Source organism: Parabacteroides sp. AF27-14 (assembly GCF_003635425.1).
Classification (GTDB): domain Bacteria; phylum Bacteroidota; class Bacteroidia; order Bacteroidales; family Tannerellaceae; genus Parabacteroides; species Parabacteroides distasonis.
On sequence record NZ_QTLZ01000006.1, the window covers coordinates 56,008 to 113,678 of the forward strand.

The window sequence follows — 57,671 nt, forward strand, 5'->3', positions numbered from 1 at the left end:
TCTGTTGATTAATAGTTTATAAGACAGCGATTTATATGGCAATAGTTATCTCATGATCTCATCTGTTGGCCGACTTATCTTAGGCTGCCGGCTGAAATATAGATGAGCCTGAAGATATCCCCAATGATTATCGGGTGAGCCTATAAAATACCTATAACTCGAAGCTAGCGGTACTATCAATACTTTTGTGTCAAAGAGGAAGCTTGATTCAGATCTTATGCTTTGATAGGTTTACATTATTTTAATGTACACCTGTACATTATATATAGTTAAAAACCTTGATGTTTGACAATCTTTTATGGGATAGAAACGACTAGTTTAAACGATCGATTCTTTTAGTCATTTGCAAAGGTACGCGTTTCTTCGATACTTGCAACCCTTCTGAGCTATTTTTTTCACCCCTTATCCTCTTTCTTATCAATCAAATAGGCTATCCGTTACGAAACAGCCGATTCCTTTCACGAACCATTCTTTTTACCCCCTTAAAAAACGCAAGATCTAGACGATCGTTTAGACTAGTCGTTTTCGGGTAAAACAAGGGTGCTAAACGACGGGATGGACTTTAATTAACACTATTATTAATATTAAATTTTGAATTTATGAACAAAAGGATTTTTACCTTGTTAACAGCTGGTTTACTGCTAGGTGGACCTGCTTTTAATGCTGCGTATGCCGCTACTGATCTTACGACTAAGACCGTAATTTCCTATAGCGAGAATAAGACGGCTCTTGCTAATGGAATGAGCTTTTATCTAGGTGAGTCTGAGAGTGCATTGTTGAAGGTTACAGATGTTCTTACGACAAAGGACAAAAAGAAGGTTATTTCTTTTGGTGATGCTGATGGTAATGCAACTACAGGAGTCGTATTTACTATCCGTAATTATTCATCTAACTCTTTTGAGTTGTGGGCTAATGTTGGTGGTGTGGCTTATCAAGTAGTTACCGGTAAAGACGGTAATGCGTTGACTGCCGCTACCGACAAGAATCTTTCTGAGTTGAATGCTAAGTTCGCTGTATCAGAGGGCAAGTTGAAATTCTCAGGTTTGTATACAGTAACTGTACCTACAAAAGAAGTAAAGACTGGCTTGAAAGCATTCTCTTGCTCAGAGGGTATTGATGCCGCTTATTTGAATGACTATAATTCAAATGGCACAACATTGTCATTCGATTATACAACGAATGAACTGGTTGGAAATTTGTTTGATAAGGTTGTTCCCGTATCATTTACGGATGAGGTTGCGGCAACTCAACCTTCTGATGAGAATAAGTTGGCTGCCGGTACTTATTTCGTGAAAGGTGATTCGAAGAAAGTTAAGGCATTTGTTAGTGCGGTAAATGCAGAGACTCCAGATAATGACGCAATCTTGACAGCGGCTCAAGAAATTACATTCTTAGCTTTAGATCCCTCTAATCGTTATGACATCAATGGTAAGCAAGACAATGAGGGATATGCTTTGTATTGGATGAAGGGATCGGTTGCTACGGCCAACGCTGACTCTTGCTCTAACGCAAACTTTACGATTACGGCGAAAGACGTATTGAATGAGGATGGTAAATTGACGTTGACTGTTGATTATAAGAAAAAAGATCAAACAACAGCCGCGACGAAGGTTTACGTAGCTGCTGTTAAGCCATCTGTTTCTGATACGAAAACTTATGTTACTTCTGTTCTAATGTCAGGAACGAAATATTCCGCTATCCATCCTCAACTAGGTGAAAACTCTTACCTTGACGCTTCAGTATTGTTGAAGAAGAACATTGAGAATGTGGTTAATATCTACTTCACTAGCTCAACCAAGAGTGAGAATGATGAGGCTGATTCACAAACTGAGTACCATAAGTATTTGACAATAGATCCTGCTGATGGTTCAAGCTTAAGTGTCGCCGCTTATAATAGCGTAGATTTCACTATGCCGGTATCACAATGGATCGTTTCTGGCTTCAACGGCAAATATGAATTTACATTGACAAACCGTGAGACTGGTGATGATTTAGTATTACGTTTACAACCTAATGGCGCTGAAGGTGGCTATAAGGTAGTTAACGCTAAGTACAACGGCACTGATGTAACAATCGCCGCAAATAAGGGTGTAACAACAGCGTTAGCTTTAGCAAACAATACTTCCGTTAAGTTCAACACGATCGCTACGACTCGTACGGACGGATATAAGGTATTTACGGATACTCAGATCGCTGAAGGCTTTAAGATGACATTCAATGGTAAGGACGCGTTATTCGGAGAGAAAGCTCTTTATGCTATTGATGACAATGCTACTAAAACAATGAAGGCTTCAACCAAAGAGGAGAATTTAATCGTTCTTTATCCGGAAAGAATAAAGGGAGCAAAAGATCATTCTACTAAATCTCTGCAAGGTGTTGAGGATTATGTGATAAGCACAAATACTTTCGCTTATTTGAATGATAAGGGTGAGGTTATCATGAAGGCTGATGGCGATACATTGGTTGTTCCGACTTATGTCTTGCGTTATACGGAGGCTAAAGGTGATGATGCTAAATATCTTGGCGCTGGCGCAGCTAGAGATAAGGCTGCTGATGCCGCTATAGAGTTCGCTGTTGTTAAGAATGCCGCTGGTGGTTATTCTTTAGTTGCAGTGAAGGATGTAACAGACGGTAAGCTTAGTTATGAGGGTTCCACTGGTCCAAATGCGAAAACAGCAAAAATCGGAACAACAGATTTGAAGGTTTCTTTCGATGGTGGTCGCTATATGGCAGCTAAAGCCTTGAATGAGGCTTACGCTAACGTTGAGGTTTTGGACGCTAATCCGTTCAACCCGTCATTGGCCGCTAAACCTCGTCACGCTTCTTTCGACAATATGTTAGGCTCTATCAACTATCAGTTGAATAAGAATGGCTTCAACGAGGGCATCTTGTCCGCTGAAAGCATGATCTTCTGGTTAGATACAGCGGATAGCAAGGCTAAGACTCCGTCATTCTATATCTCTAAGGGTATTGAGGTGGCTGAAGGTGAGGAAAAACCGGCTGAGAGAATGTTCATGTTCAATCCGACAGATTCTTTGCATTATTTCGTTGAAGGTTCTGCGCAACAATATACGGACGAGAAATATTATTTGGAAGGTTCAGGCAAGTCTGAGACGAAGGTTATCTTCCGCCCGGCTATCCTTACGGGGGTTGATACAATCACTACTACCGTGAAAGGTGAGACCGTTAAGGTTGTTAAGGAGCTTAACGATGACAAGAGCGTGAAATCAACAGATCGATTGGATGCGTTCAAATTTAATATCACACTTGCGGAGGGAGATGATGAATATTTCGTTTCTTCTCAAAGAAAGGTCAAAGAGGGTGATGTTTATAAGACAGCTTATGTATATGCTTTGAATGGTATGTTAGGTTTAACAACAAATCCAGAAAAGGCAATGGTCTTCACGCTTGGCACAGAGGTTCCGACAGCCAACGAATCTATCGACGCAAAAGAATCTTCTATCGTAGTTGTAGCCGGTAACGGTGTCGTAACTATCCAAGGTGCCGCAGGCGAGACTGCTTACGTTCGTACTGTATTAGGCCAGACAGTTGCTGAGACAGTTCTTACTTCCGACAACGCTACTATCGCCGCTCCTGCTGGTGTAGTATTCGTAACGGTAGGTAACAAGACCGTGAAAGTAGCTGTAAAATAAGGATATTCAATAAAGGAATAATGAAATAAGATAATCAACAATTCCCGTGAGGGTTTCGATCCCAAGTAATCCGTGACGGATGAACAGGCGGGAGTTGGATTAATATTAATACTAAAGTAATAAATTAAGAGGTCCGTAAGTACCTCCGTGAGGATGGAGTACGGATAAAGAAACAAGTCTCCGGCAGGCGTAAGCTTTGCTGGGGACTTCGTATTTTGCGACCCTATTTATGTGTAACTAATGAAAAAAGAGCTGTCTAATAACGTGAAAGATGGGGCCTTTTTGTATTTTTGCGGAAATTAGGAGTAATAGTAGTATCAAAAATAAGCTCAAACAATTAATGTCAAACTCAAAAATCTCAGCGGCCGCATTCGCGGACACAAAACCTCATTATGACCTTCTTGATGGATTGAGAGGTGTCGCAGCGTTAATGGTTATATTTTATCATGTATTCGAAGCCTTTGCTACGAGTCCCATTGATCAACAATTTAATCACGGTTATTTAGCCGTTGATTTCTTCTTTATCCTGTCTGGGTTCGTGATTGGTTATGCTTATGACGACCGGTGGAAAACCATGACAACAAAGGATTTTATCAAACGTCGATTGATCCGTTTGCATCCGATGGTTGTCCTAGGGGCCGTTTTGGGAGTTATTGCGTTTTGTATACAAGGGTGTGAGAAGTGGGATGGTACGCAGGTCTCCATATCCATGGTGATGCTAGCTTTGCTTATCAACCTTTTTTTGATACCGGCTGTACCCGGTTCCGGGCCTGAGATCCGTGGAAATGGTGAGATGTTTCCTTTAAATGGCCCTAGTTGGTCTTTGTTCTTCGAGTATATCGGAAATATTATGTATGCTTTGTTTATTCGTCGGATGTCAACGAAGGCGCTTACGGCACTTATTGTCTTGGCGGGAATCGGATTGGCTTCGTTCGCTATATTCAATTTTTCCGGTGCGGGGCACCTAGGTGTGGGGTGGACGATGGAAGAGTACAATTTGATCGGTGGCTTTTTACGAGTGTTATTTTCTTTCTCGATGGGATTGTTGATGTCGCGCGTTTTTAAGCCCATTCATGTCAAAGGTGCTTTTTGGATCTGTAGCCTGGCGATCGTCGTTTTACTCTCCATGCCCTATGTCGGTAATGGTGAGACCTTATGGATGAACGGTATCTATGATTCCGTATGTGCGATCCTGATATTCCCTATGCTTGTTTATCTGGGGGCTTCCGGGAAGACAACCGATAAGCATTCCGCCCGTATTTGTAAATTCTTGGGAGATATCTCTTATCCTTTGTATATGGTACATTACCCTCTTATATACTTGTATTTTGGGTGGGTGAAGAAGGAGAACCTTACATTTGCCGAGGCGTGGCCGGAAGCATTGGCCTTGGTTCTCGGAAGTATTGCGCTGGCTTATATCAGTTTGAGGATATACGACGAGCCTGTCCGCAGGTACCTGACCAAACGTTTCTTGCGGGTACGTAAATAAGCCCGATTGGATAGCCTATAGACTTGCCCCAGTACTTCGTAAGGAGTACTGGAATACTTTGATGAAAGTACCGAAGTACTTCCTACGTGGTACTGGGGTACTCCCGCCGGGAGTACTGGGCTGACTGTCGGGGGGGGCTCGCTGTTTTATCAATCTTTATCCGCTATACGATCTAAGAGGATAGACACATGTCTGCCGTCCATCAAGCCATGATGAGCCGTTACGGAGATAGGGAGCATCCGATGCCCGTTCTGCTCGATCAGCTTTCCGGTGGAGATACGGGTAGCGGAATCGCCTGTACGGAAAGAGGAAGCATGTTTCATCTCCGTGAAGGCGATCCATGGGACCGGGGAGAAACGGACTAGGTCTTGCCGGTCAGATTCCCTATCTTTGCAAAGGCCTGTGAGAGCTTGCACACGTTCGATCTCTTTCTGTGCGTTTTGAAGGAACAGTTGCCTGTCCGGTGTATATTCGAAGAAGCCGAAGCCGAATGTACCGTCTTCCCGCCCGATCGTTGTTCCCACGTGGATTCGGTCGAAGCAGACAGGGATGTTGTCGATGATCCGGTACCGGAACTCTTCCACCTCATTAACGGCTGTCATAATCTTATGTAAGGAGTAGAGGAAAAAAGAGGCATGATCCGCTTTCGCCTCTTTATAGATGGAGGTCACGTCTATCTGGGTGGTCAGTCCGAAGAAAGGGTCGTCCATAGAACCGAAAAACAGGAAATGTTCTTTCCGGTTCCAATGCTCTAGGTCAATAGGATGCTTCATGATTCTTTATTTGTTGGGTTTACTATTTTGTGGAAAGCGATGCGTTCCGTACCATTCGCGATGTAAATGATACCGCATTGCTTGAAGCCATGCTTTTTCAATAAGTTTTGCATGACAATATTATCCCGGTGTGTATCGATACGGATATTATCGCAATGAGCGAATGCCCATTTTAGACATTCGGTCGAGATCCCCTTTTGCTTACCGTTGGAGGCCATGCGATGGATCACGGCATAAGGTTCATCGTTCAGCCATTCGCCTTCATAGATCTTTAGGTAAGTAGGGTCGATTCCCTCGATGTAACAAAAGGTCCCCACTAACTCGCCCTGCTCATTTTCGCATACGAAACTATGGCTGGCCTTGATCTCGTTGGAGATCAATTCCTCGGAAGGATATCCATTGATCCATTGATTGCCATTGCCATGCTCTTGCATGAACCTGCGTGCGTAATCGTAGATTGCCATTACCTCGGCCAGATCTTCTTGTCGTGTTTGTCTGATATTCATGATCGGTAGAAAAAGTTATCCCGCAAAAGTAGTATATTATTGTTATCTTTGCGAATCTAGTCGAAAAATATATAAACCAATTAAATCAAAATATCATGGAACCATTAAAAATCGCCACCGTGCAGTTCGAGACACGGGATAACGATAAAGTGTATAATCTTTCTATCATCCGGGAGATGTGCCGGAAAGCGTCGGTAGAGGGAGCGGATGTAGTGGCTTTTCACGAATGCTCGGTTTGTGGATATACGTTTGCCAAGGACTTGTCTCGCGAGGAATTGTTGGCTATTGCCGAACCGATCCCCACGGGGGAGAGTACGCAAGCCTTGATCGCCATCGCCAAAGAGTTTGGTGTCACGTTGCTGGCCGGATTCTTTGAGCGGGATGGGGATCGTATCTATAAAGCGCAAGTTTGCGTGGATGGCAATGGCTTGAAGGCAAAGTACCGCAAGCTACATCCGTTTATTAATCCGAATATCTTGCCGGGCGATCAATATGTGGTTTTTGAGATCAAGGGATGGAAATGTGGCATATTGATTTGCTACGATAATAATATCATAGAGAATGTCCGTGCCACGGCCTTATTAGGGGCGGATATCATTTTCATGCCTCACGTGACGATGTGTACCCCTTCCCCTCGCCCCGGGGCTGGTTTGATAAATCCTATGTTATGGGAGAACCGGGCAAACGACCCGACTTCCTTGCGACAGGAGTTCGATGGCCTGAAGGGACGTGCTTGGCTTATGAAATGGCTTCCCGCTAGGGCGTACGACAATGCGGTATATGTGGTATTCTCCAATCCGATCGGGCGTGATTATAATGAGATCAAGAACGGTTGCTCGATGATTCTGGATCCTTTCGGCGATATATTGGCGGAATGCCGTAAGCTGGGGGATGATTTCGTGATCGCTACGGCTATCCCTGAGAAATTGAGACAGGCTGGAGGATATCGTTACCGAAATGCCCGTCGTCCGGAACTTTATGCGGATATTATCGGCCAACCGCATGAGTCCAATCAAAAGGTAGCATGGTTAACAGAAACAACAAATAAATAGTATGCAACAAACAACAATCTCTAAGTCACCTCGTGTAGAGGTGGTGGATGCGCTACGTGGATTCGCTGTCTTGGCAATCTTATTAGTGCATAATGTGGAACATTTTATCTATCCGGTCTATCCGGACCCGGCTACGCTGCCGGGATGGTTGAACGTATTGAATGAAGGCGTGTTTACGGTGGTATTCGCTTTGTTTGCCGGGAAATCGTATTCTATCTTTGCCTTGTTATTTGGTTTTACCTTTTATATACAGTATTCGAACCAGCAGGCGAAGGGAAAAGACTTCGGTTACCGCTTCCTTTGGAGATTACTGCTGTTGACGATCTTCGCTACGTTGAACGCCGCTTTTTATCCGGCAGGCGATGTTTTGCTGCTGTATGCGATCGTGGGCGTTGTTTTGTTTATCGTGCGTAAATGGAGCGATAAGGCTGTCTTGATAACGGCTATTATCTTTTTATTGCAGCCGGTGGAGTGGTATCATTATATCGCTAGCCTGTTTAATCCGGATTACCAATTACCCAATTTAGGAGTAGGGGAGATGTACTCAGAGATGGCGGAGCATACCAAGCGGGGGGATTTATGGAATTTCATCTGGCAGAACGTGACGTTAGGACAAAAGGCTAGTTTGCTCTGGGCTGTTGGTGCCGGCCGGTATGTACAGACCTGCGGGTTATTTATGCTGGGAATGTTGATCGGGCGCAAAAAGTTATTTATCCCCTCGGAGGAGAATTCCCGTTTTTGGATAAAGACCTTGATCATTACTGCGATCGCTTTCGGTCCTTTATACCAACTGAAAGTATTGTTGATGGATACGGCGGACAGCGCTATCGTGCGCCAGACGGCAGGTGTTGTGTTTGATATGTGGCAGAAATTCGCTTTTACGTTCGTATTGGTGGCTTCCTTTGTGTTACTGTATCAGCGCGAGGCCTTTAAGCGTTTTACCTCTATCTTGCGCTCTTATGGAAAGATGAGCTTGACGAATTATGTGACACAATCTTTTGCTGGTGCGTTGATCTATTTCCCGATCGGCTTGAATCTGGCTCCTTACTGCGGTTATACGGTCAGCATGTTCATCGGTATCGCCTTTTTCTTTTTGCAAGTACGCTTCTGTAAATGGTGGGCTGAAAGACATAAACACGGACCGTTGGAAGGTCTTTGGCATAAGTGGACATGGGTAGGTTCTAAATAAGGATCTGATTATCTGGTGAAATGAGATGGGGTATGTCCCGTCTCATTTCATTACAGACAGTTCTCACTCCATAAAAGGTTTGGCATATTTAATCATTCCATGCACGTTCTTGAGTCCTTCCGGTGCCAACTCGACAACCATGCAATATTCGCTGGGGACATCGAATGGGAACTCAATGCCGAAATCAATCGCCCTTTTATATCCGAATCTCGGATAATAATCCTTATGTCCTAATAAGACGGCCGATTTATAGCCTAGCTCTCCCGCTCGCTTATGCGCTTCACGGATCAAAGCGCTACCAACGCCAATCCTTTGGTACTTCGGTACCACCGAAACCGGTGCTAGCCCAAGAGAGATCACGCTTTGGTCTTCTGATACGATTTCCACCTTACTCATCATGAGATGCCCTATGATTTCGCCGTTTAATTCAGCGACTAAGGAGAGCTCCGGAATATAAGCGTCCGTTTTTCGTAAACGTTCTACAAGGTACGGTTCGCTTTGATCACTGTCCTCCACGTCACGGAAAGCAAGTTCCACGACTTCCCTTACTGCTTGAAAGTCGTTCTCTTGCTCTGGTCTAATCTTGATTTCTTTATTCATATGTTGCGTATCACCGGTTATCGCTCAGACCCGTATCGTGAGTCCGTTTTTATCTTCTGCGTCGAACACTGCGTACCGGAGCGGATTTTTCTGCTTTCGGAGCCTTGACAGTGGGAGCTTTCTTTTCGGAGGCAGGTTCTTTGGTTGTAGTACCTTTTCCTCTTGCGGCGCTCTTTCTGGCTTTCTTCGCGGCTTTGCTGTCTACCGCTACTTGAGTCGTATCCGGTTGATACCAGAGTGATTTCTCAAAGCTGGTTAATTGACCTTCGATACGAGCTTGCTCGTTCTTTAAGGAATCCGGTGTCGGGCAATACGCCTGCAATGGCAGATTCATCAAGTTTTGGGTCTTGATGATATCCCCCTCGAACATCCGGCGACGGAAATAGTCATCCATCGTAAAAGTCATGGCGTTATTCATATTAGACGTCATGATGTATGAATTGCTGATATACGGACGTATATTCTCGTAAGGAAGCCAGAACATAGGCATGGTTGTCTCTCCCATATCACCTGTAGAGGTAAGGATCGGGCAAATCGCCAATATCTTGACATCAAAAGCGGAATTATTCTGGTCGAAATACCATGCTTCTTTTACATAGTAAGACCGTACGTCGGCTGCAGGTATATCGCTTTCATTGATTACGAAAGTCGGTTCCTCACCCGCTCTCCCCGGTATCTCCTCATAAAGGATGTAGAAGCGATCCAGCAAATCCTTGAAGTTGATCAAATGGGCTTCGTCAAACTCCTCGTATCCGTCCAGATACTCATAGGCCTTGATCTTGTTCTCACCTAAAAGCTGGAAGATTACGGAGAAAAGATTCATCTGTCCGTTCATCGGGCGGGTCGGGTAATAAAGCGGAGCGTTCTGTTCTTTCATCAAGTCCACCTGCCGGTAGATAATACGCATCCAGCGAGCGTTCCCGATCTCTTGCGTCAAACGCTCGTTCATATCTTGGGCCCGTACGGTCAGTTCGGGTAAACCGGTATCTTTCTTATCGTTTCTTTCCCCACGGCTGGCTTGAGGCGAACGGCGACGCGTTTGTTGTTGCTGCGTAGCATCGTTCTCTGCTTCTTCTTGCGCGTGAAGAGGCATCGCTGTTAAAAAAGTGGCGGCCAAAGCGGCTATGTAATACAGATGTTTCATACTGCGAATCTTAATTTACGATTACTTCGATAGTCGGTATGGTACGTTCGATACCGTCCGGACCTTTCGCGACTACACGGGTGATATAAAAACGTTTACCCTTACTTAAATTGCGGATATAGTTTTTCTGACGTTGCGAGAAGTTGGTTCCTTCGGCCACTTCCGGGATAGCGTTACCCATGGAGTCGAAGAAAGTCAGCTCAAAACGTAATACCGTATATTTTACATTTAGCAAATCATCGTCGATAGCGGCCAGAATACCGTCAGCCTCTACCAAGCTACGTTTGGCGATCATACCTCCCTTGAACTTACGGACGTTACCGTTTTGATCCTTATACTCGATATAAGGTAGGGGATCGGGGAGGGCACGCACGCGGAAGGTAGTCTTTGCCATCTCTATGTTCCGGCCATCCGCCATACGAGCGTTGACCGTGATCACGGCTTCCGTTCCTACTTTAGACGGGCGGGCTTCCCAACCATCCTTGCTGCGGGTTAATGTGCCGTTCGTCATGGTAGCTGTCACATTACCGCTCGGTACACCCGGGACGGCGATACGCATCGGGTTGGCGATACCGGCATATAATACGTTCATCAATGTCGGGGCCACGGTAGCTGTCGGCTCGGTCACGAAATACTCGCTCTCGAAATCCCGGCGCATGATGCTGCCGTCGCTATTCGGCATCTCGATATAACCTTTGATCGGGAATGTCCCGGCAACTCCGGTATTCACCGTGAAGACTCCTTTATTCTCGTAAGGTAATTCTTTTCCGTTTACATAGATCGTAGGACGTTTCGTAGAGTCTACCGCCGATAATACGATATTCGCCTTGTACTGGCTTCCTCGCATTACGATCTGGCTTTCCGGGATTACCTGCGCCGTGATCTGGTTCACACGGTAATCGCCAACGTCTACGCTATTCAATAAGTTCGATAAGACCTCACCTTCGGCGTAGCGAACGTCACTTTGCATTTTTGTTAACAGGGTAACAGCCGCCGCTACCGGCATATTCTCGAACAAGGCCTCTTCCCAAGTACGGGTATTTATCCCCGCTTTATGAGGGGGAGTCGTGCTTAGGTTCGCCTCCAATACGGCAGTCTTCGCCGAATCTTCGATAAAGCCGCCCATCCAGATACGATACTTATCAATTTCCGCTCTCAGCTTTTTACCTTCTCCGCTTACAGGAGAGAGCATTACACGGGAGGCGGCTTCCAAATCATCCTTATGCTCGATGCTGTTTACGTTGGCATTCTCGCCATCAGCTACCTTAGCGATACGGATCTTTAAATCTTGTATATACGTATAGAGGCTATCTGAGGCTCTTTTCACCTCACGGGCCTTCAATGCCCACTCACCCACTTTCTGGGGATTCTCTTGGTAATAAGCTTCCATCTCGTCCGCTACGATCTTGTTTCGGCGGGAGGAGTTATCGATAGAGGTTCGCAAGCTACCTTCCACCAACTCAAAACCATCCAGCACCTCCGACGACACGTTCAGTGCCATCATGGCGATGAACACCAGATACATCAGGTTGATCATCCGCTGACGGGGAGAATTGGGATTATTTGATATTCCTGCCATATTTCTTTACTTCATTGGGTTGTTTGTATACGGAGCCTGTTGTTGCTGTTGGTAACCATAGGGTTGCTGATATTGCTGTTGGTAACCGGGCTGTTGTGGCTGCTGATACATCGGTTGTTGAGGTTGTTGTTGCGGCTGCGCCGGTTGTTGGTAGCCCATATTCACGGTCATCGCTTGCAATAAACGACTGTATACTTGGTTCAATTCGGCCAGTTGGCGAGTCATCTTTTCCGTCTCGTTACGGAATACGGAGCTATCTACCACCGATCCGTCGTACATCTCACGGATACGGCTCAAACCACTGTTGATATGCTCGATAGACTCGATCTGCGAGCTGATGCTCTTCAACTGGATCTCATAGATCGTATTCAATCCGGACACATTACGATTCAATTGTTCCATCTGGTGTACGTAACCACGGGAGTTCTGGCTGATGCCATCGGAATTATCCGTGATACTCTTATAAGAGTTCAACAGCGTATCGGATACGTTCGTAAGCGAATGAGTCACTTGGCTGAAACGCTCCATGTTCTCAGACATGCCAGATAATTGCTCCAGATATTTTTGGGTAGCTTCCGTCAATTCCGCCATCTTGGAAATTTGCTCGGCCGCTCCGCTTAATTTCTTGATGCTCTCGGATAAGTTCTTGGTATCTTCTTCCGTCACGTCCAGATTACCTGCGATATTCAAGGAACCACCTCTTTGCGCGTTCGCCTTAGACGCTGCCGAACCGATATTTATTCCCCCGGCTATCTCATCGTCTTCTACATTATCCGTAGAATTGATCATGGTTGAGATCGGCGTACCGGTGAAATCCGGACGATCCATCGGGTTCTTTGATTTCAATACGGGGAAAACATCTTCCCAATGATACTCCTTGTTCGGATGCTCGAACGCCGAGATAAAGAATACGATAGACTCGGTGATCATCGCCACGAACAGGATTTGGTTAGCGTATGGTATATGTAATAACTTAAATAACGCACCGAGGATTACGATGGACGCACCCCAACTATACAGGAAGTTCAATACTCGTTTTCCTCTTTCGCTGGAGAGGAACATCTCCAGTCTGTTTTTATATCTTCTATATTTTCCCATCGTCGTATTATTGTCTTAAATGATTCAAAACTTTAAATTTATAATTCCCGCTTATTTCTTTCCCTTGGAGCGAGAGAATCCTATTTGGGTACGTGCGCAACGGAAACCGATGTAAGAACGGCTCTCGTTCTGGAACTCGAAAGTACGCATGTCCGAACGGATAAATTGTGAGACATCTTTCCAAGAACCTCCTCGCACTACTTTCTTTTTCATGGCGTAGGGATCGTTCTTGGCGGCGTTGTAACGCAGATCCGGGTTCATGTCGCTCATTTGGCTCGGGCCAGACTCGGAGTAAGACGTTGAGGTCCATTCCGCCACGTTTCCTGCCATATCGTATAACCCGAACTCATTCGGGGCGAAAGAGCCTACACGAGACGTAATCAAATGGCCATCCTCCGTATAATTACCTTTACCCGGCTTGAAGTTACCCAAGAAACAACCTTTGCTGTCTTGAAGCTCGTCGGTAGACCAAGGGAACTTATTCTCGTTCTTACCTGTACGGGCGGCATATTCCCATTCTCCTTCGGACGGAAGACGGAATGGCTCTACCAATTGTCCCGGTGGCAAGCTCAAGGATTCTTTGTATAAATTCGTACGCCATACGCAGAAGGCAGTCGCTTGTTCCCAAGAAACACCGACTACGGGATAATCATCGTAACCCGGATGAGAGAAATACATACGGGTATATGGCTCGTTGTACGCATTCTTGAAATCGTTCACCCAGCAATTCTCGTCCGGGTAGATATTGACGATACGGGTATTCAAGAAATCCCATTCGCTGCTTAACGGGCGGGTGATCGTCTCGTTGATTACACGTCCTTCATCATCGATGTAAGCGGTGTCCTTGGAGATCATGACTACCTCGTTCGGATCTACCTGAATATCCGTATTACGAACCCGGTCCGCCGGGTTCAACTGATTCTTGCGAAGGGCGGCGGCGGTATAGTCGTACCACTCGTATTTATAGATCATTTGTTTAGGGTCCAAACCTTTCTCTCCGGTAACGGGATTCGTGTAATAGACACTTTCTATCGCACGTTGCTCATCCTCGTTCGCCCGTCTCCAAGGAATCGGACGGTTCCAGTCCAAATGCGGAGTGACAGGCTCCCCGTAACGGTCTTCCGTGATCTTGAACAGATCGTTGCCTCCATAAGCCGGGTCCGCCAAGCGTTCACGGATAATAGAGTCTCTCACATAATAAACGAACTGGCGATATTTGGCGTTCGTTACCTCTGTCTGATCCATCCAGAACGCATCGAAAGAGACCCCTTTCGTCTCCGGCATGATTCCCCACAAGGAATCCTTGTCGGCGGGACCCATCTCGAACGAACCTCTTTTAACCAAGACCATTCCATACGGCGCTGGTTCATTGAACGCTACCGATCTGACACCTGTCACCTCACCGCCGGCACTCCGGAGAGATTTACCGCAGGAGGTAAGCAAGGCTACCGTTACAAGTACTAATAATACTTTTTTCATATACTATAATATACGTACACTTTTATGTCTATTTTTCCCTGTCTTCGTCTTGTTCAGCTTTAAGGCATACTTGACACATAGCTCGTGGCTACCGCTACTTGCCCGGCCTAGGGCCGTGGTCGGGAAATCAAAGGCGTAACCCGCATGGAAACGACCTAGCTTTACGCCGAACATGATGCCCACCGATTCATTCACCCGATAGGAAAAACCTCCATTAAACATCTTATTATATTCCAGCCTAGCGGTAATATCCGCATGAAAACTTTGCATGTCTGTCAGCAAGAACACCGAGGGCTGTAATTCTATCAACGGATTCTTTAATTGAATATTGTATCCACCCATTAAATTAAGTGAACGACCTATATAGGTATAGGCGTTCTCGTCCAGTTGAAGCTCCGGTTGGGTGATATGCGTCATGCCAAACCCGGCGTAAAACCGTTTATGGGTATAGTAAATACCGAAGTTCATATCCAATCCCATGCCGCTGACCTGCTCTACAGGAATGGCGGCGTCGGTCTCTTGATGGTATTCGGACTCAACCTTTATCACCTTGGTTCCGTCGAACGACTGGTTGACTAAGCCGATTTGCAGACCTCCGCTCAAGACTCCCCCGAATAATTTATACTTATAGGCGTATTGCGCCCCTACATGCGTATTCTGGAAAAGCCCGATCGCCTCGGTAAATACAACCAATCCGACACCGTGATTCGTCTTGCCTAAAGCGAGTGGCATATCCGCGGTAATGAAGAACGACTTGGGTGCCCCATGTACGCCGATCATTTCCAAGCGGGCGAGAGCCAATATATTCAAGTCCTCCGTAGCTCCGGCCACGGCCGGGTTATAATACGGTTTCGCCATGAAGTATTGACTTAAGCGTGCGTCATATTGCGCCCGTACGATTCCCGCACAAGTACACAAAAGGATCAAGATCGAAAGAAGACGTCTTCTCATTTAAACATTCACTTCACGTTGTAACTACAAACGCAGCAAATCCGGATAAATTGTATTTTCACAAAAAAACAACGAGGCAGGGGAACTCGATCGTCCGCCACCTCGTTCTTCTATTTCTTAATTTTCAATTTTCAATTCTCAATTGAACTAGTATTCTTCCTCGTTGAAGAAGAAGTCTTCTTTACTTGGATAATCCGGCCAGATGTCTTCCATGCATTCGTAAATCTCGCCTTCATCTTCCATTTCCTGCAAATTCTCAATCACTTCTAATGGCGCACCAGAACGTTGTGCATAGTCAATAAGTTCATCCTTAGTCGCAGGCCAGGGTGCGTCTTCCAATTTTGAAGCTAACTCTAATGTCCAATACATAGCTGTCAAGTATTAATAACCGCCGAAGCGATTTGGTTCTCTATTTTTCCGCGAAAATATGACTTTATTTATTATACGCAAGTATAATCCCAAATAATTTCTTTACCGTTATTATTTATGCATTCTTTTCGTGCCAGAACGAAGAAATAATCCGATAAACGGTTCATAAATATCAATACAGGCTCCTCAACGGGGCAATTCTCGGCCAAGCGATAGATTTGTCGCTCGGCACGACGGCAAACGGTGCGGCAAACGTGTGCGAGGGCGGCCGAGCGGCATCCTCCCGGTAGGATGAACGCGTGCATTTTCGGCAGCTCGTTATCCAGACGGTCTATCTCCCGCTCGATACGCTCGATGCTCTCGGGCGTTACCTTGCTCTCGATTTTCAATTCCGTGGTCGCTTGATCCGTGGCTAGGTAAGAACCGATCGTGAATAGCTTATGCTGGATGAATGATAAGAAATCAGTATCTTTCTCATCATTCAAGGCCGTGATTAATAATCCGATAAAGGAGTTCAGCTCATCTACGGTGCCATAGCTCTCGATCCGATCGTGCGCTTTCGACACGCGTTGTCCACCTACCAGTGAAGTGGTTCCTTTATCGCCTGTTCTGGTATAGATAATACTCTTCTTCATATCTGACTTGTTTTGAATCCTAAAAATAAACAATATAATCTCGTTTGTGCAATTTCTTGTTGAATAAGACAATCCCTAGCGAGTAAAGATCTAAGGTGACCGTCACTTCCGGACATGCGCAGATCTCTTCCCAAAGTTCACGCATCTTACGGCTCGCCTTGATTCCCTCAAAAACGAATACCGTATCGTTGTGCGCGTATTTCATACATTCATTAAACAGCCAGAGGTTGTTATGTTGTTCATATAAAGTGTTGAAAAAAACAAAATCTAAGCTATTTATGTCATTTAAGGCTTGGGGAAGCAAGTCCTTATAATTACCGATACGCAAATCGATGGGATTACGTCCCTCTTTAGCGAATGCTTGACGGGCAATCGTGGCGAATTCCGGTACATTTTCCAAGGCGATACATCTCAATCCCGTGGCATAGGAGGTTAGATATAAGGTAGACAACCCCATCGTGGTTCCTATCTGGAGGATATTCCGGGACTTGAAATAGTTTGTCAAACGGAATAATAAGGCGCCATGCTTGGGCCGGATGGATTCCCGTTTTACGATCTCGCTGATGGAACGGGTCTTTCGTTTCCCTTTGTTCTGCCGGTCTGGATAGGTGATCTCTCCTTCCCGGAATAATAACTGCTTACGTAAAAGCTCTATATCATAGAAACTATAATAGGAGCATTTTTCCTCGATGACCTTCGTGATGAGGTTAAAAACGAAAGGCGAATGTACTCCGAATCCTTTACGGTAGCGGATGCCGCGGTACAAGAGCGATCCTTTTCGTAATGTATTAACCTTTGGTAGTATTTGCATTTCCTTTTGTCGTTAGGCAATGATGACCTTGCCATTTGCCGCGAACTTACATAAAAAAACGCAATTAGCATAAGCCTCTAGTCTTTAAACGGAGTTATAATAACTTGTGCCATAGGCGTGGCACTGGCCTTTATCCTAGAAACTGGCTTTCTCCGGCTCGGGACGGATATAGGTTAATATCTGTCCGCTTAACTGAAGCAGCGAGATCTCACAGATCTTGGTGGAATATTCCGCCACGGAAAGACGCTCCTCCGCTTCCAGTAGACTGTTTTGCGCCTCACGCAATTCGATACCAGACAACTCGCCGAGTTTATAGCGGTCGATGGCGATCCGGTAGTTCTCTTGGGCGGCTACGAGGTTCTCTTTCTCTAGGCTCCATAGGTCGAGGTTGTTTTTATAGGCCATCCAGAAGTTGCTCATGTCCGCACGCAGGGCAAGTTCCAGTTCTTGGATGCGCAATTGCTGGTTCTCGATTTGGATGCGGGCGTTGCGTTGCTCACGTTTCCGGTTGAAACCATCGAAGAGGCTCATACCGATGGTCACGCCGTAATTAAGCCCCAGCCGTTGTTGGAGGTCGTAATTGCCCACTTCCGTCCAGTTTGCCGTGTAGCCGTAGCCTGCGTTTAGCTTGACATAGGGATAATAGCGGCTTTTTACCTTTTTATAATCAAGCTCAGACAATGTCTGGTTCTTTTGGGCGATCAGGAGCGAGGCGTTGGCTTCGAGGGTATTCTTCCATAGATCTACCTCGTCGAGGAACGGGTTCGGGTAGATCAAGGAGTCCTTGATCTGGATTTCCTCCTCCACATTATTTAATGCCATCAACTCGTTCAGGCGGATACGGGAGGTATGCACGACCTCCAATTGGTTTAATACCTTGGAGCTATCCGAGTTGAAGTCCACTTGAGCCTGTTGCAAGTCCAGACGGGACATGGAGCCGATATAATACCGTTCTTCCACGATCCGTAAACGCTCCTTGGAAAGATCCAAGGTGGAACGGAGGTTACGCAAACGGATTTTCTGCCGGATCAGGTTGTAGTACTCGCTGGAAAGGTTGGCTACGAAATCCTCGATGGTCATGCGGGTGTTCAGTTCCCCCATTCGCTGTAATTCTTTCAAGCGAGAGTATTCGGCTTGGATACCGAAACCGTCGAAAACCGTCCAGTTAACGTTTAGTCCGACGTTGCCCGTCTCGCTGTTTATACCATTCGCCTTCTTGATCGATCCGTCTTGCAGGCTGTTACGGTTGTTATTGATATTTCCGCTGAATCCGCCGCTCATATCTACGGTAGGCAGATAACCGGCGTTTCCCGGGGTGGCGTTATTGTCGCTGATCTGTTGCTCGTTACGAATGATACGGATGGAGTAGTTCTGCTCTAATCCGGTTTCGATACACCGTTTCAGATCGAATAGTTGCTGCGCTTCCGCCATAAAGAGGGAAGAGAAGGCAAATAATAAGGTATATACATATTTCTTCATAAATCTACAACTTGGTGTTTTGTTTTTTTCGGTTGGTGGATATAAATGAATACATGGCCGGTACGATAAACAGGGTCAAGAAGGTCGATACCAACATTCCGCCTACTACCGCTACACCCATGGCGATACGCCCTTGGGCACCCTCGCCAGTAGCGTATACCAATGGCACCAAACCGAGGATGGTGGATACGCTAGTCATCAAGATCGGGCGCAGACGCTGGGTCGCGGACAAGCGGATCGCTTCCGGCAAACTAAGTCCCGACTCTTGCCGCTGATTGGCGAACTCTACGATCAAGATACCGTTCTTCGCCACCAAACCAATCAACATAATGATACCGATCTGGCTGAATATATTCATCGTGATACCCGAATAACTCATGAACATCAACGCACCGGCGATAGCCAAAGGTACGGTGAACATCACTACCAACGGGTCCTTGAAACTCTCGAACTGGGCGGCCAACACCAAATAAATCATCAACAAGGCCAAGATCATGGCGAACATTAAACTGGAAGAACTCTCACGGAACTCTTTCGACTCGCCGGAAAGAGCGGTACGGAAGCTACCATCCAGCACCTCCGAGGCGATACGGTCCATCTCGTCCAGACCATCGCCGATCGTGTATCCTTTATTCAATCCACTGGAAACCGTCGCCGATACGAAACGGTTATAGCGATACAATTGGGGCGGCGCCACATTTTCCGTAACCTTAACCAAGTTATCCAGCTGGATCATTTCCCCATTGTTACTACGTACATAGATAGATTTTAAATCGACAGGGGTATTTCGTTGCTGGCGGTTGATCTCGCCCAATATCTGGTATTGCTTACCATTCATATAGAAGTAGCCCATACGCTGTCCGCTCAACGCATATTGCAAGGTCTGGGCGATATTCCGGGTGCTGACACCCAATAAGGAAGCCTTATCCCGGTCGATCTCGATACGTGCCTCCGGCTTGGTGAAGCGCAAGTTCACGTCCGCCATCTGGAAGACCGGGCTCTCGTTCACCTTTTGCATAAACGTGGGCAGGAACTCTTGCAGTTTATCCAAGGTCGGGGCCTGCAGTACGTATTGGATAGGCATACCGCCCCGGCGTCCGCCGAAGGTGGATTGCTGTTGTACGAAGGCGCGGGCCAAGGTCTCTTTGCGGACTTCTTTCGACAAGGTCTCGGCGATCTCCATCTGCGAGCGTTCCCGTTCCTTGATATCGCTTAATATGAGGTTTAGCGAACCTCCTCCTTCCCACGAGCGGGTCATGATGGATTGCTTCTCGGGAGCGATGGAGTCGGCTATTTGCTCGATACGGTCCGCGTAGTCGCGGATAAACTCGAAGGTAGCCCCTTCCGGCCCGCGCATATTCACGGAGATCATGGAACGGTCCTCCAAAGGCGATAACTCGGAACGAATGTTCTTCCAGAAGTACCCGATCGATCCGAAAAGAAGGATAACGATAGGGATCGACCATATCTTATGGTTCAAGAACGCGTTCAACGACTTGGCGTAGATCGTGTTCAATCCCTCGAAGAACGGCTCGGTCTTCCGATAGAACCAGTTTTTCTTCTCTCTCCTCTTCAATAGCTTGGTAGCCAACATCGGTGTAAACGTAAGGGCCACGAACGAGGAGATAGCGACCGAACCGGCGATCACGATACTGAACTCCTTGAATAAGCGCCCCGTCATACCTTCCATAAACACGATCGGCAAGAATACGGAGATCAGGGTGATCGTGGTAGATACCACGGCGAAGAAGATCTCTTTCGATCCTTCGATACCCGCCTCTTTCGGTGACATGCCTTGCTCGATACGTACATATATATTCTCCGCCACCACGATCGCGTCGTCTACCACCAGACCGACCGAGAGCACGACCGCCAACATCGTCAATACGTTGACGGAGAATCCGGAGATATACATCACAAAGAAAGCTCCTACCAACGATACGGGGATAACGACGACAGGAACCAGCGTGACCCGCCAGTCGCGGAGGAACAAGAAGATAATCAATACGACCAAGAGGAAAGCCTCGTAAATCGTCTGTTGTACTTCACTGATAGAGGCCCGGATAAAGCGAGTGTTGTCATACATCATCTCGATCGTGACATCTTCCGGCAGGTCTTTTTGTAATTGCTCGATACGCTTGTAGGCTTCGTCGGCGATCTCGATATGGTTGGCTCCCGGTTGGGGGATGATAACGGTCATAACCATTGGCTCGCCGTTCTTCTTCAGTAAGCTCCGCAAGTCCTCGGGAGCTACCTCCGCACGTCCGATATCACTGAAGCGCACGATGTTGTTGTTGTCTTCCTTGATAATTAAATCGTTGAATTCCTTGGCGGTATGCATCAATCCTAAGGTACGTATGGATAAGGAGATCGTATTTCCCTCGATACTACCGGAAGGAAGCTCCACGTTCTCGTTATCGACGGCGTTTTTCACGTCCATCGGGGTCACTCCGTAACCCGCCATCTTGATTGGGTCCAGCCATAGACGCATGGAATACCGTTTTTGTCCCCAGATATCCACGCCACTCACGTTCTCGATGGTCTGCAAGCGCTCTTTCACCGTCAGCTCGGCGATCTCGCTCAACTCCATCAACGAGCGTTTGTTGCTTCGGATGGCGATCTGCATGATCGGGGAGGCATCGGCATCCGCTTTCGATACCGTAGGTGGGTCGCAGTCACGGGGAAGGTAGCGTTGGGCACGAGATACCTTATCACGTACATCGTTCGCCGCCGTCTCCATATCCACGGACAACTCAAACTCTACCGTGATACGGCTGCTGCCTTGGCTACTCACGCTACTCAATGAACGGATACCCGGGATACCGTTGATATTCTGCTCCAACGGCTCGGTGATCTGGTTCATGATCACGTCGGCGTTCGCTCCGGGATAAGATACGTTGACCGAGATAATCGGCTGGTCTACGCTCGGGAACTCCCGGACGCCAAGGAACCGGTAACCGATAAAGCCGAACAGGAGGATGACCAGCATCATCACTGTCGAGAGTACGGGCCGGTTTATACTGGTTTCTGAAATATTTGCCATCGTTCTTCTCCTTATTCAGTCAAGTTATCAATAGAAACTTTCATGCCGGTACGTAACTGCATCACGCCGGACGTGATCAGCGTATCGCCCACATTCAACCCTTGCAATACCTGTACACGGCTCTCGGTTCGAATACCGATCGTGATCTCTTGAGGCTCGGCCACGCCGTTCTTATATAAGTAAACGATGTCTTTTCCCATCTCGGGGATAACGGCCTCGCTGGGGATGGCTAAAGCGTCCTTGATCTCCCGCTTGCTGATCTCGACGGAGGTATAACGGCCGGGTAAGATATTCTCGCCCGGATTCGGGTAAGTGGCACGTACTTTCAAGGTACGAGTCGCCATGTCTACCTTGCTTTCCACGGCGTAAACGGTCGCCTTATAGTTCTGCATCATACCGTCTTTCTCCATGCGGAACAGGATCGGGGTTCCGTCTTGTACCTCGGCCGCGTAGCTCTCGGGGATGGAGAACTCGATTTTCAAAGGGGATATCTTGGTCAACTTGGCGATTACGGAAGAGGAGGAGGTAACGTACGCGCCCTCACTCACGAAGCGAAGTCCGATGATCCCGTCGAAAGGAGCCCGAAGCTCTGTCTGGGCGATATTCGCTTTGACCAGCTCGATATCTGCCATTAGCTTCTCGTATTCGGTGGCTACTTGCTCGTAGGCTTCTTGGCTGACGGCGTCTTTCTCCAACAAGGTACGTTGGCGATAGACACGATCCTTGGCTAAAGGGACTTGAGCCTCCAGCTTCTTTAGCTGGGCTTGCAGCGGCTTGTCATTGATTTTGGCCAACAGATCGCCCGCCTTTACGTGGGTACCTTCCGTGAAATAGATTGCTACCACCTTACCGGAGGACTCGAAAGCCAAATCCACCTCTTCGTCCGGAAGGGTACTCCCGGTACTCATGATCTTATCGGTTAATGATTGGTATTTTAATACCTCGGCGTTGATGTTAAGTGTCTGGTTTCGCAGGCTCGTGCCCGATGTGGGTACGACGGAAGCGGCATCTTGGGATGCCTTGAACTTGTTTTTCAATTGAGGGTAAGCGATCATTCCCGCTATCATTAATAAGATAGCCGCCGTAACTCCCCATTTCGCTCTCTTTGTCATCATGTTCTCGTATGGTATTTACTGATAATTTACACTCGTTACTCCAAAATATATAACTAAACGCAAGTTTAGACTCCCCTTTCGTAAAAAGGTTTAATCAAAGATATTATTTTTTTGAGAGATGAATCCTTGATTGGGAAGAACGGGAAAAATAAGGGAATTCTGTCTAAAGTATCCATATGTTTCTTAATACGAAAGGCATAGTTTTGGCTTTTAAAAAAACACGTACGTCTTTTCCAGAAAACACGTACATGTTTTTGGAAAAACTCGTACGTGTTTTTTGGGGATATAATGGTGATAGGTGGTGTAAGGCAACGCCAATAGTGCCGTTAGGTATCGTGAGTAATATGGCGACACCGATACTCACACAAGGTGCGCATGAAGAAAGTATCTTAGTTTCATCGCCCCATGCACCTAAGATACTTCGCCAATGAACTTAGGATACTTTCTCAATGAAACTAAGATTCCTTGTTTTTGTATTAAAAAATAAGATTGGCTACTGCCCGAAGTTCTTCCTATTTCGCATGACTAACAGATACGCCTATCCCGACTGAGTTTCTACTGCCCCGTTATTCACTAGACAAGCCTTGAATTATATGTTTGTGGTATTCGCTATGATCACCATGTGAATATTTGTATTTTATATTTATTATGCGGTTATGGATGGATGCCATGTATAATGTACATGCGTACATTATATAATAGGTAGAAACGACTAGTTTAAACGATCGATTCTTTTAGTCATTTGCAAAGGTACGCGTTTCTTCGATACCTGCAACCCTTCCGGGCTATTTTTTTATCACTTATCCTCTTTCTTATCAATAGGATAGGTTATCCTTTACGAAACAACCGATTCCTTCAACAAACCTCCTGTTCCGACACTAAAAAAACGCAAGATTTAGACGATCGTTTAGACTAGTCGTTTACTAATGACGATTAGCCATCGAGAAGAAGGTAAGTGCTTAATTAACACTATTATTAATATTAAATTTTAAATTATGAACAAGAAGTTTACTATGCTTTTGGCTAGTGCCATGCTTGCGACTGCTTTCTCGGCAGGGGCAGCTGTAGACGCTAAAAAAGGGGATGCGATCTTGTTGAAGTCTGGCACTGATAATTTGTCAGCTTTAACGGGGACTAACTTTGGGAAATTGGGCCTAACCAATACTCCTGTCGATCTTAATGATTGGGAATTAAAGGGCTTAAATGGTGCTACTTGGACTGTTTCTGCAAAGAAGAACACTCTAGGTAGAGATATTTATTCTTTTGAGAATAAAGCTACAGGTTTAACGCTTGCTGTTGATCCTACCATAGCTATTGATGCAGATAAGGCTGGTGTCGGTGCGAAAGCTTTGACTTTGGGCGGTACCGCATCAGAGTGGGTGGCTGAAGGTGATAAGTTGGTTTCTTATTTCACGGGAGACTCTGTTGTTTATATCGCAAAGAACGGAGGTGATCTTTATTTGGAAAAAACAACAAAAGCTAAATTAGGCTCATCTAAAGCTATTGATCTGTCCTCTGCTAAGAATTTTCCTGAATCAATGATTTTGGATGCAGCTGACTTGAACACGTTATTGCAATCAGTTCCTACTGCTACTTTCTTTGGTTTGAATATGAACCCTAGTGTCTCTACTGGCAAAGCAAATCGGTTGACAGACACTCCTCTTAAGGCTACGGACGTAAGTGGTGCTGGTAATTGGGTAACTTTACAAGCCAAAGATAAAAAAGTGAAGGTTGATGGTGAGGATCAAGATGCCTATGTTGTCGTTGATACCGCTTATTATGATGGTACTGAGACTAGTAAGTTCTTGCAACTTAATTACGATGCTTTCAAAGCGGACAATCGTGAAGAAGGTTCTTATTACTTTAAGTTTACTTATAACGCAGCTAAAGATGAATTATATATTCAAGTTCAGAAGGTAGCTTATAAGCTTACGAAAAATGCAGGTGAGACTGATGCGGACTTTGCTAAGTATATCAAAGAGAATAACAACAATTCTTACTGGAGCATTCAAGATGAAGAAAACCCTCGTACGTTAGCGACCAAAACTGATAAGTTTATCTACATGGCTAGATTGGCTGGAACGAATGTCTTGACTATCAATACGGATGAGACAGATCTAACTGGTACTTCTGCACCTGTAGCTATGGCTAATGTTCAGAAAACAGTTGTCAAGCTTGGCACGAACTTCTCCGGATTGACGCTTACTACGATCCCTGATGGCGTATATTTGGTACAGTACAAGGCCTCGGCAGGAAATCCGAAAATCAAACAAAATGGTTTATATGCTTTGGCAAACTTAGCAGGAAACTTGGGTTGGGCTAATTTGGCTCGTAACCAAGAGTTCAAGCATATGCCTGCCGCTCAATGGGTAGTGGATAAGAATGGCACTTCTTCTACTGCTATGGTTACGATTGATAATCGTGAGTTCAGTGATGTTTCTAATACAAGTGTTCTTCCGTCTCAAATGACTCAATTCTATGCGGTGGAAGGTAGTGATGATGTATTCTATTTCAATGGTAGTGTAGCTGATACTTTGAGTTTTATCAAAGTTGATGAGGCATTGGTTAAGGATACAAAATTAGGTTATAAGTATGTAACGGCTGAAGAAGCTTCTGTTCAGACATATTTGTTCAACTATTTGCATGGGCTGGCGTTGAATAAATATCTGTATACTCCGGCAGGAAAAGACTCTATTGTTCGTGTAGACGAGAATGGAGAGAAAGCGAACTTCCGTTTGACTTTGATCGCAAAGGATGACAAATATGGTTATAAGGATGGTTTGGTAAGAAACGCTTACTATGTTTCTGACGGAAAAGGTCGTTATATCTCATTCGACGGTGTAGCGAATAAGTATATGATGAAATCAGTTCCGACTCCTTTCTTCTTGAAAGAGAACAATTGCATTGACGGTACTCATTATTATACTTTGGTAGAAGCTAATTTGCGTTCTGAGGTATTGGTTAAAGAAGGTAACAATGATATCGCATTATCTTGGTACCCTGCTTCGGAAAATGGTAAAAAGGTTGCTGATGCTAAGACTTTTGCTGCACTGAATACAAAGGAGGTAACTCGTAGTTATGAGCAACCGGATGGTTCCACCGTCACAGTAAAATATTACGCCGATGCAAATGGTAATATTGCGAGCGCTCCATATTATGATAAGGATGGTAATCGTTTGATTGTGGATGGTAGTGAAATTGGTGATGTATATGCTTATAAAGCAAAGGATGGCGTTGTATCATTACAAAAAGCATTCAATTCGATTTCTCGTTCAAATTCTTGGGACTATGCATCTGTAAAAGTATCTGTTGACGACAATACTCTTGATTTGACTGAGGGTACTTTAAATGATAAGTTCTATTCAGAGATCCGTACCTCTGCATTCGCCGTATCAAAAGACGACTCTCCATTGTACCGTCGTTTCAACAACGCTGCGTTAGGCGAGAGTGAAACCGCTGATAGCTTGTTCTTCGTAGAGAAGATCCGTAAGGAATACTTGATGGATGAGTGGAACAAGAACTTGACAGACAAGAATGTAGATTACGCTGGTATCTGGAATAAGGAGAAAGCTGACGGTAAATTAGGATTCATCGTTGATACTGCTTGGGTTAACCGTGGTAATGGCGATATCAAGCCGCAATATTTGATCTCTGTCGCTCGCAATGATCAAGCCGGTACTCCGGGTATTCCTTGTACGTATGAGCATAATCATTTTGATAACGCTGGTAATCCTGTTGACGCAGCGCATTGCTCTCATGCAACTCAAGGTCATTCAGGCTTCGACTACGGTAAGTATTTGGTAAGCTTTGGCGACTCTGCCCTTATTAAGGGCCATGAATTGAAGGTTCCGTATATGGATATCGATGGTGGTTATACTCGCGTAGGTTTTGTTAAGGCAATCCACGCTGGTGACAGCTTGTTCGTCTTGACACAAGGTTTTGAGAACATGGATCCGGCTACATTGGATACAGCTACGATCATCAATGCTTATAAGAAGAGCAAGAGCGAGAACTTTATCGTGAATTTACAGGGTGACAACCACAAGAACGTAACTTGGTCATTCCGCTATGTAAACCCGGATAAGGCTGGTGCTGTAACGGAAGAGGGTGCTGATAACGAATTCTTGTTCGAGTCGAACATCTATAACGAGGCAGGCGTTGCTTCTACTGGTAAGGCTACTAAGGGCTTCGATAAAACCGTTGCCGGTTCAATCGCTCCTTCTTACGCCGCATGGTTGAAGATGCAGAATGGTTGCTTGGTATTGACTCGTGGTGATTCAGAGTTTAGCGCAGCTAAGACTGGCTCTGACGGTGCTTTGATCTTCAACGCATACCAAAAGACTGACGCTGAGGATATGGTAACATCTATCGAAGGCGCTAACGCTGAAGGTGTATCTATCATCGCTGGCAACGGTACTGTAACTGTTCAAGGTGCAGCCGGTAAGTCAGTAGTTATCACGAACATCTTAGGTAAGGTAGTCGCAGAGACTGTTCTTACATCTGATAACGCTACAATCGCTGTACCTGCGGGTATCGTAGCGGTAGCTGTTGATGGCGAGGAAGCTGTTAAGGCTATCGTAAAATAAGATTTATAAAGAAATAAAATAAATCGAAAATACATTCCCGTGCGGGTAACCAAGTACTCCGTGATGGATGAACAAGCGGGAATGGATTAATATTAATACTAAAGTAATAAATTAAAGTTCATCCGTCGTTACCTCCGTGAGGAGAGAGGGCGGTAAGAATAAGTCTTGGTTGGCATTGTATATGCCGCCAAGACTTTATTCCATATGTTGTATTGTTAATCTAAAAATTAAAGGATATGCAGTTTAGTTGGTGGTACCTTTTTGTTTCTATCCCTGTGATATGGTCTTTATGGATAGGTTTCCGGGTCTTTAGGGGGATAAATAAACCAAGTGATTTCTTCTGGTATCCGGAAGGAATGTCATCAGAGAAGTTGAGGGATTCTTTGACCGCATCGAATATCAGTGTAGGTTCTGCTATCTTTGCGTTTTTGAGCTTTGGATATTCTTATAAGCTTGCCGCTTTTATCTCTCCTTTGACATGGCTGCTGGGTTTCTTTATCTTGTATAAGGTATTTCCTCGTATAGAAAATTCGGAAAAGAGAACATTGCATGGCTTCTTGGCCAATCGTTATGATAGCCGATTTATCGGTTATTTCGCTTCTTTGTTATCGATCATCGGATTCTTGGGTACCTATGGTATAGAAATCTTGGTTGGGATAAAGATCGCTAAAGTCCTTTTCCCTAATGTCTCCTCTATTTATATTATCTTGGGTTTGAGTCTGGTAGTGTGTACGTATACTGCACTAGGAGGTTTTAAGGCTGTTATTGATACGGAAAAGATGCAATTGTGGTTTTCATACGTCGGGATTGCTGCCGTTTTTGGATTCTTAATATCTCATAATGAGAATGTATTGAGTCTTGAGACATTGGCTTCGGACCATTGGGGATTTTCAAACTTATCAGTGTTATTTGTCCTTTCATTAATTGTGGTGAATGTACCTTGGCAGTTGATCGATATGTCCGTTTGGCAACGAGTCTGTTCCATGCGAGACCAAAAGGATATAAAGAAAGGATTGTCACAATCTATTTACTCAATTGGAATCTCTTGGTGTGTGTTGATTTCATTGGGTGTTTTACTGAATTATTTTCCGGACTTTACGGCTCCTTCGAATAATGATTACGGTTCCTTGCTATTGAGTTATCTCCAAGAACCTTGGGCGTTTGCTCTGTTTGCGGCGGGCTGCTTTGCCGCATTAGTGTCTACGGCAGATACATTATTGATTGCTTCTATACAGACTTTTGTTTTTGATATATTGTATCCTTCACATTCATTGAAGACGATAGAAGATACAAATGACCCGGAGAAAATGAAGGGTTTATTGCGCTATGGAAGGAAAATGGTTTATTTATTCGGACTTATCAGCCCTTTGTTCATTTACTTGGTTAGTATTGTGATACCGGGTGTTCTGGATTTGTTTTTTTTAGTTTATAGTGCTCAGATCATATTGCTTATACCGATTTGCGTGGCGATATTCCGTAAGGATTGTGTACGGATGAGAAAGTATGCGATATTCTCTCTTTCTGCTGGTTTCTTGGCTTCTGTATGCATGATGGTGTGGATGCTTTTTCATCCGGTGGAATACGTTTATCTGTCGGCTCCACTTGTTTCGATTCTGGTTTCTGCGATACCTTGGTTTTTTATTAAGAAAGGAGAGGGTTATGATACTGGAGTTAACAAAAGGTGAGATTTTCGAACTAATGGTTTCAGCTTTAGGAGGATTCCTATTGTTATGTAAATGGATGAAATCTACGAATATGCGAAAAGTAAGGGAATACCTTGAAAAACAGCCCTTAGATGGGCTTTCGGATTGCAGTTGTTTGGGGGATTTTATGAAGCGGTCTTCTTGTAAGAAACTGTTTAACTATTATTTTTTATATAGGCTTGTCTCCATTTCTTATTATTTGCTGCCGGTTGTTTTTTTGTTCTTTTTTCTTGTTGATGCATTTTATTTGTATAACTATTTTCTTGTTGATGGATCTGAAGTATTCGAGAAAGCTTGTGTTCCGATGCAGCAAAGTGTATTGATATTTATTTTTGAATCAGTGGTTGTTATGTTCCCTCTTGTTTTAGGAGAGTGGATTAAAAGAAATACTTATGAGCCTCTTGTATGAGCGACGATTGGAGTCTTGCTATATAGAACGAATATATCCGTATTCGGAATCGAATGCTTTTTTAGGAGTGAGTATTTGCTCTCGTTTATTTTCAGAGAAGACTTTGGTTGCTCTGTTTGATTGGTGCAAGGCAAATGTCAAATCTGTTTATGTATTAATAGCCGATGAGATACAAATGTACACTTTTATGGCTTCTAAAGGTTTGGAACGAAAAGAGGCTTGTGCGAAAGCTTTGCAAATAGGCGATATAAAGTATCGATTCATAGAAAGGGTTATCAAGAAAGGTGACTATGACAATGTTCGATTGCTTTCTTGGAAAGCGGTAGCCTTAGAGCCTCGATTCAAGACTTTATTGCAAAGACTTAGATTATTATATGGAACTGAAATCCTTTTTCGGCGGGAAGTTATCAAGCAGATTCTAGAACGTAACAGGCGGTTGCCGGAAGGTTTTCGTTTTGCAAGGATCGACTCTTCTGATTATGATCTAGCTTCTCTTTATATACTGAACGAACTGGCGGTTATTTTATATTTCCATTTATATTTTGATCCAGCGTGCCAATATCAAATCTCACCTTTACCTATGACCCCTTTATTGGAAATCTTGTATGACGGTACTTTTTTGAAAGACTTGCTTGTCCCTAAAAAGGATATTGGTTATATAGAAATTATGGGGGAGAAGGATCTCACTGGCAGAATGATTAAGGTTAATACAAAAGGGGCGCCCTTATAGATAGAACCGCCCCTCCTTATAGTTGTAGATAACTCCTTTACTTTTTTGTGAGTTCGTTATAGCTTATGTATAACTTTCATTAACTGCTCGCCCAAGCCAATTGTATAGCCTTGAGAGACAAATACGACACGGTTGAACGTATCGGCGATCAAGAAGATCGGCAAGGTATTGGCGTTTTGCAATTTCATCGCTGTAGCCATCTCCTTTTGGATCGCCCCGTCGATATCCAGACCGTATGTGATCGTGCCCGGTAAATCGCCGAACTCTTTCGGATCGAAGTTCTTATAGCCCTTCTCGTCAGGGAAGAGAAGCACGATGCCTCGTCCCCAATCCTCCAGTTCCTTCTTCACGGCGGCGATATCACGCATCGCATGGTTTGTCGGTTCTTGGCGGGAGCCTAGAAGCGCTACGATATAGTAGCCACGTCCGGTAGTAGCTAGCAAGCTAGTTTCCTCGCCGTTGTCCGCACGTTTGAATTTATTCTCGGAGTTGAAATTACCGATCACCTGTATCTCGTCCTTGCTTTCGCGCATCTCCAATTGGATCGGGGTGGTCTTGTCTGCCTCCACATTGAAAAACTCGATCTCGGCCAATACGCTACCGTTTGCCATACGAGTACCGGTCACTAACATATAATTACCTTCATCCATGGATAACGGTTTCTTCAGTAATCCGCTCCAAGTATCTCCCAAGCCCATATCCACATTACCGCCTCTCTCGAAATTCAAGGTCTGTAAAGTACCGTTCGGCAAAACCTTGGCGATCGTGAAGTGACTGTAATATTTCGGGTCCTGCAGCGCCTTGATCGGTTGGTAAGAAGCGATTACCTTGCCTTGTTTAGCGGTCGTCTGTACGGCAGCCTCGAAATCGACGTCTACCCAAGCGTTGTCCTTGAAGTACTGGATCTTGCGGGCTACCGGCTCGATACGTGCCGGAATACCTAAGCTACGAGCCACGGCCACGAAGAAGATATTACGGGAGCCCTTATCAGCGATACGAGATTTCCAGACACCCATCGGCATGATCGGAATACGTTGTGCGTTTAGCGCGTCGTTAATGGAGACGTTATTCTTCACCCAATCCACCAATGCCTGTGGATTCTCTACGGCTTGTTTCGCAAGGGAAGGCTCAATATTCGCGGCGAAGAAACTCTTATAAGGAGTCAGGAACTCATTGGCCACACGAGGATTCATGATATATTCATTGAACCATTCGCTTTGAACGGCCGGCGTATTATTCAAATGATCCGCGAAGACAGACGCTGGTGTATCACGTAGGTCCTTAGCGGACACGACATCCAATAATGCCATCGCCTGCGCACGCTTCTCGGCGGGAGTCTCCCGTAAGAACTTCTCGATCTCCATCCAGTTACCACGGCTACCAATCATGAAATCCTCCGTCTTCATCGGGTCGATACCCAATTCTTTCGCTAAAGCCTCCGCTTTCTCTTCCGTATAGAAAGTGGCTACATATTTATTACGGATAGCGTCTTCCTCCAATAAGCGTTTGGCGTTCGCTTCCTTTTGCTCCGGTGTAACTTCCGCTGGGATAGAGCCGTCCACCGGTGGTATGATATCTAGGGCGATCGTCTCCACATCTCCCGGTTTCTTATTCAAGGCGATCGTAACCTCTCCGTCCTTGCCGAAAGAGACCTTGCTGTAGCCGAACTTGCCATCTTTGCTGGCCCATACCAGCATATCCCCTTTTCCGGCGGATAATGAGCATTTGCCATCCGCGTCCGTCTTCTTGCGGGCTACACTGTTAAACTCGGCATAGTTATAAATCTTGAATTCTACCAAAGCGTCCTTTACCGGCTTGCCATTGGCATCCGTAACCGTGATAACAGCTTTAGCCGAAGGTGCGTAATTATCGATCACGTTGATCTCGGTATACCCATCGGTACGTTCCATGACATCCTCCGGGCCATTGTATTTACCGAATACTTTCGTATGCATCAACATACCCCGGTAAGCAGGGCCGTTGAACCAACCCAGATTCAATACCGGTTCGGGCTCGCAAGCGCCGAGGAAATACCATTTACCATTCACCCAAGCTTCTACCCATGCGTGGTTATCATCCGTATGCGCCCAGCGAGGCGTATATACCTGACGCGCGGGGATACCCACGGAACGTAAAGCGGCTACCGTGAAGGTAGACTCCTCGCCGCAACGACCGTAAGCGGTCTTTACGGATGCCAAAGGGGAACTTGTGCGCCCATCGGAAGGGGTATAGATAACCTTCTCATGACACCAGTGATTCACTTCCAGTACGGCATCGTACAACGAGAGACCCTTCACCCGGTCTTTCAACTCATCAAAGAAAACCATGCGGCTTTCATCCAGATTCTCATTGTTGATTCGTACCGGCAATACGAAATGGTGGAAGATATCCTCTGGGATGCTATCGCCCCAAGGCATCTCATTCCGTGCTTGGAAAGAGGAACGGATGTTTTTCAAATAGAAATCGCCACTATAGTCCGTGATGTCTCCAATCGGCATATAGGCATACATGAAGGTTAACGCCTCCCTCTCTTCGGGAGTCATTTGATCGTTAAATACTGCGAAAAGGTCTCCGTTAGGCAGGGCGGCCTGTTTCGCTTGGAAATCGTTCTCGACCTCAGCTCGGTAAGCGGCGTCGGTAATAAAATGTTGTTGGTTGTTACAGCTCGTCCATACGAGTAATGTGAACAACAGCGTAAATAGATGTTTTTTGTTCATAAAGCGGATATGTATGTTTGCCAAAAGTAATGATTCTATGCGAGATAGAAAAATTCTCGAACAATTTGTAAGAAAGATTTGTTTTTCTATAGAAAGAATAAATCTGGTCTTCCTGTAAATTTGGGACCGGATTTCTTCTTTTTGTGTGATTATAATTACAAAAAGTTTACGAACTTTGTGACAAAGTATCAAATCACTAATCATAAAACCCGTTTTGCGTATGTTTCAAAATCCTGAGCAAGTGCTATTAATAGCTTCTGTGATCCTGTTTTTAAGTATATTCGCCGGTAAGGCCGGTTATCGTTTCGGCTTACCCGCTTTGTTGTTGTTCCTTGGTGTGGGAATGTTGTTTGGCAGCGATGGTCTGGGCATCCAGTTCAGCGATCCGAATGTGGCCCAGTTTATCGGCATGTTGGCGTTGAGTATCATCTTGTTCTCGGGTGGTATGGATACGAAAGTTGCGGAGGTCAAACCTATCGCCTCGCAAGGTGTGGTATTGGCTACGCTCGGGGTGCTGGCCACGACTTTTATCACGGGCGGGTTTATCTATTGGTTATTTGGTTTATTTGGCAAATATGTTACGTTGACTTTCCCGGAATCTTTATTGCTGGCGGCGGTCATGTCCTCTACGGACTCAGCCTCGGTTTTCTCCATCTTGCGCAGTAAAGGGGTTTATTTGAAAGAGCGTCTGCGTCCTACCTTGGAACTGGAGAGTGGTAGTAATGACCCGATGGCTTATATGCTTACCTTGCTTCTGATCGCTTACATACAAAGCGGAGGTATGAATATTTGGGAGGCCGGGCTATCCTTGGTCATTCAATTATCGGTGGGAGCTATCGCCGGTTTCTTATTGGGGAGACTGGCTGTGTTGATTATCAATAAGATCGATATAGATAACGAGTCTTTGTATCCGATCCTTTTATTGGCTACGGCTTTCTTCACCTTCGCCGCTACGACCTTATGTAAAGGTAATGGCTATTTAGCGGTTTATATCGCTGGTTTGGTGGTTGGTAACGCTAAGATTGTTCACAAGAAAAGTATGGGGACGTTCTTTGACGGTTTCGCTTGGTTGTGGCAGATCGTGATGTTCCTTACGTTAGGCTTGCTAGTGAACCCGCATGAGTTATTACCGGTGACGGGTGTAGGTGTTATGGTGGGAGTCTTTATGATCTTGATCGCCCGTCCGATTAGCGTGTTCCTTTGCTTGATACCTTATAAGAATTTCTCCTTCAAAGGTAAACTGTATATCTCATGGGTGGGATTACGCGGGGCGGTTCCTATTATTTTCGCTACTTACCCGATGATCGCCGGGATCGAGCATGCCGGTATGTTCTTTAATATCGTATTCTTTATCACGATTCTTTCTTTGCTGATTCAAGGAACCACGGTTACTCAAGCCGCAAAATGGCTGGATATGGTGGATGAGCCGGAACGAAAGGATGAGTTTGGCATCGAGCTTCCCGAGGAGATCAAGAGCGCTATGAGCGAGATCGATATTACCCCGGCGGTATTATCCCATGGAAATAAATTGATGCAGCTGACTTTACCTGATCATACCTTGGCGGTAATGGTGAAACGGGAAGGCCGCTATTTCATCCCGAAAGGAAATACGGAATTAAAGGAGAACGACAAGTTGTTAATGATCTCTGATAATGACGAGGCGCTTTTGCAGGCGTATGATTCCTTGGGGGTGAAGGATTATACGATGAAGAAGAATTGAAATAATGTGCCAATGGGGGAATATGCCAATGCAGATACTATTTGTGTAGAATAAGCATTGGCATATTGGCACATTATTCTTACCGTACCGGAAATTCGGTTATACGTAAAGTGGTACAGCCATAAGGGATTAACTCGATCGTCTCTTCATCACCCATCGGTTCGTTGGCTTGCATGAAGAAATTTACGGGGCCGGCGGAACCTTTGAACATTTTCCATGAAGGTAAGATCCGTCCCTTTGTTTTGATCGTGATAGGGGCATTCTCTAGGTTCCATGGGTAAGGGGCTATGTTCTCTGCCTTTCTAACGACGAAATTTTTCTCTAGTTCTTCTTCTTTCAGATATTTGCGAATCAGGGAATAATTCCATGCTGAAGTAGAGGTGACCTCATAATACCATTCTCCTTTATGTGAAGACTCCGGGCGTTGATCAACCTTGCGTTCCCATTTCTCATCCATCTTTAGGGAATACAATAATGGGCCTCGTTCGATGACAACCGCATCGTCATACCAATTGCTTGTGGATATACGCATGGGTAGCTCTAGCTGGATATGATCGCCATCTTTCCATTCCCGGTTGATTCGTACGATTTCGCCAGAGTGAGCTGCGATAGAGACAGCCTCGCCATTTATCGTAATCACGGGATTATTACACCAAGCAGGAATACGCAAGTGAAAAGGGAAAAAGGCTTTCTTGTCTTTCTTGCTAGGGAACGATAAATTGAAATCGATCTTTTCTTCAAAGGGATAATCGGTCTTCTCTGCGATTTTAACCGTGATGTCGTTTCCCACTTGGGCAGTCACTTCCGATGGTGCGTAGATAAGTGAAGCGATGCCATTATCGGCGGTGGCAAACCATAGATGTCGTGTGAATTTAGGCCAGCCTTGATGTAGATTGGAGGTACAACAAGGATAACCGCTCAATTCTCCGAAAACAATGTCTGTGTCCTCGTGTGGTGAGACAAAGTTACGTCCTTCGCAAGTGATCGCTATTTGATTGACTTGCTGATAATATTGTCGTGCGGAAAAGTCATCCTTGATCTGCGTTGGCAGTACATTGTATGCGACTTTCTCTAAATGATCAGCCCACTGGACATCTCCGGTTATCTCTAACATTTTCTCGAGAGAGAACATCATCTCGACAGCGGTACAGAGTTCTGATCCTTGTGTCGGGTTACCGAAACGTAAAAGTTCATCTCCCGCCCATAATCCTGTAGGAAAACCAATCGTATGGCGCATTTTCCGTACAGCTTCCTTAACCGCTTCCAGATTTTGAGGATTATGGCTCTGTTGGTAATAAATGACAGGTTCCTTGAATCCTTGGGCGAGATTTACACAATGCAGGCTGTTTTGCCGGGCTAAATGATCTTGGTTCAAGAACACGTCGGTCCAATTGAAGGTTTGCTTATGGATTAACTCTCCTAACTCCAGAAGGAAAGGATCCCCCGTGATATTATAAAGCCAATATACGACCATCAGATTATCCCCTCCTCGTTGTTCAGCCCAGAAAGTCCATTTTCCCAGAGGACTTTTAGGTAGTTCAGAAAGCTGGTATTTGAAATAATTAGTGAGGAACGAGATAACTCTTTGATCGTTGGTAGCGGAATAATATTGTTGCAGAACTTTGAGCATAACCATTTTGGGCCACCAATCTTGTGCGTTATCCCGTTGTAAGCCGGGTTCATAGTCTCTGTCTGTATCTGGCCCGAAATATCCGTTAGGCTTTTGAGAGGCCAATGTCCATTCAACCCAAGGCTTTACTTTTTGGATCAAGGCCTCATCATTCATGATGTAAGCCAAAGGTAGTAAGCCATCTATCCAGTATGGGCCTCGTTCCCATACGTCTCCATCTCCGCCTAACCAACCGTTACGCGGTCCCATTACTTTCGTATAGATAGAATCCAGATGGCCGGTCATTCCCGTACACATTCGTTCCATTTGGATTTTTAGCCAACCCGCAGGTTTAACATCCCCAATAGGCAACTCTATATAAGGCTTAGAGGCTAATGGATAACGATTGTTCGGGTAATTAATGTTGATAGAACCTTCATTTCCCGGCAAAGTGGCAGAAAAGGAGGTAATTGAGATTAGGCTTGATAATGTTATCGTTAATAAATACTTCATTTTGATGCTTTTTTAGTTATTCGTTATAGGGGATCCATACCCTCATTTTTCCTGCTTTACGGTTATCCCACGCATAATAGGGAATGAAGGTAGCAGATTGTGCCCTACCGTTTGTTTTAATTGTTTTTATCCCATTCAATATATCGGAAACGAAGGCTGTCTGGAATGTTGTACTTGGGCTCAACTGGATTTGATCGAAATATTCCGGGTTGTCTATTTCTTCCATGCAGTATACAAGTGGCCCTCGTTGAATCGCCCGTTTGCCGAAATTTTCCTTGACATGCGGATCTGCCGCAACAATTTCCACGGGCATATCCATATCTAGAGCGATTACATCTTGCGATTTCCAATCCTTGATTACCGCATAGCCTTTTTCCTCAGACACGTTTATTCTCTTACCATTGATACTTAAATCATAGGTTTTGCACCAATTCGGAATGCGGAGGCGTATCTCTTTCTCCAAAGGCTGAGACGTAGAAATTGTTAGTTTTACCGATCCATCCCACGGATAGTCCGTTTCTTGTGTTAATAGGATATCAGTCTCTCCTATCCGTATTTGCCCCGTATTTCCGATATATAGATTTACCCATAACGCATCATCGGAGGAGGCGTAGATATAATTTCCGATAGAAGGCAAGAAGCGTGAAAGCTGACTTGGGCAACAAGCGCAACCATACCATTCTTGTCTATGGTGATCACCCTTAGATTCCAGCGGATTGACATAGAAGAAACGGTCTCCACCCAAGGAGATACCGGCAAGCGCACCGTTATATAAAGAACGTTCCAGTACGTCGATGTATTTAGAGTCTCCGGTAAGTTGGTTCATACGTTGGTTCCAAAGCACCATTCCGACAGAAGCGCAAGTCTCGCAATAAGCATCTAGGTTCGGTAAATCGTAATCCTCCGTAAACCCTTCGTTATCCCGGGATGAACCGATTCCCCCGGTGATATACATATTGCGGTGTACCACATCATCCCATAGACGATCTATGGCGGCTATATATCCCGTATCATTCTTCAAGGCAGCCACATCAGCCATACCGCAATACAAATACATACATCGTACCGCATGCCCGGAGATATCGGTAAGTTGCCGGACGGGAACGATATCTTGATAGTAAACCGGGTCCCATTTACCTTCATCACCCATAGTGCCGTGACCGTGTCCACGTTCCTCCAGCAGCCAATAAGCGAAATCCAGATATTTCTGCTCTTGGGTGGTTTGATAAAGCTTGACAAGCGCCAGTTCTATTTCCTCATGTCCCGGTACCCAATGCCGTTTTCCCGGTCCGAATTGGCTCATCATATGATCTGTCATGCGGATACATACGTCTAATAACTTGCGCTTTCCAGTAGCTTGATAATACGCCACTCCAGCCTCAATCATATGTCCGGCGCAGTACATCTCATGTTTGTCCATATTGGTCCACCGTTTATCCAATCCGGTGAGTGTATAGAAGGTATTGATGTAGCCATCTGGTTGTTGGGCGGCAGCGAATTTATCAATCCATTCGTCCGCCTTCTTCTCCAGCTCGGGATCCGGATTGTTGATCAGGCTATAAGCCATACCTTCTAACGCTTTATATACATCGGAATCATCAAAGAAAATGCCGGAATGCTCTCCTTCCCCTTTCGCTGCATTCTCGAAATTACGGATACGCCCGGTTTGATTCTCTATTTGATCGATACAGACAGGCAAGGTCGCCGAGACATGTTTACTGAGTCTGGGTGACCAAAAGTTATCATTGATTTTCACATGAGAGAAATCGATCTGCTCGATCATTTTCAAAGGCTGTTCCTTTATATCTTCTTTAGAGGTCTGGCACCCTTGCAAAAGAAAGGCAGACGCAGCGAGTAAAAGGTATTGCTTCATATAGCTTTAGAAATTGAGATTAAAGGAGGGTATGTCAATATAGAGACATACCCTCTATGTTATTATTGATAATTCGGATTTTGTTCCAGATTCGGATTGGTATCTACTACTTTTTGAGGTAAGGGAAATACCGTTTTATAATCTCCATTCGGCTCATGAGATAACCATTTAGCTTTTGTGAAATGACCGAAACGTATCATATCTCTCCGGCGATAAGATTCTCCAGCGAATTCCCAACCTAGTTCATCATAGAAACGTCCGAATTTTTCCGGATAAACTTGATTTTGCGAAGTTAATACATAGTTTTCTACCGTACCGTATTTATAACAGGATTTTTCTTGTAATTGCGCTCCTGAGACAATTGCTTTTTCAGGATGTTCTTTAAAAGCTCTTTTTCTGACCATACTTACAATAGACGCTGCTTGATCTGCTTTCCCAGTACGTAAAAGGCATTCTGCTTTCATCATATGGACTTGCGTAAGTCTGAATAAGACCAAATCATTATTTAGTTCACTTCTGGCTCCCATCTCAACCTCATATTTTAACCAGCGATATCCTTCTGCCTCACCAGTGAAAATTCCGTTGGGCATTTTGTTGACGAAGATAAGCGGTTGTCCCATTAAGTCATAAGAGCCTGTGAGAGGTGTCCGGTCAGATGCGTATTGGGGACCTCCTAGCCAAGTCGCATTTAAACGTTCGTCATCTGGATCATAGGTGTCGATGAATTGAGGTATTCCTTTATAGGCCCCAGCTCCCCAAGGGCTTCCAACTAGATCATACGTTTTTTGGTTTGCTCCGTGTAAGGCGGCTAAATGATAGTTAAATCCAGTGGCAAATATTTCATCATAAGGAATGACTAATATATTTTCTAATGAGTTTTCATTGTGTGCCTTAAATGGATCGCTATAATTAATGTCTAAACTGTATTTTCCGGAATTAATAATATCATCACACTCTTGAATACAAGCATTCCATTGGGGATCACCTGTATATACTTCTGCGTTCAAATATACGTTAGCGAGGAGGGCTTTAGCTCCCCATAATGTGAATCTTCCATAATTAGATTCATTTTTCTCTGTTGGGAGATCGCTGAAAGACTCTTTTAGTTCTTTGACTATAAAATCATAAAGATCCTTCCGGGATGTTTTTACAGGTAATTCTGAGGTGGGTTCCGTGACTAAAGGAGCATCTCCGAAATTATCCATGATGTACCAGTAATAGAAAGCACGTAATGCTCGAGATTCAGCGATCATGGCAGCCTTGTTTTCATTAGCGGCAAAAGGAAAATCATCTTGGTTGATAATGCTGATAGCCCGGTTTGCCAAGATAATTCCGGAATAGCAAACTTCCCATAAACGATTCACTTGTAATTGTTCGGAGTTCCATGAATGTTGATGCATTCTACGAAATACACCTCCATCATCCCAACCGGAACCATTAGCGGGGAACACTGCGGCATCGGTACATATTTCTTGACTCAGCATTGGAGCTTGTCCGGAACCGCAATATCCCCAATCTTGAAGATTGGTATAAGCGGCACCAACTACTTTAGTTGCGTCTCCAGCTTCATATTTATAACTATCTTCAGTAATGTCAGAGAAGATTTCTTCGGTTAGGTCTGTGCAGGAAATAAAGTTCAATGAACAGCAACCTAATAATAAGATATTTATATGTTTTTTAATTGTATTCATGAGTTTATTTATTTTAAAAAGTAAACATTGCGCCTAAAGTAAAGGAACGTGTAGAAGGGTAACGGCCTAATTCATCACATCCGGGATTAAGTCCTTGCGTATTAACCTCAGGGTCTAATCCACTGTATTCTGTAAATGTGAATAGGTTATTACCGGTTGCGTATATACGTATCCTTTTTAAATAATCATTCTTAAGTTTTAAGGTATAACCAATGGTGATATTATCAATTTTCCAAAAGTTTCCTCTTTCGATGAAATAGCTAACATATTGAAGTTCCTGTTGGTCGTTTAGTACAGTCTTTCCGTACTTCGGTTCATAAGCTGTGGCAAGCAAATTTCCCCGGGTCAAGTTTACAGGACATTCATAAAACATGCGGGGGTAGTTGAGGATGTCATAGTCGAATGCACCTCGCATAGTTATACCTAAGTCGAAATTTTTGAAGGTAAAACTGTTATCCCAGCTTAATAGGTGTTTGGGCAGGCCATTTCCAATAATTTTTTTATCTTCTGCTTGTTGCTCTGAGATCGGTTTTGGATTACCGTTTTTATCTTCAATAATCCAACGTCCTTCGCTATCTATATCAATAGTTTTAAAACCGTAGAAATTACCAACCTCACCCCCTTCAAATATTCGATGGGTATATTGTTGGATAGGTTCGCCAGTCCAGCCATCTTCTATATAACCGGATTTTAATTGGAATTCCTCGTTGGATAAGGCAACCAACTTATTTTTGTTGGTCGAATAATTAAAGCTAGTTGTCCATGAGAATTCTTTTGTTTGTACTGGGATTGCACTGAGGTGTATCTCTAGTCCTTTATTTTGCATAGTTCCTGCGTTTGCGAGGATTTCCTGATATAAATAAGGAGGAGTGGCTACTTGATAGTTCCATAGCATATCTTTTGTCGTGCGTTTATAAAGGTCTATAGATCCACTGATACGGTTATCAAGAACGCCGAAGTCTACTCCTAAGTTCCACTCTTCTTTTTTTTCCCAACGCAGGTTTGGATTTGCGTTACTTGAAGGTTTTAATGAAGGGAGCCAGCCAGAACCAGTATAGAGATTCTTATCGCTGGTCAAGCGGCTTAATGACATATATGGATCTTCAGGAATGGAACCCGTTACACCAAAACCTAAACGAGCTTTCAAACTACTGATAAAATGTAAGGAGCTCATGAATTCCTCATTATGTATATTCCAACCTACGGATACGGCAGGAAAATTTCCCCATTTATAATTAGCTCCGAATTGTGTAGCTCCTTCATGACGGATACTGACAGATGCTAAATAACGATCATTGAAACTATAGTTGATACGAGCAAATACACCGATTAACTTAGACTTGTTTTTTTCAGACTTTTCCTCAACTTCTCCTCTTTTTAAGGCAGCTCCAGCCCCCATATTATTATAGCTATATTGATCGGATGGAAAATCCCAGTTTTGCATCCAATAATTTTCATAGGTATTGTCTTGATAAGAATAACCCGCTAAACCAGTAAGATTATGAGCACCAAAATTATTTTTGTATTGGGCTGTGATCTCTAACAGATTATCGATAGAAGCTGTTGTTCCACGAGAAGCAAACCCGTTTTTGCCATTGCGGACAGTTGATATGTGTTTTTTAGTTTCAGCATATCCGCGGGTTTGATTATAAGAGGTTCTCGACACTAATGCTTTTACGAAAAATTCATCCATGGGAGTCAATGTAACGGTTCCGAATGTACGTAATTGGGTACTTTTATTCTCGCCATTACTTTCATATAGCGCAGCTACCGGATTCATATATCCGTTCATTGTCGGATGTTCAATCCAGTTTCCGTTATCGTCTTTCGGACGTTCAGTTGGAATATTGATTAACGCATTTCGGTAAATTTCCCCATTGAAGCTTTTGCCATCTCCTAAGGCTGTATATCTTTGTTCTTTACCCATGATGTTTAAATTAAACTTTAATAAGTTATCCCACATAGAGTGGTTGATTTCCAATCGTGTGGTTAATACTCTATTGTCTGAGCGTTTGATAATGCCTTGGCCAGACTTATAGTTTATGTTTGCGATATAATTAGAGTTGCGATTACCTCCGCGTAGACTGGCATTAGTTACGTAAGAAATAGGAGTCCTTAATATCTGGTCTAGCCAATCTGTGTCGTAACCATAATCAATAGCGCCGGGTTTCCCTTGTTTTACTAATTGACGGTATTGATCGGCATCCATCATATCTAATCTTTTTTTGATTTGCTGGGTAGTGACATAAGCTTGAATATCAATAGTTACAGGTATCTCTCCTTTCACTTTTTTTGTGGTGATGAAAATAACACCATTATTTCCTCTGGTTCCATAAATGGCGGCGGCTGAGCCGTCTTTTATAACATCTATGCTTTCGATATCTTCTGGTGCAACAGTGCTCATATCACCCGGAACTCCATCGACAATAACTAATGGCACCCGGTCTCCTTTTAGTGAGCCGATACCACGCAATACAATTTGGGATGAAGACGTCGGATCACCATTTGGCATGACAATGCCAAGTCCCGCAACCTTTCCTTGAAGCAACTGGGCTGCGTCTTGCACTGAACCTTGAATGAATGTTTCACTTTTTATGCTGGAAATAGATGAAGTTAATTCCCCTTTTTTCTGTGTACCGTAGCCAACCACTACCACCTCGTCTAATTGTTGCGTATCTTCTACTAAACGAATATTGATTTGTTGTTTCCCATTTACAGGAACATCTTGTGTCAAATATCCGATATAGGAAATCTGCAAGATGGCAGAAACAGGAACATCTAACGTATAATTACCATCTATATCTGTAATAGTTCCGTTAGTTGTTCCTTTTATAACGACGTTAGCACCGATAATAGGTTCTCCGGATTTATCTGTAATTGTTCCTGAGACCTTATTGTTATCCTGTTGTTGTTCTGCTTTTTCATCTTTCTTCATCAACATGATATTACTGCCTTCAATCGCATATCCAATATTCGTGTTTCTGAAAATTTGTGACAAAACATCCATTACCGTTTGGTCTTGAGCGTGTACGGATGCTTTACGGTTTAAGTCGATTTCATTTGTATTATAAATGAATAAATAATCAGTTTGCTGTTCTATCTGTTCTGTTAATGAATGCGTAGATTCATTATTAGCATTGATATTGATGCGCATCGTTTGTGAATGTACGGATGCGAGTAAGCTGAAACTGAATACAAATAATGCAATGAATGTTAATCTCATTATTCGAAATGTTTTGTCTTCTGTGTTAAAAGGGGACATAAAATGCCCGTTACAAATTTTTTTCATACATTTGTAATGTCTTATTTGTTAGTACTAAATGAATTTATTTTCGCAAGTCTGGTACTGACTTACGGAAGGGGGATGTTGCAGCATCTCCCTTTTTGTGTAATTTGTGCTGTTAATTGTTTGTTATGTTTTCATTCTCTATATTCTGTATTTAAAAGGTTAACGACTAAATATTTATTTTATCACGATTAGATTCGTCTCTTCATTTTTTGTATAAGTGAATTTATGTTTTAATTGTAATACTTTCAATACATGGTCAATTCCGTCTTTGATACGGAATTTGCCGGAATAACGGTATTGAAGTAAGGATGGTCGTTGAACATCAATTTTAATATCATAATAAAGCTGTAACTTTTCTATTAAACTTTGGATCGACTCGTCTTCGAAACAGAATAATCCCTCTTTCCATTTAAAGTAGTTGTAGTCAGGAATATGGGATGTATTTAATCCTTCCTGACTTGCGATCGCCATCTCGTTCGGCTTTAGGCGTAATCTTTTCGGCATAGTTAAGGAAGATATTTCTACGCTGCCATTTAATAATGCTGTCTCAAATAAAGGACTGTTGTGATATGCCTTAACATTAAATTCGGTACCCAATACATGAATTGCGTATTTTTCGGTTTGTACGGTAAAAGGACGTTTTTTGTCATGATGTACAGAAAAATACCCTTCTCCGTTAAGTTCTACGTTCCGTTTATTTGTGCCGAATTTATTAGGAAATTTCAATGTCGAGCGAGAGTTGAGCCAAACATGTGTCCCGTCCGCTAAAGTTAACTCAGCTCGCTGACCTGTGGGTACATGGATGGTTTGTATTTGTATATCCTCTACTTTTTGTTCTACGAATTGTTTAGTAACAAAGATTCCAATTAAAAAGATCGCTGCTATTTTTAGTGTTTCGATTGCGATACGTCGAATTGTTGGAATAAATTTTTTATGAAGTGTTTTTTGCTCTGTATCCGTATGCCAAAGTGAAATATCATATAATTTACGTAAAGCCAGAAATTCACGCATGTTATCAGGACTTTCGTCCAGCCATGACACTACTTTCAGTCTCTCTTCTTCGGAAACCTTACCTCTTATGTACCGTTGTAGTAATTGCTCCATGAATGTCTGTTAATTTATTTTCTATTATAAAAACAACGCTGTGCGCTAAATCCCTAGTGGAAAAATGAAAAAAATTAAGAAAAAAGAAAATAAAATAAGGGTAGATAGTCTTTCAAGTTGATACGCAAAGCTTTTAAAGCCTTGGTTATGTGGTATTCTACACCTTTTATGGTGAGGTTTGTCTCATCCGCTATTTCTTTTACGGTTTTATTCTCGAAGCGGCTCATCTCGAATATTCGATGAGTTTGTTCTGGTAAGTTTTTTAAAGTTTTGTGGATGATCCTATTGACCTCATCAGAGAAGATCTCTTTCGGATCGCAAGCCTCGAGTGTGGAAATTCTAATGCTTAGTTCTCTATTTTTTATTTCCTCTAAATTTTCAATAGCGGCATCATGTATGGCTTTATGGCGTAAATAGTTAAGGGCTTTATTTTTCAAAATCGTGAGCAATAAGGCTTCTGTTATCTCGTTTTCTCCAGCAGAGACCAGTCGCCAATATTTTACAAGCGATTCAGCTACGATATCCTCAGCCACCATGTCATCATGTACATATGATTTGGTGAACAGGAATGACCGTCGGTAATTCCGTTCATAAATGATATTAAAATCGTCTCCTTTCATCTTCAATACAGATTTAGCGGTAAAAGTAGGAATTTTTGATAGAAAAATAGTTAAAGTAATCATACTTTCATTTTCCCCGCTTTCCGGTTATCTCAAGTATAATATGGGATGAAAGAAATTGATTGTTGTCCATTTATCGCATTGATAGTAAAAGGTTAGAGTGGAAAGAGGTCTTGAATACGGAATTCAGACTAAGTTCTATTTACTCAAAATAGTTGGGGTTATCTGTTTTAATTTTAGATCATTATGAGGCGGTGTCTATATGTGGAGACGGGGCATGCCCCGTCTCTCTCTAAATCCGTTGTTCCTTACCATTCACGATAAATCGCTTGATAGGTTGTTTTTCCGGTCTTAATAGGTAACTCCAATCCTTTTCAGTTGTATCTAACGTGATTTCCAATCCATCTTCCAGTTGTTTTACTTTATAATTAATCTTATTATTTCCAACAGGAAGATCTTTCATTTCAATAAAGTCCCAATCTGATGGTAAATTAGGACTTAGGGTCAAGGTCTTTTTATAGGCTTCTGGTTGTATGCCATATATATAACGAATCAAAGGTGTTGCTATACCATAGATGGTCCATGCTTGAACAGGGCAGCCATAATCAGGCATCATCTCATTAATTGATCCCGGAAGTGTACGGCCAAATGTATCGACGATGCGATTGATATACCATAAAGCCTCATCTACACGTCCGTAAGCGCATTCGGCCATCGCTTGTACGCCTGTTGCGATAGTCATCATGCGATCTCTTTCGACTGCGGATAAATAAGGACCATATTCGCCGCAATGCTCTTTTCGTACTTTATCCAATTGCCGAATAGCTCTGTCTTCTGAGGCAATATGAGTTTCTATTGGAGTGCTTATTACCCAATTCTTGTTAGTTAACCATCCTTTCATAATACCAGTTGGATACGCTTCAAATTGTTTATACATATCCTCATACATTGCGATATGCTTTTTCTTGCTATCATCATATTCCTGTAAGGAAACCTCGGCAACATCCCACCTGTATTCTGTATTACGAACCTGTTCGATAGCACCTTTAGTCGTTTCTAAGGCTTGCTCTCTCGTTCCATAAAAATCACAATAAATTTCTAAATCCTTATCCCAAAATAGGTCGTTTATCCTTTCTTTCAAATCGATTGCTTGCGAGGCGCACTCACTGGCAAATGCTTCTTCTCCCATTATTAAGGCAATCTGCGACATAACTTCCAGTGCTTGCTGAGTATAAACAGAGACATCGATCAATTCCGCATTTAATCCCCTAACTTCCATGATTCCATACCCTTCGGGGAACATATTCTTATTTGTATCCATATCTTTCAAAAGGAAGTTCAGACCTTTTTGCATATAAGGATACATGTCTGCAAGGAATTTGTTATCACCAGTCCATTTATAAACATTCCATACAGCGATGACAAAATGAGCAGTCTCTTGAGTATTTCCTTTGTGGCTGACGAATGCGTTGAATGCCATTTCATGCAAAATACGGCCATTCCCATTGGCTTTCTCTGACATCTCTTTGATAACTCTCAATGTCTCTTTTGCTAATTTTTGGTCACCTGTAGCGACAAGGCCTTGTAATGAATAAGAATTATCACAACCGAATAACCATGGATATTCAATTGCGCCCGCTCCCAGAAAGCGTCCTGCACCTTCCATATCTGCCGCAAGCCATTCCGTATTGATTTTGCACCAGTTATAAACCTCTTGTAACTTTTTATCTGGAATGTTAATCCGTCCTCTCTCTAATAATTGGGTGTAATACATTTTTTTATCTTCCAACATTTCGAAATGGTTCGCAAAGATGTCTTTGTAACTTTTTAGGGCATCCTCCTCACTGTCTTTTGATCCTGCGATGACGAAAGAAAGTTTTTTCTCCTGATTCTTAGGAAGTGTAATCGTATAAGTAGAAGAGGCACTTTTACCCGTTCCTTGCGTATTTATATAAGTAGGAGCATCTAGTTGATAAATACTCGTATGTTGATCCGCTCCCCAAATCACGTTCCAGTTATTACCTAAATCTTTCGCTTTAAAAATGGCATCTTGGGCATCCCAGTTCACGACATCATTTGCGTCTTTTAACCCGATTGTCCCGGATGACCATACAGGCAACAAATCTGTTTTTGCGACAAAATCAAAAAGGACTGTTTGCTCTGAATCCGATACATTTTCGATGGTATAGGTAATAACAACACCATTTTTTCCTTGTGGGCAAAATTGGAAACGATTGACACGGATACTATTATTAAATAAAGGAGCGTACTCAAATTTACTTCCAAAAGGATAATTCGTATATTGTATTGCGTTTTCCAACCAACAAGAATTACCTTTATTATCTGTCATTTTTACCCAAAAGCCATCTAATAGCTTGATCAAATGATTCCAAACTCCTCCCATCTCTCCGGGAGTATGTCCACCAAGATCAGGGAAGTTTCCATCTTGCGTACCTATTATGTAGGTTTTATCTCCTGCTGTCAGATAAGGATTTTTTTCTTGACCCGCTTGATTCGAGATTCCTTCCATGATTGTTTGTATCTCCTCATCTTGAGTGATACTTTCATTTGTTTGACAAGATATAAATCCCCCCAGTAAACAAATGCATAGATAAAGTGACTTTAGATATTGTGTCATATTCAAATCTTTTGTGGATAAAAGTGGAGGGGATATTATGATACCCCCTCACACTTACTATAATTAATATCCCGGATTCTGTGTCAACGTCGGTTTACCATCGACATAGCTTCTATCTATTTCAGTTAGAGGAATAGCGTAATAGCGATGGTTCTTATCAAAAACGGCTCCATTTAAATATTGGATATGTCTTTTTTCTCTTTCGATATATTTATTTAAAAAATCCTCAGCGATATCCCAACGTACCAAATCGAAGAAGAAATGACCTTCTAACGCAAGTTCCAAGCGTTCTTCAAATCGTACACGTTTTCGTAATACATCTTTACTTAGTCCTGCCCATGAATCCTTATAGATATCCACTTTATAATTGGCGGCAGCTGGACCATTGCCAAAAGGCGCTTCATCTCCTAATCTCACGTAAGATCCGTCTTTGGCCCTTTGACGAATCATATTGACATATTCTTTTGCTTTCTCAGGGTTACCAACCTCTACCTCACATTCCGCTGCCCACAATAATACTTGGGCGTATCGAATAATATTGAAATTCATTGCGTTAAATTTTGCTGTATTGTCATAAGCGTATGTAGCAAGTTGGTTTTCTAATATAATCCACTTTTTTTGGTTATAAGGACCTGCGCTGACTTGATCCCTGATCCAAGCTTTTCCTGGGTGCAATCCCCAATCATGATATGGAACCCCTCTACGACCAACGACCCAGTCTAATCTCGGATCTACAGGGGTTTCCATATCCGGTTCCCATGCCTCGCTAGATTCGATATCTTGGTCGTTTTTGAATTCATGGTTAGCGTATGTGTCAATCATGGGTAGGCCATTTTCGTCTACTTGATAGGCATTCACTAAGTCGAAAGTAGGTTGTTGGAATCCGGCTCCACTTAAGTTTGGTTGATCTGGAGCATTGGGATAAGATAAGTCGAAACCACGTTGGCTACGATCGTAGCCAGCTCCCGCTACATTTACCGCTACCTGGTTAGACCATACCACTTCTGCGTTATTGTTTTGCTCCGCATTGAAGTTATCAAAATAATTGTCAAGTAACTTATATTTTCCGCTAGTGATGACTTCGTCTAATAAAACTTTTGCCTCGCTGTATTTTTGTTGGAATAAATAAGCCTTGGCCAAGAACGCTTTAGCGGCGTTTTTCGTAGGTCTTCCAGGCTCACTCTGATTATCCGGTAAAATTCCGGTAGCAAAAGAGAAGTCTTCCTCAATATTAGGCCAAATATCTTTGTCATTGGGAACCCTTCTTTGCGGATCTTCTACGTATTCATCAATATAAGGGACCATGTTCCAGATTTTTTTCGCTTCAAAATGATAATATCCTCTTAGGAAACGAGCTTCTGCTCTAATTTCCATTTCACTTTCTTCTGATAAGCCATCAATTTTATTATCATTCAGCATACGAAGTACGTCGTTGCAACGCTCAATAGCTCCATATACCAGTATCCATTTATCCCGGATACGACCATTTTCAGCAGTAGCGACATAACGCTCCATCTGTAGCAGTGCGCCTTGATCGCCGGTAGTACTTCCTTTATGTATATTTCCAGCGCACATATCTCCGTAGAAGACATTATCCGGACCACTTGTTATTCCCCAAACTCCGTTGATAAATCCGTTTAATGGGCTATAGCAGGCAATAAGGAGTTTATTCACGGTACTTTCATCTGTTAATACAGACTCATTCAATTTGCCTAATGGTTGCTTATCCAAAAAATCAGAGCAGCCATTAAACAGGCTAACAGCCATCGTGACGGTTACCCATGTGAACGTTTTTTTCACTATATGAAATAGATTTTTCATGCTTATTTAATTTTAAGTATTAGAATGATAAATTGAAACCAATAGAGAATACGCGTGCCAGCGGCATATTATTCATATAATCGACACCCATATTCTTGTCATCACCGTTCTTTACTTCGGGATCAATATTGTTATACTTTGTCAATGTTAATAAGTTTTCCGCATTCAAATAAACACGACATTGCTGGAGTCCAATTTTCGAAAGCGTTTGTTTTGGAAGGGTATATCCTAATTCTAATTGTTTCAAACGAATATAAGAACCATCTTCAATTAAGTATGAAGAAACCTTACCTGCCTCATCATTTGGATTCAAGATATTGATCTCCGGCAGTTCCGCATTTCTGTTTTCAGGAGTCCAAGTATTCAATATACGGGTACTTTTATTGAAATAATCTCCCCAGAAATCAAGGCCATCCCTACCGCCTTTCGATGCGAAACAAATATCATTTCCTTGGCTGCCTTGAATGTAAAGAGATAAATCGAAGTTCTTGTAATAGAAGCGTGAACTGAAAGAGTACTCGAAATCAGGGTGAGGATTACCGATATAGGCCCTATCTTGGCTGTCTATTTTTCCGTCATTATTCACATCTCTATATTTCCAACGGCCGATTGCTTTGTCTGACTGTTCTACATGCGAGTCGACCTCGCCTTGTGTTTGGAAAATACCATCGATCACATAGCCATAGAAAGAGGAAATCGGATGACCTACTTCTGTTCTTGTATATGTGTTCGATATGAATTGATTTGAAGCTAATTTCTTTACCTCATTACGATATCCGGACAAAATGAGCCCTAATTCGTACCGGAAACCATAGTCTGTCGTATTCTGGAAATTGATATTCAATTCATATCCGTTATTTTGCATTTCACCGATATTCATAAATGGGGCACTTGCCACTCCTCCGGTAGAAGGATAAGTAATTCTTTGCAAGATGTCGGTAGTATATTTATGGTAGAAATCGAATGACAAATTCAGTTTATTATTAAAAAGACCTGCGTCGATACCAATGTTTGTTTGTGTAGTCGTCTCCCATTTAAGATCCGGATTACCAATGCTCTCCTTACTGATACCTTGAGTGACAGAGTTTGGATCTCCCGCTATAGGATAGCTGCTAGTTGAGATATTCGTATAATACATGGACGCAAATGCGTAGTTATCGATATCCTGATTTCCTGTCAAACCGTAACTGGCTCTGATTTTCAAATCACTAAGAATATCTTGCCCTTTCATGAAGTTTTCTTCCGTAAGTCTCCATGCGGCGTTTACCCCTGGGAAGTACCATATCTATGATTCGCACCAAAACGTGAGGACCCATCTCGACGAATAATAGCCCCTAAATAATATTTGTCTTTATATTGATAATTGACACGTGCGAACAGAGAGAACAAAGCGTATTCATTTGCGTTGCCTGTATTGTCCTTGTTGGATTCGCCAGCGTCAAGGTATCTATAATCGGGATCCTCGATAATAAAATTACTTCTATAAGCAGAGAGATTCTCTATTTTAGAACTAATGGCTTCTGTACCTAGCAAAACATTCAGATTATGTGTTTCACGAAATTTTTTCGTGAAGGTCAAAGTATTGTTCCAAACCAATTCTGATTTACGGCCTCTTGCTTCCTTTAAAGAATTCACTAGCGTATTTGCGTCTCCTTTGTTCCAATAAGTTTTTGGATTGAACTCTTTGGAGCCGCTATCCTCAACGTTTACGCCGACATTTGTCTTGAATTGGAAGTATTTCAAGAAATTGATATCCAAATACAAATTACCTAACAAGTTGAGGTTGTCATTGTAATTCTCTCTTTGATTATAAAGTTGGGCTACCGGATTCTTGGAATCACCTAAACCATTAGCTTTTGTTCCGGCCCAATTACCTTCTACGTCATAAACCGGAATAAGCGGAGCCATACGTACGGCCTCATGGTCTGATTTGCTTCCTTTGTATTTAGAGTAAGTTGCGCTTAGGTTTGATCCTAATGTGGCGAAGCTCAAAATCTTAAATTGAGAATTGGCTCGTAAAGAGAAGCGATCATAGCCCGCCCATTTTACAAGAGCTTCTTGTTTATAATAGTTTGCGCTCAAGAAATATTTAGACCCATTGCCACCTCCTTGTGCGCTGATATCAATGTTTGTAGTCGGTGCGGGGCGATAAACTTCATCAGCCCAATTAGTTCCGATCTTATTAGCGCGCATAAATTGATTTTCCGCAGTATTATAAGTGCTGAGATCTACCTGGCCTTCCATGGCTCCTGCCGGTAGAATATAATCAGGAATGACGGGTGTAGCTCCGTTGCCATATTGGTCATGCTGTGGTGTTAACCCGGCGTTTCTCATCGCGTTCCACAAGACTTCTCCATATTGTTGGGAGTTTAGCATTTCCGGCAAGTTGGTGGGAAGTTGCACGCCTACGTTTACTTTTACGTCAACGGTAGGTTTTCCTTCTTTACCTTGCTTTGTCGTGATTAAGATAACCCCGTTAGCTGCTTGGGAACCATAGATAGAGGCGGAGGAAGCATCCTTCAATACTTGTACAGACTCTATACTTGAAGGATTTATTTGGGATGCGATCTCGCTTTTTGTAGGAAAACCATCAATGACATACAACGGGCTGTTATTATTCAGTGTTCCGACACCTCGAATACGGATAGCAGGAGCATCGCCAGCTACGCCGGAAGTTGTTACGGACACACCGGATAACCTACCTTGAAGAAGGTTCTGTATATTCCCGGATGATTGAATAGATAAATCCTTCGTAGATATGGAAGAGATAGATCCGGCTACGTCTTTCTTGCGTTGCGTACCATAACCGATAACAACGACATCATCCAATGCTTGTGCGTCATCCTTCATGGTAATTTGGATGTTCGTCTGCCCTTTGGTCGGGATTTCTTGTGTCTGATATCCGATATAGGAAATTTGCAAGATGGCGTTCTCGGAGACCATAAGGCTGAAATTTCCGTTAATGTCGGTGATTATACCGTTTGTGGTTCCCTTCTCCACGATATTTGCTCCAATGATAGGTTCACCAATTGCGTCTTTCACAACACCGGTAATTCTCCGGTTACTCTGTTGTGTAACAGAAGTGTTTTTTCGCATTAACATGATGTTATTACCCTCCATCGCATATGAGATGTCTGTTTGGGTAAAGACAGATGATAACACATCTGCTACGGTTTTATTTTGCGCCTCTACGGAAACCTTACGATTTAGATCTATTTCTTTGGTGTCGTACACAAAGAGATAGTCTGTTTGTTTTTCGATTTCGTTTAAGACAATTTGAGTGTTTGCATTGTTCACATGGATATTGACCCGTGTATTTTGCGAATTAACAGATGCAAACATTCCTGTGGTTGATAGAAATAGTGTTATAAAAGTTAACTTCATAACTCTTTTTGTTTGATTTTTCATACATTTGTAACTCTTGAATTTGATACTGATGATTTAAGTGCATGTGGTATTGATTCTTTCCGGGGAGTGTTGCCGCATTTCCCGGTTTTTATATACCGTTTCTTTTTTGATATTTTTTATCTCATAGGCATACATGATTTATAAGGTTAACATTCTGTTCTTACTTTATGATTATTAGATTCTTATCGTCATCTTTGATGTATGTGAATTTATGTTTTAACTGAAGTACTTTTAATACATGCTCTATTCCATCTTGAATACGAAATTTGCCGGAATAGTGATGTTTCAACAATGAGGGACGTTGGATCTCAATCGTAGTATCATAATAAAGTTCTAGTTTCTTTATTAGATCTTGGATTGATTCATTCTCAAAACAGAACAGGCCTTCTTTCCATTTAAAATAGTCGCTATTATTAATTGTAGATTTCTTGAGCATCCTATTCTCTATACTAACGATTTCATTAGGCTTGAGTTGTAATCCATTTCTTAAATTAGGGGAACTGATTTTTACACTACCCTTTAAAAGGGCGGTTTCGAACAAGGATGTGTTATGGTAAGCTTTTACATTGAACTCTGTACCTAATACTTGAACATCATGATTTTGGGTATGTACGGTAAATGGACTATTTTCATTGTGCTGGACAGAGAAGTAACCTTCGCCGTCTAATTCCACGTTTCGGGTGTTTGCGCTGAATTGTTCAGGAAATTTTAGGGTTGAGCGAGAGTTTAGCCATACATGCGTACCATCGGCTAAGGTGACCTCTGCCCGTTGTCCGGCAGGGACATGAATGGTTTGCATTTGTTTCTTGTTCGATTGTTGTATCTGCAGTTGTTTGCTTCCCCAAAAGCCGATTAGAAAGATGGCTGCGATTTTTAAGATCTCGGCCATTATCTTCCGTATGGAATAATGTACTTTCTTTACGGAATTTGTCTTATCTGTATTGGCTTGCCAAAGTGAAATGTCATATAATTTGCGTAAAACCAGAAATTCACGCATGTTTTCAGGGCTTTCGTCTAACCATGATGCTATTTTCAGTCTTTCTTTCTCTGAAACCTCTCCTTTTATGTATCGTTGTAGTAATTCCTTCATGGTATCTATTAATTTCGCTTTATAAATAATAAACGATGCTGCAAGATAGATCCCTAGTGGAAAAACGAGAAAAGTCAAGAAAAAAGAAAATAGAATAAGGGAAGATAATCTTTTAGATTGATACGTAATACTTTTAAAGTCTTGGTAATGTGGTATTCTACTCCTTTTACGGTGAGGTTAGTTTCTATAGCGATTTCTTTCACTGTTTTGTTTTCGAAACGACTCATCTCGAATATCCTGCGAGTTTGTTCGGGCAATGATTGTAGGGTGCGCTGAAGGATTGTGCGTATCTCTTCCCGGAAAATTTCTTCTGGATCGCAAGCCTCTAAAGTGGATATGCGGATGCTTAGTTCTCGCTTTTTTATTTCTTCTAGATTTTCGATCGCAGCATCATGTACAGCTTTATGGCGTAAGTAGTCGAGAGCTTTATTTCTCAAGATCGAAAGTAAAAGAGCTTCTGTTGCTTCTCCTTTTTGGGTGGAGATTAGTCTCCAATACTTCACAAGAGAATCGGATACGATATCTTCTGCTATCATATCATCATGTACGTATGATTTAGCGAACATGAACGATCGTTGATAGTTTCGTTCGTAAATAATGTTAAAATTGTCTTTTGCCATTATAAGCTGAGTAATAAAAATAAGATTACATGACTTCTGGAGTAAAACTAAGTTCTTCAAAGTTCCCTAGGAACTATATTCGGTATTTACAAACTACGCTTCTTCCTAATTCACATATTGTATCTACAGAGCGTAAATAGACTAACCGGTGGGACTTTTATGCCCTGAAATCATATAGTTATGTCAATAAAATATAAGACAATATTGATTTAGAATAGAAAAGATTGTGTTTTGCTAAAAGAAATCAATATATTTGCCTTATCTTTTGGAGTTTTAACATAAAAGGCATTTGGCACTAAATAGTCATGAACATAGTTCCTAGGGAACTATTTTCTTCATTCCTACAGAAGACAAAAGTTTCGTGCCGAAGAAACCTTAGTTTCCCTATATAGAAACAAAAGTTTCCTAAGCGGAAAACAAAGGTTTTAGCGGTATAAAACTTTAGTTTTTCATGGATAAAAACTGTATAAGCTTATATGTTAATGTTTTGTCTGTATAAGGAAGAGACCGTATGATGATTGCGGCAAGTGTGGAGAGATCGTTCTGTTTAGAGATAGAAAAGTAGTAAATGATGGTAGATAGGGCCTGATAATTGTAGATGTTTTTTATCTACCACCATAGGCTAAACCGTCTAAAGATAGATGATTACAAGGATAGTTGTAGATGTTGTAGATAAATTGGATATTTTTGAACCTTAGTCAGTAAGAGAGAGTACTGTTCGTGAGTTGATGAAGGAGATCTCCTCATTGGCTATTCGCTTATCTGGATTTGGGAAAATTACGAGATCAAATACGAAACATCCCGTTTCTTTCGTTGTTATATGGAGGATTATCCATATATTTGTAAATAAACTAGGTAAGCTTATGGCAGCGAAGAAAGATAGAGTACTTTGGGCTGATGACGAGATTGATTTGTTGAAACCGCATATCTTGTTCTTGCAGGACAAAGGGTATGAGGTCGTTCCGGTGGTGAGCGGGCAAGACGCTATTGACTGCTGTAAGGAACAATCGTTTGACATTATTTTTCTCGATGAGAATATGCCCGGCTTGACAGGATTGGAGACGCTGTCGCATATCAAGGAGATCGCTCCGAATGTGCCGGTCGTGATGGTGACTAAAAGTGAGGAGGAAAGTATCATGAATCAGGCGATCGGAAATAAGATCGCGGATTATTTGATCAAACCGGTAAATCCCAACCAATTGCTTCTCTCTATCAAGAAGAATGTCCATAAGAACGTGATTATCTCCGAGACGACCACGGTGGGTTATCAGCAGGAATTCGGTCGTATAGGTATGCAAATCAATGATTCCTTGACCACAGACGACTGGATGGAGGTCTATAAGAAACTGGTGTACTGGGAACTGGAACTGGAAAGCAGCCAAGTGGCAATGACAGATATGCTCCGTATGCAGAAGGAAGAGGCCAATAACGCTTTTGCCAAATTCGTGAAGAAGAATTATGTGGACTGGATACAGAATCCGGTCGATCGCCCGTTGATGAGCCCCGACCTGTTTAAGAAGAAAGTCTTCCCAATGTTGGATAATGACGAGAAGGTTTTCTTTATATTGATCGATAATTTCCGGCTGGATCAATGGCGGGTGGTAAAAGAATTGCTTACTGAGTATTTTACGTTTGACGAGAGCTTGTATTATAGCATACTGCCAACCGCCACGCAATATGCCCGCAACTCCATATTCTCGGGCTTGATGCCCTCGCAAATAGAGCAGATGTTTCCGGATTTGTGGGTGGATGAGGAGAGCGAGGAAGGTAAGAATTTGAATGAGGCTCCACTGATTCAAACCCAGATCGATCGGTTCCGTAAGAAATATACCTTCTCATATAATAAAGTACACGATTCCCAATATGGAGAGAAATTGTTGGGTACGATCCCTTCTCTTACTCGTAATCAATTGAATGTGATTGTGCTAAACTTCGTGGATATGCTTTCGCATGCTCGTACGGAGAGCAAGATGATCCGTGAGTTGGCGCAAAGCGAGGCGGCCTATCGCAGCTTGACTAAATCATGGTTCCAGCACTCTTCTACGCTTGAGTTGTTCAAACGAATCGCCGAGCGGGGAGGAAAAGTAATCGTTACGACCGATCATGGAACGATTCGGGTAACGAATCCGATCAAGGTGATAGGTGATAAGAATACGAATACCAATCTACGCTATAAGGTAGGCAAGAACTTGAACTACAATCCAAAAGAGGTATTTGAGATCCGGGACCCGGAAAAAGTAGGGCTTCCCTCCCCGAATCTAAGCAGTAAGTATATTTTCGCCTACGGAGAGAATTTCTTCGCTTATCCGAATAATTATAACTACTACGTATCCTATTATAAAAATACATTCCAGCACGGAGGAATCTCGATGGAGGAGATGTTGGTGCCGTTTATTACGATGGAACCGAAATAAATATCGTTTTTTTGTTCGTGGATGGTAGGTTTTGTTTAATTTTGCGAAAAAAGAAGTATGTTTATCCATAATGAAATACGTAAGAATCTTTCCTTGTTCTCTGATATATGTAAGAATCATGGGATAAAATCGTTGTATGCGTTTGGATCTT

General features: G+C 43.0%; 36 protein-coding genes and 1 pseudogene (1 of these 37 running past the window's edge). 11 read left to right on the plus strand and 26 right to left on the minus strand.

The genetic code is table 11. The features are described from left to right. The first annotated feature begins 599 nt into the window (after positions 1-599). Together DWY79_RS23330 and DWY79_RS08560 are read left to right on the plus strand one after the other, a co-directional pair. Positions 600-3,653: a DUF6383 domain-containing protein gene (locus tag DWY79_RS23330; RefSeq protein WP_122369201.1), complete on the plus strand. Its 3,054-nt coding sequence runs from the start codon at positions 600-602 to the stop codon at positions 3,651-3,653. A gap of 340 nt (positions 3,654-3,993) precedes the next feature. Beyond that, complete coding sequence (locus tag DWY79_RS08560) at positions 3,994-5,142, plus strand: acyltransferase (RefSeq protein WP_122369202.1); 1,149 nt, start codon at positions 3,994-3,996, stop codon at positions 5,140-5,142. Between the two features lie 149 nt (positions 5,143-5,291). On the opposite strand, the gene DWY79_RS08565 is transcribed toward DWY79_RS08560, so the two are convergent. Next, positions 5,292-5,915 carry a chloramphenicol acetyltransferase gene (locus tag DWY79_RS08565; protein WP_036618767.1) on the minus strand — a complete coding sequence of 208 codons (624 nt, stop codon included), beginning with the start codon at positions 5,913-5,915 and terminating at the stop codon, positions 5,292-5,294. Beyond that, positions 5,912-6,421 carry a GNAT family N-acetyltransferase gene (locus DWY79_RS08570; RefSeq protein ID WP_008772942.1) on the minus strand — a complete coding sequence of 170 codons (510 nt, stop codon included), beginning with the start codon at positions 6,419-6,421 and terminating at the stop codon, positions 5,912-5,914. The genes DWY79_RS08565 and DWY79_RS08570 overlap by 4 nt, the downstream gene beginning before the upstream one ends. Positions 6,422-6,516: 95 nt before the next feature. Between DWY79_RS08570 and DWY79_RS08575 the strand changes: the two genes are divergently transcribed. Continuing rightward, positions 6,517-7,473, plus strand: coding sequence for a nitrilase family protein (locus DWY79_RS08575; RefSeq protein ID WP_122369203.1), 957 nt, complete (start codon positions 6,517-6,519; stop codon positions 7,471-7,473). A gap of 1 nt (position 7,474) precedes the next feature. Beyond that, a complete protein-coding gene (locus DWY79_RS08580; RefSeq protein WP_005863273.1) occupies positions 7,475-8,662 on the plus strand; it encodes a DUF418 domain-containing protein in 1,188 nt (395 codons plus the stop codon). 63 nt (positions 8,663-8,725) lie between these two features. Here DWY79_RS08580 and DWY79_RS08585 read toward each other — a convergent pair whose 3' ends face one another. The 12 genes from DWY79_RS08585 to DWY79_RS08640 all read right to left on the minus strand — a co-directional run bounded on the left by DWY79_RS08585 (position 8,726) and on the right by DWY79_RS08640 (position 22,962). Continuing rightward, positions 8,726-9,262, minus strand: a complete 537-nt coding sequence (locus tag DWY79_RS08585) for a GNAT family N-acetyltransferase (protein ID WP_008772940.1) — start codon at positions 9,260-9,262, stop codon at positions 8,726-8,728. 49 nt (positions 9,263-9,311) lie between these two features. Beyond that, positions 9,312-10,406, minus strand: coding sequence for a gliding motility protein GldN (gene gldN / locus DWY79_RS08590; protein WP_005863269.1), 1,095 nt, complete (start codon positions 10,404-10,406; stop codon positions 9,312-9,314). A 10-nt stretch (positions 10,407-10,416) separates the two neighbouring features. Next, positions 10,417-11,985 carry a gliding motility protein GldM gene (gldM, locus tag DWY79_RS08595; protein WP_122369204.1) on the minus strand — a complete coding sequence of 523 codons (1,569 nt, stop codon included), beginning with the start codon at positions 11,983-11,985 and terminating at the stop codon, positions 10,417-10,419. A gap of 6 nt (positions 11,986-11,991) precedes the next feature. Continuing rightward, positions 11,992-13,083, minus strand: coding sequence for a gliding motility protein GldL (gldL, locus tag DWY79_RS08600; RefSeq protein ID WP_233523635.1), 1,092 nt, complete (start codon positions 13,081-13,083; stop codon positions 11,992-11,994). A 51-nt stretch (positions 13,084-13,134) separates the two neighbouring features. Continuing rightward, a complete protein-coding gene (locus tag DWY79_RS08605) occupies positions 13,135-14,562 on the minus strand; it encodes an SUMF1/EgtB/PvdO family nonheme iron enzyme (RefSeq protein WP_005863265.1) in 1,428 nt (475 codons plus the stop codon). Positions 14,563-14,565: 3 nt separating this feature from the next. Next, entirely contained in the window at positions 14,566-15,513 is a 948-nt protein-coding gene (locus DWY79_RS08610; protein WP_008777736.1) for a type IX secretion system membrane protein PorP/SprF, read from the minus strand. A 147-nt stretch (positions 15,514-15,660) separates the two neighbouring features. Then, on the minus strand, positions 15,661-15,882 hold the full coding sequence (locus tag DWY79_RS08615; RefSeq protein ID WP_005633363.1) for a DUF2795 domain-containing protein: 222 nt from the start codon (positions 15,880-15,882) through the stop codon (positions 15,661-15,663). Positions 15,883-15,953: 71 nt separating this feature from the next. Beyond that, a complete protein-coding gene (locus tag DWY79_RS08620) occupies positions 15,954-16,517 on the minus strand; it encodes a cob(I)yrinic acid a,c-diamide adenosyltransferase (protein WP_005859850.1) in 564 nt (187 codons plus the stop codon). A gap of 19 nt (positions 16,518-16,536) precedes the next feature. Further along, positions 16,537-17,328, minus strand: a complete 792-nt coding sequence (locus tag DWY79_RS08625) for an O-methyltransferase (RefSeq protein WP_122369205.1) — start codon at positions 17,326-17,328, stop codon at positions 16,537-16,539. Between the two features lie 135 nt (positions 17,329-17,463). After that, the gene (locus DWY79_RS08630) at positions 17,464-18,807 is read right to left on the minus strand and encodes a TolC family protein (RefSeq protein ID WP_122369206.1); all 1,344 of its coding nucleotides are present in this window, start codon (positions 18,805-18,807) and stop codon (positions 17,464-17,466) included. A 4-nt stretch (positions 18,808-18,811) separates the two neighbouring features. After that, complete coding sequence (locus DWY79_RS08635; RefSeq protein WP_005863258.1) at positions 18,812-21,850, minus strand: efflux RND transporter permease subunit; 3,039 nt, start codon at positions 21,848-21,850, stop codon at positions 18,812-18,814. A gap of 11 nt (positions 21,851-21,861) precedes the next feature. After that, entirely contained in the window at positions 21,862-22,962 is a 1,101-nt protein-coding gene (locus tag DWY79_RS08640) for an efflux RND transporter periplasmic adaptor subunit (protein WP_199705205.1), read from the minus strand. A gap of 998 nt (positions 22,963-23,960) precedes the next feature. Between DWY79_RS08640 and DWY79_RS08645 the strand changes: the two genes are divergently transcribed. The 4 genes from DWY79_RS08645 to DWY79_RS08660 all read left to right on the plus strand — a co-directional run bounded on the left by DWY79_RS08645 (position 23,961) and on the right by DWY79_RS08660 (position 30,393). Beyond that, positions 23,961-27,551, plus strand: coding sequence for a DUF6383 domain-containing protein (locus DWY79_RS08645; RefSeq protein WP_122143844.1), 3,591 nt, complete (start codon positions 23,961-23,963; stop codon positions 27,549-27,551). A gap of 236 nt (positions 27,552-27,787) precedes the next feature. Beyond that, positions 27,788-29,236 (plus strand): sodium:solute symporter, encoded by a 1,449-nt coding sequence (locus DWY79_RS08650; RefSeq protein WP_122143845.1) that lies wholly within the window; start codon positions 27,788-27,790, stop codon positions 29,234-29,236. Then, a complete protein-coding gene (locus DWY79_RS08655; RefSeq protein ID WP_005863247.1) occupies positions 29,211-29,663 on the plus strand; it encodes a hypothetical protein in 453 nt (150 codons plus the stop codon). The genes DWY79_RS08650 and DWY79_RS08655 overlap by 26 nt, the downstream gene beginning before the upstream one ends. Then, complete coding sequence (locus DWY79_RS08660; RefSeq protein ID WP_122143846.1) at positions 29,647-30,393, plus strand: tRNA-dependent cyclodipeptide synthase; 747 nt, start codon at positions 29,647-29,649, stop codon at positions 30,391-30,393. Before DWY79_RS08655 ends, DWY79_RS08660 begins: the two co-directional genes overlap by 17 nt. A 56-nt stretch (positions 30,394-30,449) precedes the next feature. Here DWY79_RS08660 and DWY79_RS08665 read toward each other — a convergent pair whose 3' ends face one another. Continuing rightward, entirely contained in the window at positions 30,450-33,110 is a 2,661-nt protein-coding gene (locus DWY79_RS08665) for a transglutaminase domain-containing protein (RefSeq protein WP_227793814.1), read from the minus strand. A gap of 220 nt (positions 33,111-33,330) precedes the next feature. Here DWY79_RS08665 and DWY79_RS08670 point away from each other — a divergent pair, with 220 nt between their 5' ends. Beyond that, the gene (locus DWY79_RS08670) at positions 33,331-34,830 is read left to right on the plus strand and encodes a potassium/proton antiporter (RefSeq protein ID WP_005863241.1); all 1,500 of its coding nucleotides are present in this window, start codon (positions 33,331-33,333) and stop codon (positions 34,828-34,830) included. Positions 34,831-34,909: 79 nt separating this feature from the next. On the opposite strand, the gene DWY79_RS08675 is transcribed toward DWY79_RS08670, so the two are convergent. The 11 genes and pseudogenes from DWY79_RS08675 to DWY79_RS08725 all read right to left on the minus strand — a co-directional run bounded on the left by DWY79_RS08675 (position 34,910) and on the right by DWY79_RS08725 (position 55,106). After that, positions 34,910-36,952 carry a beta-L-arabinofuranosidase domain-containing protein gene (locus DWY79_RS08675; RefSeq protein ID WP_009016561.1) on the minus strand — a complete coding sequence of 681 codons (2,043 nt, stop codon included), beginning with the start codon at positions 36,950-36,952 and terminating at the stop codon, positions 34,910-34,912. 16 nt (positions 36,953-36,968) lie between these two features. Then, positions 36,969-38,825 carry a glycoside hydrolase family 127 protein gene (locus tag DWY79_RS08680; RefSeq protein ID WP_122369208.1) on the minus strand — a complete coding sequence of 619 codons (1,857 nt, stop codon included), beginning with the start codon at positions 38,823-38,825 and terminating at the stop codon, positions 36,969-36,971. Between the two features lie 62 nt (positions 38,826-38,887). Next, the gene (locus DWY79_RS08685; RefSeq protein WP_005863235.1) at positions 38,888-40,516 is read right to left on the minus strand and encodes a RagB/SusD family nutrient uptake outer membrane protein; all 1,629 of its coding nucleotides are present in this window, start codon (positions 40,514-40,516) and stop codon (positions 38,888-38,890) included. 13 nt (positions 40,517-40,529) lie between these two features. Continuing rightward, on the minus strand, positions 40,530-43,739 hold the full coding sequence (locus DWY79_RS08690) for a TonB-dependent receptor (protein WP_122369226.1): 3,210 nt from the start codon (positions 43,737-43,739) through the stop codon (positions 40,530-40,532). Positions 43,740-43,979: 240 nt separating this feature from the next. Continuing rightward, positions 43,980-44,909, minus strand: a complete 930-nt coding sequence (locus DWY79_RS08695) for a FecR family protein (RefSeq protein WP_008772924.1) — start codon at positions 44,907-44,909, stop codon at positions 43,980-43,982. Positions 44,910-44,983: 74 nt separating this feature from the next. Continuing rightward, positions 44,984-45,529 carry an RNA polymerase sigma-70 factor gene (locus DWY79_RS08700; protein WP_005867296.1) on the minus strand — a complete coding sequence of 182 codons (546 nt, stop codon included), beginning with the start codon at positions 45,527-45,529 and terminating at the stop codon, positions 44,984-44,986. A 292-nt stretch (positions 45,530-45,821) separates the two neighbouring features. Next, the gene (locus tag DWY79_RS08705) at positions 45,822-48,167 is read right to left on the minus strand and encodes an amylo-alpha-1,6-glucosidase (RefSeq protein ID WP_122369209.1); all 2,346 of its coding nucleotides are present in this window, start codon (positions 48,165-48,167) and stop codon (positions 45,822-45,824) included. Between the two features lie 63 nt (positions 48,168-48,230). Further along, positions 48,231-49,988, minus strand: coding sequence for a RagB/SusD family nutrient uptake outer membrane protein (locus DWY79_RS08710; RefSeq protein ID WP_057326131.1), 1,758 nt, complete (start codon positions 49,986-49,988; stop codon positions 48,231-48,233). A gap of 19 nt (positions 49,989-50,007) precedes the next feature. Further along, positions 50,008-53,396 (minus strand): annotated as a pseudogene (locus DWY79_RS23365) (TonB-dependent receptor). 160 nt (positions 53,397-53,556) lie between these two features. Then, on the minus strand, positions 53,557-54,486 hold the full coding sequence (locus DWY79_RS08720) for a FecR family protein (protein ID WP_009275289.1): 930 nt from the start codon (positions 54,484-54,486) through the stop codon (positions 53,557-53,559). Between the two features lie 74 nt (positions 54,487-54,560). Then, positions 54,561-55,106, minus strand: a complete 546-nt coding sequence (locus DWY79_RS08725; protein WP_009016548.1) for an RNA polymerase sigma-70 factor — start codon at positions 55,104-55,106, stop codon at positions 54,561-54,563. 863 nt (positions 55,107-55,969) lie between these two features. Between DWY79_RS08725 and DWY79_RS08730 the strand changes: the two genes are divergently transcribed. Beyond that, positions 55,970-57,520: a PglZ domain-containing protein gene (locus DWY79_RS08730; RefSeq protein ID WP_048927061.1), complete on the plus strand. Its 1,551-nt coding sequence runs from the start codon at positions 55,970-55,972 to the stop codon at positions 57,518-57,520. 57 nt (positions 57,521-57,577) lie between these two features. Beyond that, positions 57,578-57,671, plus strand: the beginning of a protein-coding gene (locus DWY79_RS08735) for a nucleotidyltransferase family protein (RefSeq protein ID WP_036617276.1). 242 nt of this gene lie beyond the right edge of the window; the window shows 94 of its 336 coding nt (coding positions 1-94); the start codon lies at positions 57,578-57,580; the stop codon falls past the right edge of the window.

Excerpts from the sequence above, each read along its gene's own strand:
- gldN (WP_005863269.1), bottom strand. The coding sequence starts at position 10,406 with ATGAAACATCTGTATTACATAGCCGCTTTGGCCGCCACTTTTTTAACA.
- DWY79_RS08635 (WP_005863258.1), bottom strand. The coding sequence starts at position 21,850 with ATGGCAAATATTTCAGAAACCAGTATAAACCGGCCCGTACTCTCGACA.
- gldL (WP_233523635.1), bottom strand. The coding sequence starts at position 13,083 with ATGGGAAAATATAGAAGATATAAAAACAGACTGGAGATGTTCCTCTCC.
- DWY79_RS08680 (WP_122369208.1), bottom strand. The coding sequence starts at position 38,825 with ATGAAGCAATACCTTTTACTCGCTGCGTCTGCCTTTCTTTTGCAAGGG.
- DWY79_RS08700 (WP_005867296.1), bottom strand. The coding sequence starts at position 45,529 with ATGAAAGGAGACGATTTTAATATCATTTATGAACGGAATTACCGACGG.
- DWY79_RS08725 (WP_009016548.1), bottom strand. The coding sequence starts at position 55,106 with ATGGCAAAAGACAATTTTAACATTATTTACGAACGAAACTATCAACGA.
- DWY79_RS08645 (WP_122143844.1), top strand. The coding sequence starts at position 23,961 with ATGAACAAGAAGTTTACTATGCTTTTGGCTAGTGCCATGCTTGCGACT.
- DWY79_RS08665 (WP_227793814.1), bottom strand. The coding sequence starts at position 33,110 with ATGAACAAAAAACATCTATTTACGCTGTTGTTCACATTACTCGTATGG.
- DWY79_RS08585 (WP_008772940.1), bottom strand. The coding sequence starts at position 9,262 with ATGAATAAAGAAATCAAGATTAGACCAGAGCAAGAGAACGACTTTCAA.
- DWY79_RS08565 (WP_036618767.1), bottom strand. The coding sequence starts at position 5,915 with ATGAAGCATCCTATTGACCTAGAGCATTGGAACCGGAAAGAACATTTC.
- DWY79_RS08685 (WP_005863235.1), bottom strand. The coding sequence starts at position 40,516 with ATGAATACAATTAAAAAACATATAAATATCTTATTATTAGGTTGCTGT.
- DWY79_RS08675 (WP_009016561.1), bottom strand. The coding sequence starts at position 36,952 with ATGAAGTATTTATTAACGATAACATTATCAAGCCTAATCTCAATTACC.
- DWY79_RS08695 (WP_008772924.1), bottom strand. The coding sequence starts at position 44,909 with ATGGAGCAATTACTACAACGGTACATAAGAGGTAAGGTTTCCGAAGAA.
- DWY79_RS08610 (WP_008777736.1), bottom strand. The coding sequence starts at position 15,513 with ATGAGAAGACGTCTTCTTTCGATCTTGATCCTTTTGTGTACTTGTGCG.
- DWY79_RS08605 (WP_005863265.1), bottom strand. The coding sequence starts at position 14,562 with ATGAAAAAAGTATTATTAGTACTTGTAACGGTAGCCTTGCTTACCTCC.
- DWY79_RS08575 (WP_122369203.1), top strand. The coding sequence starts at position 6,517 with ATGGAACCATTAAAAATCGCCACCGTGCAGTTCGAGACACGGGATAAC.
- DWY79_RS08670 (WP_005863241.1), top strand. The coding sequence starts at position 33,331 with ATGTTTCAAAATCCTGAGCAAGTGCTATTAATAGCTTCTGTGATCCTG.
- DWY79_RS08655 (WP_005863247.1), top strand. The coding sequence starts at position 29,211 with ATGATACTGGAGTTAACAAAAGGTGAGATTTTCGAACTAATGGTTTCA.
- DWY79_RS08730 (WP_048927061.1), top strand. The coding sequence starts at position 55,970 with ATGGCAGCGAAGAAAGATAGAGTACTTTGGGCTGATGACGAGATTGAT.
- DWY79_RS08705 (WP_122369209.1), bottom strand. The coding sequence starts at position 48,167 with ATGACACAATATCTAAAGTCACTTTATCTATGCATTTGTTTACTGGGG.
- DWY79_RS08615 (WP_005633363.1), bottom strand. The coding sequence starts at position 15,882 with ATGTATTGGACATTAGAGTTAGCTTCAAAATTGGAAGACGCACCCTGG.
- DWY79_RS08580 (WP_005863273.1), top strand. The coding sequence starts at position 7,475 with ATGCAACAAACAACAATCTCTAAGTCACCTCGTGTAGAGGTGGTGGAT.
- DWY79_RS08710 (WP_057326131.1), bottom strand. The coding sequence starts at position 49,988 with ATGAAAAATCTATTTCATATAGTGAAAAAAACGTTCACATGGGTAACC.
- DWY79_RS08650 (WP_122143845.1), top strand. The coding sequence starts at position 27,788 with ATGCAGTTTAGTTGGTGGTACCTTTTTGTTTCTATCCCTGTGATATGG.
- DWY79_RS23330 (WP_122369201.1), top strand. The coding sequence starts at position 600 with ATGAACAAAAGGATTTTTACCTTGTTAACAGCTGGTTTACTGCTAGGT.
- DWY79_RS08640 (WP_199705205.1), bottom strand. The coding sequence starts at position 22,962 with ATGACAAAGAGAGCGAAATGGGGAGTTACGGCGGCTATCTTATTAATG.
- DWY79_RS08570 (WP_008772942.1), bottom strand. The coding sequence starts at position 6,421 with ATGAATATCAGACAAACACGACAAGAAGATCTGGCCGAGGTAATGGCA.
- DWY79_RS08690 (WP_122369226.1), bottom strand. The coding sequence starts at position 43,739 with ATGAGATTAACATTCATTGCATTATTTGTATTCAGTTTCAGCTTACTC.
- DWY79_RS08625 (WP_122369205.1), bottom strand. The coding sequence starts at position 17,328 with ATGCAAATACTACCAAAGGTTAATACATTACGAAAAGGATCGCTCTTG.
- DWY79_RS08660 (WP_122143846.1), top strand. The coding sequence starts at position 29,647 with ATGAGCCTCTTGTATGAGCGACGATTGGAGTCTTGCTATATAGAACGA.
- gldM (WP_122369204.1), bottom strand. The coding sequence starts at position 11,985 with ATGGCAGGAATATCAAATAATCCCAATTCTCCCCGTCAGCGGATGATC.
- DWY79_RS08620 (WP_005859850.1), bottom strand. The coding sequence starts at position 16,517 with ATGAAGAAGAGTATTATCTATACCAGAACAGGCGATAAAGGAACCACT.
- DWY79_RS08630 (WP_122369206.1), bottom strand. The coding sequence starts at position 18,807 with ATGAAGAAATATGTATATACCTTATTATTTGCCTTCTCTTCCCTCTTT.
- DWY79_RS08560 (WP_122369202.1), top strand. The coding sequence starts at position 3,994 with ATGTCAAACTCAAAAATCTCAGCGGCCGCATTCGCGGACACAAAACCT.
- DWY79_RS08720 (WP_009275289.1), bottom strand. The coding sequence starts at position 54,486 with ATGAAGGAATTACTACAACGATACATAAAAGGAGAGGTTTCAGAGAAA.